This is a genomic window from Candidatus Thiodiazotropha sp. AKAK2 (assembly GCF_058244685.1).
The window spans coordinates 1-55,000 of record NZ_JBSYOP010000028.1; the positions used below are offsets into that span (position 1 = coordinate 1).

General features: G+C 53.3%; 56 protein-coding genes (1 of these 56 cut by a window edge). 33 read left to right on the forward strand and 23 right to left on the reverse strand.

Features of this window, described 5'->3' with window-relative positions; all coding sequences use genetic code 11:
- Positions 1–203 (forward strand): hypothetical protein (locus AC4IE8_RS12090; protein WP_490791118.1); only part of this gene is annotated, 203 nt, incomplete at its 5' end.
- 312 nt (positions 204–515) lie between these two features.
- Here the strand turns inward: AC4IE8_RS12090 and rdgB are convergent.
- The 4 genes from rdgB to AC4IE8_RS12110 form a co-directional block, all read right to left on the reverse strand.
- Complete coding sequence (gene rdgB / locus AC4IE8_RS12095) at positions 516–1,124, reverse strand: RdgB/HAM1 family non-canonical purine NTP pyrophosphatase (RefSeq protein WP_490791119.1); 609 nt, start codon at positions 1,122–1,124, stop codon at positions 516–518.
- Between the two features lie 177 nt (positions 1,125–1,301).
- On the reverse strand, positions 1,302–2,018 hold the full coding sequence (gene rph / locus AC4IE8_RS12100; protein ID WP_068987418.1) for a ribonuclease PH: 717 nt from the start codon (positions 2,016–2,018) through the stop codon (positions 1,302–1,304).
- 160 nt (positions 2,019–2,178) lie between these two features.
- Positions 2,179–2,871 (reverse strand): SOS response-associated peptidase, encoded by a 693-nt coding sequence (locus AC4IE8_RS12105; protein ID WP_490791120.1) that lies wholly within the window; start codon positions 2,869–2,871, stop codon positions 2,179–2,181.
- A 30-nt stretch (positions 2,872–2,901) separates the two neighbouring features.
- A complete protein-coding gene (locus tag AC4IE8_RS12110) occupies positions 2,902–4,383 on the reverse strand; it encodes a helicase HerA-like domain-containing protein (RefSeq protein ID WP_068987420.1) in 1,482 nt (493 codons plus the stop codon).
- A 198-nt stretch (positions 4,384–4,581) separates the two neighbouring features.
- Here AC4IE8_RS12110 and AC4IE8_RS12115 point away from each other — a divergent pair, with 198 nt between their 5' ends.
- The 3 genes from AC4IE8_RS12115 to AC4IE8_RS12125 are packed head-to-tail and all read left to right on the forward strand — an operon-like array spanning position 4,582 to position 6,227.
- On the forward strand, positions 4,582–4,974 hold the full coding sequence (locus AC4IE8_RS12115; protein WP_490791121.1) for a DUF2780 domain-containing protein: 393 nt from the start codon (positions 4,582–4,584) through the stop codon (positions 4,972–4,974).
- A 10-nt stretch (positions 4,975–4,984) separates the two neighbouring features.
- On the forward strand, positions 4,985–5,905 hold the full coding sequence (ypfJ, locus tag AC4IE8_RS12120; RefSeq protein WP_068987421.1) for a KPN_02809 family neutral zinc metallopeptidase: 921 nt from the start codon (positions 4,985–4,987) through the stop codon (positions 5,903–5,905).
- Positions 5,906–5,939: 34 nt separating this feature from the next.
- Complete coding sequence (locus tag AC4IE8_RS12125) at positions 5,940–6,227, forward strand: GlsB/YeaQ/YmgE family stress response membrane protein (protein WP_068987422.1); 288 nt, start codon at positions 5,940–5,942, stop codon at positions 6,225–6,227.
- A gap of 32 nt (positions 6,228–6,259) precedes the next feature.
- Here the strand turns inward: AC4IE8_RS12125 and AC4IE8_RS12130 are convergent, their stop codons facing one another.
- Both AC4IE8_RS12130 and AC4IE8_RS12135 read right to left on the reverse strand, forming a co-directional pair.
- Complete coding sequence (locus AC4IE8_RS12130) at positions 6,260–7,147, reverse strand: PP2C family protein-serine/threonine phosphatase (protein WP_068987423.1); 888 nt, start codon at positions 7,145–7,147, stop codon at positions 6,260–6,262.
- Positions 7,144–8,073, reverse strand: coding sequence for a serine/threonine protein kinase (locus AC4IE8_RS12135; protein WP_068987424.1), 930 nt, complete (start codon positions 8,071–8,073; stop codon positions 7,144–7,146). Before AC4IE8_RS12135 ends, AC4IE8_RS12130 begins: the two co-directional genes overlap by 4 nt.
- Positions 8,074–8,455: 382 nt before the next feature.
- Here AC4IE8_RS12135 and AC4IE8_RS12140 point away from each other — a divergent pair, with 382 nt between their 5' ends.
- Positions 8,456–9,322, forward strand: a complete 867-nt coding sequence (locus tag AC4IE8_RS12140; RefSeq protein ID WP_490791122.1) for a YicC/YloC family endoribonuclease — start codon at positions 8,456–8,458, stop codon at positions 9,320–9,322.
- A gap of 487 nt (positions 9,323–9,809) precedes the next feature.
- The gene (folE, locus tag AC4IE8_RS12145) at positions 9,810–10,484 is read left to right on the forward strand and encodes a GTP cyclohydrolase I FolE (RefSeq protein WP_068987426.1); all 675 of its coding nucleotides are present in this window, start codon (positions 9,810–9,812) and stop codon (positions 10,482–10,484) included.
- A gap of 150 nt (positions 10,485–10,634) precedes the next feature.
- Here the strand turns inward: folE and AC4IE8_RS12150 are convergent, their stop codons facing one another.
- Positions 10,635–10,850, reverse strand: a complete 216-nt coding sequence (locus AC4IE8_RS12150; RefSeq protein WP_490791156.1) for a DUF302 domain-containing protein — start codon at positions 10,848–10,850, stop codon at positions 10,635–10,637.
- Between the two features lie 419 nt (positions 10,851–11,269).
- Here AC4IE8_RS12150 and AC4IE8_RS12155 point away from each other — a divergent pair, with 419 nt between their 5' ends.
- From AC4IE8_RS12155 to AC4IE8_RS12185, 7 genes are all read left to right on the forward strand, one after another.
- On the forward strand, positions 11,270–11,833 hold the full coding sequence (locus AC4IE8_RS12155) for a dihydrofolate reductase family protein (RefSeq protein ID WP_068987428.1): 564 nt from the start codon (positions 11,270–11,272) through the stop codon (positions 11,831–11,833).
- 64 nt (positions 11,834–11,897) lie between these two features.
- Positions 11,898–12,563, forward strand: coding sequence for a hypothetical protein (locus AC4IE8_RS12160; protein ID WP_490791123.1), 666 nt, complete (start codon positions 11,898–11,900; stop codon positions 12,561–12,563).
- A gap of 171 nt (positions 12,564–12,734) precedes the next feature.
- Positions 12,735–13,415 (forward strand): phytanoyl-CoA dioxygenase family protein, encoded by a 681-nt coding sequence (locus AC4IE8_RS12165; RefSeq protein WP_490791124.1) that lies wholly within the window; start codon positions 12,735–12,737, stop codon positions 13,413–13,415.
- Positions 13,416–13,648: 233 nt separating this feature from the next.
- Positions 13,649–14,020 (forward strand): hypothetical protein, encoded by a 372-nt coding sequence (locus tag AC4IE8_RS12170; RefSeq protein ID WP_490791125.1) that lies wholly within the window; start codon positions 13,649–13,651, stop codon positions 14,018–14,020.
- A 109-nt stretch (positions 14,021–14,129) separates the two neighbouring features.
- The gene (locus AC4IE8_RS12175; protein ID WP_068987432.1) at positions 14,130–14,567 is read left to right on the forward strand and encodes a hypothetical protein; all 438 of its coding nucleotides are present in this window, start codon (positions 14,130–14,132) and stop codon (positions 14,565–14,567) included.
- A gap of 346 nt (positions 14,568–14,913) precedes the next feature.
- Positions 14,914–15,387, forward strand: coding sequence for a pentapeptide repeat-containing protein (locus AC4IE8_RS12180; RefSeq protein WP_068987433.1), 474 nt, complete (start codon positions 14,914–14,916; stop codon positions 15,385–15,387).
- A gap of 183 nt (positions 15,388–15,570) precedes the next feature.
- Entirely contained in the window at positions 15,571–15,873 is a 303-nt protein-coding gene (locus tag AC4IE8_RS12185; RefSeq protein ID WP_490791126.1) for a hypothetical protein, read from the forward strand.
- Between the two features lie 77 nt (positions 15,874–15,950).
- On the opposite strand, the gene AC4IE8_RS12190 is transcribed toward AC4IE8_RS12185, so the two are convergent.
- Together AC4IE8_RS12190 and AC4IE8_RS12195 are read right to left on the reverse strand one after the other, a co-directional pair.
- Positions 15,951–16,409 carry a hypothetical protein gene (locus AC4IE8_RS12190; RefSeq protein ID WP_490791127.1) on the reverse strand — a complete coding sequence of 153 codons (459 nt, stop codon included), beginning with the start codon at positions 16,407–16,409 and terminating at the stop codon, positions 15,951–15,953.
- Between the two features lie 136 nt (positions 16,410–16,545).
- Positions 16,546–20,262 (reverse strand): DUF1631 family protein, encoded by a 3,717-nt coding sequence (locus tag AC4IE8_RS12195; protein WP_490791128.1) that lies wholly within the window; start codon positions 20,260–20,262, stop codon positions 16,546–16,548.
- Between the two features lie 340 nt (positions 20,263–20,602).
- On the opposite strand from AC4IE8_RS12195, the gene AC4IE8_RS12200 reads away from it, so the two are divergent.
- The 12 genes from AC4IE8_RS12200 to AC4IE8_RS12255 all read left to right on the forward strand — a co-directional run bounded on the left by AC4IE8_RS12200 (position 20,603) and on the right by AC4IE8_RS12255 (position 31,523).
- Positions 20,603–21,409 (forward strand): M48 family metallopeptidase, encoded by an 807-nt coding sequence (locus AC4IE8_RS12200; RefSeq protein WP_068988489.1) that lies wholly within the window; start codon positions 20,603–20,605, stop codon positions 21,407–21,409.
- Between the two features lie 55 nt (positions 21,410–21,464).
- Positions 21,465–22,082, forward strand: coding sequence for a guanylate kinase (gene gmk / locus AC4IE8_RS12205; protein ID WP_068987437.1), 618 nt, complete (start codon positions 21,465–21,467; stop codon positions 22,080–22,082).
- 71 nt (positions 22,083–22,153) lie between these two features.
- Entirely contained in the window at positions 22,154–23,503 is a 1,350-nt protein-coding gene (miaB, locus tag AC4IE8_RS12210) for a tRNA (N6-isopentenyl adenosine(37)-C2)-methylthiotransferase MiaB (protein WP_068987438.1), read from the forward strand.
- Positions 23,496–24,470 (forward strand): PhoH family protein, encoded by a 975-nt coding sequence (locus AC4IE8_RS12215; protein WP_068987439.1) that lies wholly within the window; start codon positions 23,496–23,498, stop codon positions 24,468–24,470. The genes miaB and AC4IE8_RS12215 overlap by 8 nt, the downstream gene beginning before the upstream one ends.
- An 8-nt stretch (positions 24,471–24,478) precedes the next feature.
- Positions 24,479–24,943 carry an rRNA maturation RNase YbeY gene (ybeY, locus tag AC4IE8_RS12220; protein ID WP_490791129.1) on the forward strand — a complete coding sequence of 155 codons (465 nt, stop codon included), beginning with the start codon at positions 24,479–24,481 and terminating at the stop codon, positions 24,941–24,943.
- Entirely contained in the window at positions 24,943–25,575 is a 633-nt protein-coding gene (locus AC4IE8_RS12225) for a CBS domain-containing protein (protein WP_490791130.1), read from the forward strand. The genes ybeY and AC4IE8_RS12225 overlap by 1 nt, the downstream gene beginning before the upstream one ends.
- A 449-nt stretch (positions 25,576–26,024) precedes the next feature.
- The gene (locus tag AC4IE8_RS12230) at positions 26,025–26,519 is read left to right on the forward strand and encodes a bacteriohemerythrin (RefSeq protein WP_068987442.1); all 495 of its coding nucleotides are present in this window, start codon (positions 26,025–26,027) and stop codon (positions 26,517–26,519) included.
- A 124-nt stretch (positions 26,520–26,643) separates the two neighbouring features.
- Positions 26,644–28,155, forward strand: a complete 1,512-nt coding sequence (lnt, locus tag AC4IE8_RS12235; RefSeq protein WP_068987443.1) for an apolipoprotein N-acyltransferase — start codon at positions 26,644–26,646, stop codon at positions 28,153–28,155.
- 125 nt (positions 28,156–28,280) lie between these two features.
- Positions 28,281–29,051, forward strand: coding sequence for an SDR family oxidoreductase (locus AC4IE8_RS12240; protein ID WP_068987444.1), 771 nt, complete (start codon positions 28,281–28,283; stop codon positions 29,049–29,051).
- Complete coding sequence (locus AC4IE8_RS12245) at positions 29,048–29,551, forward strand: hypothetical protein (RefSeq protein ID WP_068987445.1); 504 nt, start codon at positions 29,048–29,050, stop codon at positions 29,549–29,551. The genes AC4IE8_RS12240 and AC4IE8_RS12245 overlap by 4 nt, the downstream gene beginning before the upstream one ends.
- Positions 29,551–30,906, forward strand: coding sequence for a UDP-N-acetylmuramate:L-alanyl-gamma-D-glutamyl-meso-diaminopimelate ligase (mpl, locus tag AC4IE8_RS12250; protein WP_490791131.1), 1,356 nt, complete (start codon positions 29,551–29,553; stop codon positions 30,904–30,906). Before AC4IE8_RS12245 ends, mpl begins: the two co-directional genes overlap by 1 nt.
- A gap of 5 nt (positions 30,907–30,911) precedes the next feature.
- Entirely contained in the window at positions 30,912–31,523 is a 612-nt protein-coding gene (locus AC4IE8_RS12255; RefSeq protein ID WP_068987447.1) for a flavin prenyltransferase UbiX, read from the forward strand.
- Positions 31,524–31,530: 7 nt separating this feature from the next.
- Here the strand turns inward: AC4IE8_RS12255 and AC4IE8_RS12260 are convergent, their stop codons facing one another.
- The 8 genes from AC4IE8_RS12260 to thiD all read right to left on the reverse strand — a co-directional run bounded on the left by AC4IE8_RS12260 (position 31,531) and on the right by thiD (position 41,737).
- A complete protein-coding gene (locus tag AC4IE8_RS12260) occupies positions 31,531–31,836 on the reverse strand; it encodes a c-type cytochrome (RefSeq protein WP_068987448.1) in 306 nt (101 codons plus the stop codon).
- Positions 31,837–32,382: 546 nt separating this feature from the next.
- The gene (locus tag AC4IE8_RS12265) at positions 32,383–34,722 is read right to left on the reverse strand and encodes a sensor domain-containing diguanylate cyclase (RefSeq protein WP_068987449.1); all 2,340 of its coding nucleotides are present in this window, start codon (positions 34,720–34,722) and stop codon (positions 32,383–32,385) included.
- A complete protein-coding gene (locus tag AC4IE8_RS12270; protein WP_490791132.1) occupies positions 34,719–36,593 on the reverse strand; it encodes a PhnD/SsuA/transferrin family substrate-binding protein in 1,875 nt (624 codons plus the stop codon). Before AC4IE8_RS12270 ends, AC4IE8_RS12265 begins: the two co-directional genes overlap by 4 nt.
- Positions 36,594–36,768: 175 nt before the next feature.
- Entirely contained in the window at positions 36,769–38,748 is a 1,980-nt protein-coding gene (locus AC4IE8_RS12275; RefSeq protein WP_490791133.1) for a bifunctional DedA family/phosphatase PAP2 family protein, read from the reverse strand.
- A gap of 35 nt (positions 38,749–38,783) precedes the next feature.
- Positions 38,784–38,987, reverse strand: a complete 204-nt coding sequence (locus tag AC4IE8_RS12280; RefSeq protein ID WP_490791134.1) for a hypothetical protein — start codon at positions 38,985–38,987, stop codon at positions 38,784–38,786.
- 2 nt (positions 38,988–38,989) lie between these two features.
- Positions 38,990–40,276, reverse strand: coding sequence for a glutamate-1-semialdehyde 2,1-aminomutase (hemL, locus tag AC4IE8_RS12285; RefSeq protein ID WP_490791135.1), 1,287 nt, complete (start codon positions 40,274–40,276; stop codon positions 38,990–38,992).
- Positions 40,263–40,919 (reverse strand): thiamine phosphate synthase, encoded by a 657-nt coding sequence (gene thiE / locus AC4IE8_RS12290; RefSeq protein WP_490791136.1) that lies wholly within the window; start codon positions 40,917–40,919, stop codon positions 40,263–40,265. Before thiE ends, hemL begins: the two co-directional genes overlap by 14 nt.
- Positions 40,916–41,737, reverse strand: a complete 822-nt coding sequence (thiD, locus tag AC4IE8_RS12295; RefSeq protein ID WP_068987455.1) for a bifunctional hydroxymethylpyrimidine kinase/phosphomethylpyrimidine kinase — start codon at positions 41,735–41,737, stop codon at positions 40,916–40,918. Before thiD ends, thiE begins: the two co-directional genes overlap by 4 nt.
- A 330-nt stretch (positions 41,738–42,067) precedes the next feature.
- Between thiD and AC4IE8_RS12300 the strand changes: the two genes are divergently transcribed.
- From AC4IE8_RS12300 to AC4IE8_RS12310, 3 genes are all read left to right on the forward strand, one after another.
- Positions 42,068–42,544: a DUF5063 domain-containing protein gene (locus AC4IE8_RS12300; protein ID WP_068988493.1), complete on the forward strand. Its 477-nt coding sequence runs from the start codon at positions 42,068–42,070 to the stop codon at positions 42,542–42,544.
- Between the two features lie 110 nt (positions 42,545–42,654).
- Positions 42,655–43,023, forward strand: a complete 369-nt coding sequence (locus AC4IE8_RS12305; RefSeq protein ID WP_490791137.1) for a HesB/IscA family protein — start codon at positions 42,655–42,657, stop codon at positions 43,021–43,023.
- 414 nt (positions 43,024–43,437) lie between these two features.
- Positions 43,438–44,637 carry a protoporphyrinogen/coproporphyrinogen oxidase gene (locus AC4IE8_RS12310; protein ID WP_490791138.1) on the forward strand — a complete coding sequence of 400 codons (1,200 nt, stop codon included), beginning with the start codon at positions 43,438–43,440 and terminating at the stop codon, positions 44,635–44,637.
- 8 nt (positions 44,638–44,645) lie between these two features.
- Here AC4IE8_RS12310 and AC4IE8_RS12315 read toward each other — a convergent pair whose 3' ends face one another.
- The gene (locus tag AC4IE8_RS12315; protein ID WP_068987458.1) at positions 44,646–45,344 is read right to left on the reverse strand and encodes a DUF4126 domain-containing protein; all 699 of its coding nucleotides are present in this window, start codon (positions 45,342–45,344) and stop codon (positions 44,646–44,648) included.
- Between the two features lie 322 nt (positions 45,345–45,666).
- Here AC4IE8_RS12315 and argC point away from each other — a divergent pair, with 322 nt between their 5' ends.
- From argC to erpA, 4 genes are all read left to right on the forward strand, one after another.
- A complete protein-coding gene (gene argC / locus AC4IE8_RS12320) occupies positions 45,667–46,698 on the forward strand; it encodes an N-acetyl-gamma-glutamyl-phosphate reductase (RefSeq protein WP_068988495.1) in 1,032 nt (343 codons plus the stop codon).
- A 3-nt stretch (positions 46,699–46,701) separates the two neighbouring features.
- Positions 46,702–47,424: a DUF6776 family protein gene (locus tag AC4IE8_RS12325; RefSeq protein WP_083225850.1), complete on the forward strand. Its 723-nt coding sequence runs from the start codon at positions 46,702–46,704 to the stop codon at positions 47,422–47,424.
- 22 nt (positions 47,425–47,446) lie between these two features.
- A complete protein-coding gene (locus AC4IE8_RS12330) occupies positions 47,447–47,902 on the forward strand; it encodes a bactofilin family protein (protein WP_490791139.1) in 456 nt (151 codons plus the stop codon).
- 115 nt (positions 47,903–48,017) lie between these two features.
- Positions 48,018–48,368 (forward strand): iron-sulfur cluster insertion protein ErpA, encoded by a 351-nt coding sequence (gene erpA, locus AC4IE8_RS12335; protein ID WP_068987460.1) that lies wholly within the window; start codon positions 48,018–48,020, stop codon positions 48,366–48,368.
- 51 nt (positions 48,369–48,419) lie between these two features.
- Here the strand turns inward: erpA and AC4IE8_RS12340 are convergent, their stop codons facing one another.
- The 5 genes from AC4IE8_RS12340 to AC4IE8_RS12360 all read right to left on the reverse strand — a co-directional run bounded on the left by AC4IE8_RS12340 (position 48,420) and on the right by AC4IE8_RS12360 (position 54,330).
- Complete coding sequence (locus AC4IE8_RS12340; protein ID WP_068987461.1) at positions 48,420–49,091, reverse strand: YiaD family glycine zipper/OmpA-like lipoprotein; 672 nt, start codon at positions 49,089–49,091, stop codon at positions 48,420–48,422.
- 125 nt (positions 49,092–49,216) lie between these two features.
- Entirely contained in the window at positions 49,217–49,969 is a 753-nt protein-coding gene (gene sdhB, locus AC4IE8_RS12345; protein WP_068987462.1) for a succinate dehydrogenase iron-sulfur subunit, read from the reverse strand.
- 10 nt (positions 49,970–49,979) lie between these two features.
- Positions 49,980–51,869, reverse strand: a complete 1,890-nt coding sequence (gene sdhA, locus AC4IE8_RS12350; protein WP_068987463.1) for a succinate dehydrogenase (quinone) flavoprotein subunit — start codon at positions 51,867–51,869, stop codon at positions 49,980–49,982.
- The gene (locus tag AC4IE8_RS12355) at positions 51,866–52,498 is read right to left on the reverse strand and encodes a succinate dehydrogenase/fumarate reductase transmembrane subunit (RefSeq protein WP_068987464.1); all 633 of its coding nucleotides are present in this window, start codon (positions 52,496–52,498) and stop codon (positions 51,866–51,868) included. The genes sdhA and AC4IE8_RS12355 overlap by 4 nt, the downstream gene beginning before the upstream one ends.
- Positions 52,499–52,905: 407 nt before the next feature.
- Entirely contained in the window at positions 52,906–54,330 is a 1,425-nt protein-coding gene (locus AC4IE8_RS12360; protein WP_490791140.1) for a peptidoglycan DD-metalloendopeptidase family protein, read from the reverse strand.
- A gap of 226 nt (positions 54,331–54,556) precedes the next feature.
- Here AC4IE8_RS12360 and tyrS point away from each other — a divergent pair, with 226 nt between their 5' ends.
- Positions 54,557–55,000, forward strand: partial view of a tyrosine--tRNA ligase gene (gene tyrS / locus AC4IE8_RS12365; RefSeq protein ID WP_490791141.1) — the beginning only. It continues 756 nt past the right edge of the window; the window shows 444 of its 1,200 coding nt (coding positions 1–444); the start codon lies at positions 54,557–54,559; its stop codon lies beyond the right edge, outside the window.

Consider the following 55,000-nt stretch of genomic DNA (forward strand, 5'->3'; position numbering starts at 1 on the left):
TTAGCCAGGTGAAACGCTTCGCGTACACCCTCTCCCCAACCCCTCTCCCATCAAGGGAGAGGGGCTTATCTTCGCGATTGGCGTCCAAGCGTTATATCAAAAACCTGAAGCTCAGGAAGTTACGCGATTACCAGTCCTGGAATCTATTTGTGGAATATGATGCGTTGATTGTTTTGATTGAGTCCATAAATAAGCGCAAATAGATGGGGACATGAACTCCCCTCTCCCCTTGCGGGAGAGGGGCCGGGGGAGAGGGGGAGAATCAGCACCTTAACCTTCATAAGAACTCAACAGGATAAAGACGAGGGATCAACGCGTTTTTATCTTTACATCTGAAACCAGGGATTCAGGTTTTAGCCAGGTGAAACGCTTCGCGTACACCCTCTCCCCAACCCCTCTCCCATCAAGGGAGAGGGGCTTATTTCGCGATTGGCATCCATTCGCGCTCAATCAAAAACCTGATGCTCAAGAAGTTACGCGATTGATATTCGCATTCATTTGTGGACTTAAGATAATTAAACCGAGAGTGCCTGCAACAGGGCCTTCAGTGCCTGCCCGCGATGGCTCAGGCTGTTCTTGGTCTGCGGCTCCAGTTGTGCCGAACTGCAGTCATGGGTGGGGACATAAAATATGGGGTCGTAGCCAAATCCGTTCTCGCCTTGCGGTTCAAAAAGAATTCGGCCCTCCCAGCTGCCCTGGCAGATGATAGGGGTCGGATCCTCTGCGTGACGCATGTAGACCATCAGGCATTGGAAGCGGGCTGTACGTTTCTCTTCCGGTATATCTTCGATACAGCTCAGCAGTTTCTGCAGATTCTCTTCATCAGAGGCCCCCGCCCCTGCAAAGCGGGCTGAGTAGATGCCGGGTGCGCCACTCAGTGCGTCGACCTCGATACCCGAGTCGTCTGCGATGGCCGGCAGGCCACTCAGGCTCGATGCATGGCGGGCCTTCTTGATGGCGTTTTCAACAAAACTGAGACCATCTTCTATGGCGTCGGGAATATTGAAATCCTTTTGTGGCACAACGGTGATCTGTTCGCTGGCCAACAGCTGATTGATCTCTCTGACCTTGCCCGCATTGTTACTGGCCAGTACGATCCGTTCACCTGAATGATGTCCTGTCATTTCACTCTACCTGTTTCTCTGGTTTGACTGAGCTCTGAGTGTTGTAGCGTTGGGAGTGTTTTGAGTCACTCTGGTAAACGCCATCCATGAGTCCTGAATCTTAGCTCACAACTTTTAATGACAACTTAACAGCAAGAGGCATTACAGACTCAGGGAAGCGTTGCTCATCCGCAAGCTTTAACCACCCAACGCTTGCTTCTGTATCTGGCAGATCTGTTGAATGCCCTGGTCTGCCAGATCCAGCATGGCGTTCAGTTCATCGCGGCTGTAGGTATCGCCTTCTGCAGTTCCCTGCACCTCGATGAATCCCTGCTTTTCATTCATCACAACATTCATGTCGGTCTCGGCGTTGGAGTCTTCCGCGTAGTCCAGATCCAGTACGGGGGTGCCCTGGTATATGCCCACCGAGACTGAGGCCACCATGTTCAGCAGCGGGCTCTGCTCCAGCAGTCCGGCAGCACGGGTATGCTCAATGGCATCGACCAGCGCGACACAGGCTCCGGTGATGGAGGCGGTTCGGGTGCCGCCATCGGCCTGGATGACATCGCAGTCCAGGGTGATGGTTCTTTCACCCAACGCTTTCAGGTCCACGGCGGCACGCAGCGAGCGTCCGATCAGTCGCTGTATCTCCTGGGTTCTGCCGCTCTGCTTGCCCCGGGCAGCTTCACGACCCATGCGATCGGTGGTCGACCTGGGCAGCATGCCATACTCGGCGGTGATCCAGCCTTGACCGGCGCCTTTGAGAAACCTGGGTACGGATTCATCGACACTGGCGGTACAGAGTACCTGGGTGTCGCCAAAGCAGACCAGAACGGATCCTTCAGCATGCTTGGTGAAGTTACGGGTAATGCTGATCTCTCTCAGCTGATCGGGTTGGCGTCCGGAAGGTCTCATGTCGCTCCTTAAGGAATTGAAGGCAATTGTGATTGTCGGGTGCGCTATTATGGTTGAATGGTTTGGAGATGTCAGCCTAGTTGCTATTGGTCAGGCAATCAAATGGTTTACTCTATGTGAATGGTTTTAGTCGAAGCCCGGAGATGAGGAAGATTAAGTTTTAAGTCAGTCTGAATTGATCCGAGTTTGAAATATTCTTGATCAGGTCAGCGTGATCGTTGCCCGGGCTGTTCACGGCACGGCTGACCGGGTAGTGATCAACCTCACCGGGCGGTGCCGGTCTCAGCAGGGGCAGCAGTTGCTCCTTGGTCTGTACCTGGGGATCCAGCCAGCAGTCGAAATCCTCAGGTTTGAGAATGATCGGCATGCGGTCGTGAATCGGCGCCACATCCTGATTGGCTTCGCCGACCAGGATGGTGCAGGAGTCGATCTCCCGGCCGGATTTATCCTGCCAGTGTTCATAAAGACCGGCCAGGGCAAACAGGGGTTGGCTGGTCGGGCGGAAGCAGTAGGGCTGCTTGATGTTGTTCTCCTTTTTCCACTCGAAAAAGCCGCTGCAGGGAATCAGGCAGCGTCGGTATTTGAAGGCGGCCCGGTAGGCCGGTTTGTTGTCCACCGTCTCGGCCCGGGCGTTGATCGTTTTGTAGCCGATCTTTTCATCCTTGGCCCAGAAGGGGATCAGCCCCCAATGAAAACCGCCCAGCACTCGCTCTCCGTTCGGTGCCGCCACCGCGAGGATATCCTGGGAAGGTGCGATATTGTATCTGGGCTTGAGCTCGATGGCTGTGGCTTCCAGGGAGAAGTAGCCTTCAAGCTCATCCATCTTTACATCGAGGTAGAGTCTGCCGCACACAGTGAAATCCTGGATTAGGGTTAACAGGCCCTAGCCTTTCCCCATGATCGATCCGAGTATGCCGCGAATGATCTGCTTGCCCAGCCTGGAACCGATCGCCCGGGCGATCGATTTGGCAAACGCCTCACCAACTCCTTGTTTTCTTGAACCGCCGCTGCGACGCTTGCTGCTTTTGGCCTGCTTCTCCTGCTCCTCGGATCTGGCCTGCTCCTCGCGACGCTTGATCAGCTCCTCTTCCCGTTTTTTCAGCAGTTCATAGGCGGACTCCCGATCGACCGTCTCGCCATATTTGGATTTCACCGGCGAGCGACCGATGATCTTTTTACGTTCCGCTTCACTGACCGGACCGAACTGGGAGCAGGGTGGGGACATCAGGGTCTTCTCCACTATGCTCGGCACACCCTTTTCGTCCAAGGTGGAGATCAACGCTTCACCGACCCCCAGGTTACTGATCATCTCCTCGGTGTCGAAGGCCGGGTTCTCACGGAAGGTCTCGGCCGCCGCTTTGACCGCTTTTCTGTCCTTCGGGGTGAAGGCCCGCAGGGCGTGCTGAATGCGGTTACCCAACTGACCGATGACCTGATCCGGCACATCGTTGGGATACTGGGTGACAAAAAACACCCCGACCCCCTTGGAGCGAATCAGTCGCACCACCTGGGTGATCTTCTCCAGCAGCGCCTTCGGCGCATGGCTGAACAGCAGGTGGGCTTCGTCGAAAAAGAACACCAGTTTCGGCAGGTCCGCATCACCCCGTTCCGGCAGCTCTTCCATCAGTTCGGAGAGCAGCCAAAGCAGAAAGGTGGCGTAGATGCGGGGTGAATGATAGAGGGTGGTTGCATCGAGAATACTCACCACTCCCCGGCCGGAGAAGTCGTTCTGCATCAGATCCTCGATGTGCAGTGCCGGTTCGCCAAAAAAGATCTCACCGCCCGCCTCCTCCAGGGTCAGCAGGCGTCGCAGAATGGCCGTGACGCTCTGCCGGGAGACCCGGCCATATTCCCGTTCGAGATCCTTGGCGTTGTCCGCAACCCAGTTGAGCATGGCACGCAGATCCTTCAGATCGAGCAGCAGCAGCCCTTCATCGTCCGCCAGGCTGAATGCGATCTGCAGTACGCCCTCCTGGGTCTCGTTGAGTTCCAGCAGATTGGCCAGCAGAGTCGGGCCCATTTCCGAGACCGTCGTCCGAACCGAATGTCCCTGTTTGCCGAACACATCCCAGAAGAGCACCGGGCAGGGCTCGAAGTTGTGCGCTTCAATCTTGATATAGTCGAGCCGTTCAGTGATCTTCGGGTGAGCCTTGCCGGCGCCGGCAAGACCGGAGAGATCGCCTTTTACATCCGCGGTAAATACCGGTACGCCGAGGCGGGAGAAGGATTCCGCCAAGACCTGCAGGGTTACGGTTTTACCGGTTCCAGTGGCCCCGGTGATCAGACCGTGACGGTTCGCCATCCCGGCGTTGAGCAGTATCTGTCGATCACCATTACCACCGAGCAGAATGTTATTGTTGGTCATGTTGCTGGTCCTGAGATAGTTGACAAAGATTTACCTTCAGTACTGGTCTATCTTCGGGTTTGGGGTAGACTCTGTGAAGCATACCGCCTTTGATAATCGCTATACTTATACGCTGATGACAATTCATTGATCAAGCGGGATTGTGATTTCTTTTATGGCTCAACAACGACAACCTTGTGGTTCGCGGGGGATATAACAATGATGGAATTGGTTCAACAATTGATTTCGGGCGCCGGTGTCAGTCAAGAGCAGGCTGAGGGTGGCGCCGGACTGCTGTTCGGTCTGGTGAAAGATCAGCTCTCTTCCGGAGACTTCAGTCAGGTCACGAATGCGGTCCCCGGGATCGAGTCTCTGATCGATGCTGCCCCCAGTGAAGACTCCGGTGGTCTGGGTGGCTTGCTTGGTGGCGTGGCCTCTGCAATCGGTGGTGAGCAGCTGGGTAATATGGCATCGCTGGCGAGCGGTTTTTCCAAACTCGACCTGGATGCGGGGATGATCGGCAAGTTCGTTCCCATCGTACTCTCATTTCTGCAATCACAAGGTGGCGACGGGCTATCCGGTCTGGTAGCCAAGGTTCTGCAAGGGGATTGAGGGACAGCTCATGCGCTGGCGCGGACAACGACAAAGCAGCAATGTGGAAGATCGCCGGGGAATGCGTTCCTCTTCACCCCTGGGCTTGGGGGGCGGCGGTGGCGGACTGCTCAATCTGCTGCCAATGGTATTCAAACTGTTTGGTGTTAAAGGCGGTATCGTCGCGGTTCTGGCAATCGGCGCCTATGGTCTGCTGAGCGGTAATCTGGGCAGCATGCTGGGTGGCGGCTCCGGTGGTGAGAATCTCTCCACCGGTGGTGGTCAGCCGGTCAAGCAGAGTGCGCAAGAGCAGGAGCTGGTGCAGTTCGTCTCTGTGGTGCTGGCCGACACGGAGGATACCTGGCATCAGCTGTTCCGCAAGATGGGCTCCACATACAAGGAGCCCGATCTGGTACTGTTCCGTGGCGCCACCAAGACAGCCTGTGGCTTCGGCCAGGCGGCGATGGGCCCTTTCTACTGTCCGGGTGACCAGAAAGTCTATATCGACCTCAGCTTCTTTGATGATCTGAAAAAACGTTTCAAGGCACCGGGTGATTTTGCCCAGGCCTATGTGATTGCCCATGAAGTGGGTCACCATGTGCAAACCCTGTTGGGGATCTCGCAAAAGGTGCATAAGGCCAAGGCGTCACTGAGTGAAGTGGCGGGCAACAAGCTGTCGGTTCGTCAGGAGTTGCAGGCGGACTGTTTTGCCGGGATCTGGGCCTTCAATGCCGATCGATCCCGTCAGTTACTTGAGTCCGGGGATATCGAAGAGGGGCTGACCGCCGCCAGTGCCATCGGTGATGATCGATTGCAGAAACAGTCTAAGGGGTATGTCAGCCCGGACTCCTTTACCCATGGGAGTTCAGCCCAACGTGTGAAGTGGTTTCAGGTGGGCTTTAAGAACGGTGACCTGAAAAAGTGCGACACCTTTGCCGCAAACCAGTTGTGACTGAATGCTCGCGAGTCGATGAGGAGTAGATGAAATGGGGATAATTTCTTGGGTGATTCTGGGGCTGATTGCCGGTGCACTGGCCAAGTGGCTGATGCCGGGCAAGGATGGCGGTGGCATTTTCGTTACCATGCTGCTGGGTATCGCCGGCGCTCTGGTAGGCGGTTACATCGGTGAATTTCTGGGGATTGGCAACCCAGGTGGATTGAGTCTCAGCAATATCCTCAGCGCGACGGCAGGCGCCTTCCTGATTCTTTTTGCTTATCGGCTGGTCAAGCAGTCGGGGGGTGAGTCGGCTGAGGGATCGACCGGGGAAGAGTGATCCGACGACCGGCTTGAGCTGAAGATTTCAGCTCACTCCTCATCCAGGTCGTCGACCATCTTGCGCAGATCCTGGATCGCCTGACTGACATCGACACTCTCTTCGGGGTGATCCAGGATGCCCCGGTTCTTTTTCGCCAGTGACATACTGAAATCGGCAGGCGTCAGCTTGGCCTCACTCGCCCGCCAGCGCAGAGCAACCACTGTGACGTTATCGCTCTCTGGGTTGCTTTTTGTCTCGGCCTGTTTGGCAAGATCACTGATATTGTTCAGCAGTGGCGCGCTGTTTTTATAGAGGTTGTCCACCATCGGCCGTTCCGGCAGGGGGCCCCAGAAACCATCGCTGCAGAGCAACACCACATCACCCTGTTTCAGATCATGGGGGCCGCTGAGTTCGGCAACCGGCCGGTTGCTGTTACCACCCAGGCAGCGGGTGACGTAGTTGCGAAATTTGTGGGTATGCACCTGAGCTGCGGAGATCAATCCCTGCTGGCGCAGATGTTCCACATAGGAGTGGTCATCGGTGCGCAGATGGATCACGCCGTCACGCATGATGTAGAGACGGCTGTCGCCGATGTGCGCCCAGTAGGCGGTGTCTTCCTGTACCAGGCAGAGCACGCCGGTTGTGCGGGGTTCGATGGGGGGCTCCTGGCGATCGCCGAAGGCGGTGATCTGCTGGTGGCTCATCTCCATCAATCCGGAGAGAAAAAAGCGTGGATTGGAGATCGGTTTGCGGCTGGTGAGGAAGGCCTTGCGGGCGTTATCCATGAGGATTTGCGCCGCCATCTCCCCTTTGGGATGGCCGCCCATACCGTCGGCCAGGGCCAGCAGAATGGCATCCGGGGCCTCCATGATCAGACAGCGGTCCTGGTTCATGGAGCGATTGCCGATCAGGCTGCATTGAGCGGTTTCATACTTCACGAGATCGCCCTCTTCTCATCGAACAGCTCGGAGAGCGAACTTTCCGATTCGATCGGATTATTGCTCTGCAGTGCCTCCAGCAGTTCCTTGGCATTTTGCGGGCGCTTCTCGTAACCGATCTCCATCGCCCAGTCGATCGCTTCCAGCATCGCGGCCGGGTAGCGTCGGCGATAGATACGTGCGGCGGGCTTCAATTTCTCTTTGGCGTGTCGTTCGATGGCCGAGGGTGGCGCCTTGCCGTCGAGACAGGCGCGCATGCTGGCGCCGATGGCATAGACATCACTCCAGGGGCCGACATTGCCGGATTGGTAATACTGCTCGACTGGTGAGAAGCCAGTGGTCACCACCCGGCCTGTACGGGTACCCTCATTGCGCACTTCATGGACCGCGCCGAAATCGAGCAGCAGCGGGTTGCCCCCGGTGCGCAGATGGATATTGCTCGGCTTGATGTCGAGGTGCAGCAGATTGCGTGAATGGATCTGACTCAGCGCATCGAGGATCGGCGGAAACACCGTCATGATAAAGCGGGTACTCAGACTGCCGCTGCGCTTTTTGATGTAGCTGGCCAGGTTTTTACCCCGTTCGTGGTCCATTACCAGGTAGCCGGTGTTGTTGGCCAGGAAGAAGCCTCTCACCTGGACGATATTGGGATGACGCAGCGAGGCCAGTACCTTCGCCTCCTGATAGAACAGGCGCAGACTGCGGTTGAAGTTGTCGACCTGTTTCTCTTCAAGGGGCACCACCTTGCCGTTGCTGGCGCGGCGGGCAAGCTTTTTCGGCAGGAACTCCTTGATGATCACCTCATCCTGGGTATCTTCATCCTCAGCAAGATAGATCAGACTGAAGCCACCGCTGGCGACCACTTTCATGATCACATAACAGTCAATTTCAGTGCCTTCCGGCATGCTGTCTCGAAGCTTATCCATTCAGGTTTGTCTCGGCTGGTTTGCTATCCGTCATCTCACTGATTATAAGGCCTTTTAATAGAATTACTCCCATTCTCACCGGATTTGTGCCCTGCCCGTCGGTGAAAAAGTGATTTTCATCAAAAAATTCTTATGCCGGGGGAGACAGACAGCACCAGCAATAGTGTCCAGTTCCAGATAGCGGCCCAATCGCTGAAATCTGAAATCTTTTGCCGTCGAAAGGCGATTTTTTTAACCCAAATCACAGCAGATCGCTTATGATAGATGAGTTACAACCACTTGGCCGGGTGCCAATTAAAGCCACTGGATCCATCCAATCCGATCCGGCAGGATCCGGGCCAGGCCACCAGCCGTATCAACCAGAAAGATCAGGCAGACCAATATGATCAGCAGTATGACCGCCTTCGCAAGGGAAGAGTATCGAGGTGAACTGGGCAATATGAGCTGGGAGATCCGCTCAGTCAATCACCGCTACCTGGAGGCTTTTCTGCGTTTGCCTGAAGAGCTCAGGGCCTTGGAGCCGAGTATCAGGGAGCGCCTCAACAATCGTCTCGGGCGGGGAAAACTCGATGTCAGTCTGAAGTACAAGGCGGGCACCAGCAGCGATGCCTCCCTGTGCGTCAACCAGCGACTGGTCGAGCAGTTGATCGATGCGGATCAGCAGCTGGCCGATATGATCGAGCTGGAGCCCAGCATGCGCTCCGGCGACCTGCTGCGCTGGCCTGGTGTGCTGGAAGAGGAAGAGCGGGACTTCACGCCGGTCAAGGCGCAGGCGATGCAGCTTTTGGAGACCGCCCTCGACAGCCTGATCGACAACCGTTTGCGGGAAGGGGCGCGGTTGGGTGAGATCATCGCCTTGCGCTGCGATGCCATGGCTTCGGAAGTAGGTCGGGTGAGGGGGTTGATGCCCGATGTGCTGGAGTCGGTGCGAAGCCGGATCAAAGACCGCCTCAATGAAGTGATGGAAGAGCTGGATGAAGCTCGGGTCGAGCAGGAGATGGTGCTGTTGGCGCAACGGCTCGATGTGGATGAAGAGCTGGATCGCCTGGAGACCCATATTGAAGAGGTGAGACGGGTGCTGGAGTCCGATGAGCCGATCGGACGACGTCTCGATTTTCTGATGCAGGAACTCAACCGGGAAGCCAACACCCTTACCTCCAAATCGAATAGTGTCGAGGTGACCCGTTCGGCGGTGGAGATGAAGGTGCTGATCGAACAGATGCGTGAGCAGGTGCAGAATTTAGAGTAACCCGGTTTGTAACCGGCTTTTTTCTGTGCCTGGTTTGCCAGCATGAACGTGCTATTTGCTTCAGTTGCTCACAGCTACAAAGCCCTTGGAAGGTTAACCTAAGATCTATCTGGACGGTTTTTTCAATGGATCCCAGCTCCTAACAGAGGTCAATTGGTTGGCAGAGCGTGCGGAGTTGTCAGCCACATCCGCTTATGCCAAGCCAGTGTGAAAAGGGATTGGCTGGGAGCGAGATATTTCCTTTAGGAATTGCGTGTTTTCTTTGTTACATCAACTGCCTATTATCTTTCTAACAGTTAAGTTTTAATCGATTTGTTATCTGGCGTCGGTGTGTGAATCGAAGTTCACATCAGCTTGATTGATGAACTGACCAGATCGCATTCAATCCCACCAGCAGACCAATTTGTACAAACGGTTATGTTTACTCTTGGGTTGGACTCCATTGACCGATTAACTCAGAGATCATGCCGACGGAGTGACCACAGCCATGCTCAACAAACCTGTACGTCTTACCAAACAACCAAAAATAAGTGACGAAGCAGCCTTGGTGCGTGATGCATTGATCGAGCATGGCCTCGAAACCCCAATGTTCGATAATGGCCTGAGCCAGGATCAGAAGTATGATCGAATCCGTGATCTGATGAGTGATGTGATGCAGACACTCGGTCTCGATCTGTCAGACGACAGCCTGAACGAGACACCCCACAGAATTGCCAAGATGTATATCCACGAGATCTTTTCCGGTCTCGACTACAGTCACTTCCCAAAGATCACCCTGATCGATAACAAGATGGGTTCGGATGAGATGATCTCGGTCGAGGAGATCGACCTGACCAGTACTTGCGAACATCACTTCATCACCATCGACGGCAAAGTGAAGGTGGCCTATCTACCCTCAGCAAGCCTGATCGGTCTGTCGAAGATCAACCGGATCGTGCGCTTTTTTGCCCAGCGGCCCCAGGTGCAGGAGCGCCTCACCCGGCAGATACTGGTTGCCCTGCAGACGTTGCTGGATACCGAGGATGTGGCTGTTTCCATCGAAGCTACCCATTACTGTGTAAAGGCCAGAGGAGTGATGGACAGCAGTTCACACACCAGAACCAAAGCGCTTGGCGGCAGTTTCAAGCGAGACCCCTACCTGCGGTCAGAGTTTCTGGCATAAACTGAGATTGCAACCGAGAAAGCCGGTTGGCGGTTAGCTAAAAGATTTGTAATAAAAAAAGCAGTTGGGGAAGACGCATTTCAGCGAAAATGGTGTGGGCCGGAATCCCCGGATTCCATTCCCGGGAGTGTCAGAATCGATAGTCAGGAATCAATTGTCAGCCATTTTGGCCATCGCACTCTCAACGGTCTTGTTGAGTTTGGCGATCGATTTCGTCATCACTTTTGCAACCTTGGGTTCCAGCATGGTGCTCATCATCTCAAAGTTCATGCGTGAGATAACAACCGTACCATCCTGCTTGCCATAGACGGAGAGACCACAAGGCATCATGGCAGAGACGTAACGGGTCTCATCGGCAGCCAGCAGTAATCTGTGCTTACCCTCTCTTCAAACGATTCAGAATTCAGTTGATCGATCAAAGTCTCGTCTGAGAATCTTTTTCCCGTAGGGTGTTAGCAGCACTTCATCCTCTCGTTCGCCATTCCCTAGAAGCAACCTCTTATAAAAAATGCTTACTTCCTGTGCCTAATACTGAATAGTGTAATGTTTGACGCTAAGGGAAATGTACAAGAACGATTAAAAATGTTCTTTAATAAAAACAGATGGTTAGTGAGGGGCTTGAGTAAGATTGATCTTGAAGTATTAATTAGGCAGTCAAATGAGAACATTTGTAGTACTGTTGACGTCATAACGTATTATATATGCCATCTGCATAATACATTTTATGAGCCGTCCACATAATCAACAGTTATAAGAAATCTCAGCATCACGAATAGGAATTAGATATGAAATGCTCCGTCTATATTGCAACTAGCGTGGATGGTTATATCGCTACTCCGGAAGGTGCGGTCGATTGGCTACATAGCGCTGGCAACCTGGAAACTGATATGGGAGATGATCTGGATATGGGTTTCGGCTCATTTATTGAATCTGTTGATTGCATGGTCATGGGGCGTAAATGCATGGATATGATTTCTAGTATGAATCTATCTCTTGAGCAATGGCCTTATGGTGATATTCACATCGCTGTTTTGAGTAACACGGTGAGAACACCACCCGAAAATCTAAAAGGCAAGGTGGAAATGTTCTCTGGTAAAATTACCGATTTGGTAAAGACGCTAGAAAGCAAAGGATTTAAGCACGCCTATATAGATGGCGGCTCCACAATTACCTCATTTCTTAATCATAGACTTATTGATGAAATGATAATAACTAGAGCGCCAGTGCTGTTAGGTGAAGGCATCCCTCTTTTTGGCAAGCTCGACAACCAAATTAGACTAGTGAATTCCGAGGCAAAAGCTTTTGCAAATGATTTCATTCAAATTAAGTACAGAGTAAATTACTTATAACAAGCAGCTGTAGCGGATCAATTTACGCTACGCTCCAATTGCCCGCTGAGCTGGACGTTAAGCATTGAAAAATTTGACGAAAATATTGATTGGAATGAGTTTAAAATTCAAAGGATCTAAAAAAATAGGATTAGTTTTTGTGGTCATGTTCCTTACCTGCGTAACTAGTGCATGTTCAAATAGGTTCGTGCTGCCTCCAATGGAGCAAAAAATGGAGAAAGTATATTTGTTAAAGTACTCTACTTGGGGGCACCATTCATTGGCTTTCTACAGAGACGGCATATTGACTGAATATACTTATGGTGATTGGGAATTATTCGCCTTGAATAAGCGCGATGGTTGGACTGCGTGGAAAAATATGACTATCTCTTCACAAGGAGCTCTTGGTCGAAAGTCCGTACGGCTAAACCCTGGCGACTCAATTTGCGACAAATTTGCAGGTTGTGAAGTCGTTGTTATGTTTGATGCCCCACAGGACAAGGCGGAAAATTTAGGTGAATTTCTAAAAAATAGCTATGAGTCAAATTCTATAACGGAGGTGTATAACTCGAAAGAAGATGTGCATTTCGTAAAATATGCTAAGCCTTATTGGGGGTTTCATAACTGTAATCATGAGTTAGTAGACTGGTTAGAACTGCTTGGTGGTAAAGTCACAGGGTTAGTATTTTATAAGCCTCAGCTCATAGAAGGAATGGAGCCTAAGGTATTGCCAATAGTGAATATTCAATGAGCGTAGGCAGACAAATGCCTAACAAGCGTAGGCAGACAAATGCCTAACAATGGCAATCAACACGGAGATTTTTCCGCAGTGTTTGAGCTGTGCTAAAAAGAGCCTAGCACAGCTCAAACACCGCTACAAAATGCCGGTTATTGCTGGCGTCAGAAGCAAAAGAGAAGAAGTATGAAGCAAGAATATAGTAGAGACGGATACTATTTAATTCAGGGTGCTTTTAGTGATGAAAACGTAACTACCCTGCGGAATGAACTGTCTAATTTTGGAGGAAAGCCAAATAACTTTGGGATAAGAGATTTGATGAATAAGGCACCATACATAAAAAGGATGGCATCATCTTCTCCATTAATTGATATTGCAAGAGAAATATTAGGAAATAATGTGCGTCCAGTAAGGTCGGTGTTCTTTGATAAAAATGAAGTAGCTAACTGGAATGTAGCTTGGCATCAAGATACATCCATAGCACTAAAAACCAAACATGATATCAATGGTTTTGGCCCTTGGAGCGAAAAACAAGGTGTGGTCCATGCTGAGCCGCCAGCTGAATATTTAGCCAGCACTTTAACATTAAGAATTCATCTTGATAAAGCAAATACTGAAACAGGGGCACTGCGTGTAGTACCAGGGACACACAGAGATGGAAGAGTGAAATCTAGTGAAATATTAAAAATAGTTGAGAACTCCACTGTGGTTGAGTGTTGCGCTGATCCTGGTGATGTTTTGCTAATGAACCCACTACTATTCCATTCATCTAGAAAGGCAAGCCACCCATACCACAGAAGGATCATTCACATAGAATATTCTGCCATGGTATTGCCGGCTCCATTGGAGTGGTTTGAATGTGCGTAGCCACTTCTAACAAAACAATACAGCGGGAACTCCAATCATAGCTCGGAAGTGTCTACCGTACCGTGGGAACTCCAATTTTACTAACCTGAACCAAGTAAATACATAACAATTCACTCCACAAGGGTTGTCAGCACTAACAATCTATCAAACTGTAAACTAAAAAATATTATCTACTTTATTCCAGTAAGTTATTAAAATACTTTATATTTTCACGCATCTAATAACGGTGACCAATGATAAAGCAAGTTTTGTTATTACGAATGAGTTATTGGTTAGCTGCAATTGCGGACTTTGCAGTCGCGATATTAGTGTGGATGCCTGAAAGGATGGGGGTAACTGAAACAGTCTATCCAATGGGGCTCGCATCTGCAGTAATCTTCTCATGGGCCGTACTCTTATTGTTGGCCGATAGAAAACCTTTGGAAAGAAGGTGGATATTGTTGCCAACGATTCTTGTCGTTGCATTGTTAGCTATCACACGAACTCTATTTTCGCAGGATGGAGCTATTGAGTTTAGTATTGTTCTGCTTCTTTTTGCAATTGCACTGATCATCTTTATGGCTTATAGCTACTACTACGCTGGTAAATATCATGCAAGCAAATAGCCTTAAATCAAAATACACATAACAACTCTCTCGCCTGGACGCGTATTACGCTGCGTTTCATTTGTTTAGCACAGCTTTAACCTTGTTTTCTCTAGAAAAGGAGGCACCAATGATTTTTACGATAGGTATAATAACAATCATCTTAGGTCTCATTGGCTGGGTAGGGCAAACATTGGCAGTCTTTAATAATGAATTGGCCACTAAGCTCGGGCTTTCCGAAACTGAAGAAGTAATGGACCCTACGATGCTTGCTTTCGAAAGATTCAGCATGGGTATCATGGATTTTTTGCTCATGTGGATTCTTCCGCTATCAGGATATTTGATGATTATTGGCAATGAGTGGTGGCCTGTGCTTGCACTCGTTGGGGGAGCCGTTTATTTGTACATACCTGGCTGTTTCAGCATAACCAGAATTGTGCTGGGAAAGCGTGGGTTAAAGATTGGAACTCGTTCGGCGCTGATTACCGCCTATGTTCTCGCGGTACTTTGGACTGTAGACGCCTTGGTAATGATGAGTTTGGCTGTCAAAGAGTTGAACTTGTTATAAACACCAAAAAAAACTTTCAAGGCGCTCCAGCGGTTGAATCATTACTGTGCCAATAAGTATTAGGGTGTTAGCGAAGTAAGCTGGAAGTTTATAGTTGGTAGACTTTTCGCTCGTGCTCTTATTTTTGCTATAGAAGCAAATACTAATTGTTGTAGATCAAAGCAAAAATCCAGTTTAGTAACAATATAGAGATCTGAGTCATAATTGACCTATCCAGCGGCATATTAGGCCATTTCTATCGCGACCCTGCAGTAGATACGCGATATCTAATTTTACACCAGGGAGCGAATCCATGAGAAAACTTAACTGTACTAATATCATCTGTTTAGTCATTTTAACAGTCTCTATGTTCTGGGTCTCACAGGTCATGGCCTGGACCGATAACATCACTGAAACCGCTTATGTTAATTCGATCTGCAAACTGGAGCCGGAAGCCCAATGTTCCTGGGCTATCCTGATTGATACCAAGGCACCGGGTGTTGATATGCATGAATCCTCTCTGGCCTCCGCCCGTCTCGATCGCTCCAACTTCGAACGCGCAAACTTTTCCCGCTCAATCTTTCAGTTGGCGAATCTCAAGGATACCAATCTGATGTTAAGCAATCTGGAATATGCTCATATGCATGGTGTCAATCTGCAGAATGCCAATCTGATGCTGGCCAATCTGACCGGTGCCAGTCTGTTCGATGCGGACCTCAGTGGCGCCGATCTGCGTGGAGCGAATCTGCAGGGGGCTATTCTGATCAAGGCGAAATTTGATCATGCCATCTGGACGGATGGAAGGATTTGTGCCGAAGGCTCTATTGGTCAATGCAATTAGATCCGGTCTGTCTGCACGATCAGTGCTACCCTGTCTGGTTTCGGATAAGGTATCGATTCTTTTAAATAGGTAGCGCTGATTGCCGATGAGTATCTCAACAGCCGAATAACCCCAGGCTCTCCAGCGTTGAAAACAGGCTCCGATTGATCAATATAATGGATTATAACAAGCTTGGAGAGAGCCATGAGTTTCATCACACCGGTCGCTCTGTTGTCAGCATTGGTCTCCTGGGGTTTTCTGATCATGACATTTGTGAATCTGCTCTCAGGGTATTTAGACACCCGAACCTGTCAGACAGATTGTGTCAGTAACTACTACTTAATCTCTGCAGCATTTGGCCTGGCGGCCGGTGCTCTGGCAACCCTCTCTGTCTTCCGCTCAGGCTTTAGCTTCGGGCAGGTCGTCAGCTGGCTGTTTGCCGTTTCACCGATTACCATTGTGCTCGCTATTTTCCTGATTGGCTATCTGGGTACGGCTGCCCACTAGGCAGAATACGGAGATGACTCACTGTGAACCTGTGCAGCTAATAGAGAAATGCCAATACAGTTAAACACCGATAGCAACTACTTCAGTTTGAACGCTTCTGTGATTGCTTCACTGCACGCATCTTCCGGCGCCGTCATTTTCAACGGGATACCGCTCGGTGATATGCAGTTGATGCTAACCATCTGGTCGGCTTCGATGCCGACGACCCGCATCACCCGCATTGGGTTGTTGCTGTAGCTGAGGTCGATAACCGCCAGTTGCCTATCACCAATCCACTCATAGCGTCCCACTGCCTGAGGTTTGCTGATACGTTCCGCCGGCGGGATGTTGTTACGCTCGTACGCTTGGCTGAGGCTCTGCTCGGCACCCTCAATGACTTCATCCACCATTTGTTGCAGAAAGCCCTGGCCGAAGGAGTTTTGAGTCAATCCTTCCGCAGGCTGTTTACTGACCTTGACGTTTGATGGGGCCGGGACAAAATCACATCCGCTTAAGGTCAGGCTGAGGGTCAGGATGGCGAGTGGAATACGGGGCATGGTGTGTCCTTTGTACAAACTACTGACACTATTCTAACTTGGAATTGGGGCTGACAATAAGTTGATTCGGTTTTCGATGTGAACACGGATTCAGTTTGCAATGCGCGACCTGTGGAATGAGGCTGGCGGATCCGGATCAGTGAATGGCTGATTTGTCAGGTTTGATGATTTCACTCAGGACGTCCACCAATGGCGTAGGTTTACCGAAGTGGTAACCCTGCCCGTAATCCACACCCATATGTTTCAGCGCCATGGCGGTCGTCTCGTCCGAGACAAATTCGGCGATTACCCGTTTTTCCATGAAATGGGCGATTTCGGTGATCGAGCTGATCATCGCATAATCCGCCGGTTTGTTGAGAATCTCGCGCACAAAGATGCCATCGATTTTGACGTAATCCACCGGGAAATCCTTCAGGTAGGAGAAGGAGGCGTATCCGGAACCGAAGTCGTCCAGGGAGAAAGCGCAGCCGAGTTCGCGGATCTCATTGATGGTGGCTGCCGTATCACTGATATCCCCCACCAGGGCGGTTTCGGTGATCTCAAAACCAAAATGTTTGGTCTCAAGAGAGGTGCCTTTGATGCGCTCGATCAGCATTCGCTTGAAGTCCATGTCCCCAAGGGATTTGCCGGAGAGGTTGATGGAGAAACTCTGTCCATCGGGGAGCTGGTGGGCATAGGGTTCCAGCTGTTTGAAGAAGGCTTCCACTACCCAGCGGTCCACATCCCGCATCAGATCATAGGTTTCCGCGGCCTCGATGAAAGCCTGAGGCGACTCAAGTTCACCATTCTCATTGCGCACCCGCAGCAGGATCTCATGGTGGTGAGACGTCAGCTGGTTGGATTGCAGGGGGACGATGGGCTGGACAAACAGTTCCATGCGCCCTTTGGCCAACGCCTCTTTGATGCCGGGTAGCGATTCCACCAGCTGTTGACGTTGCTGATAGACCGAATCGCTCTTCAGATAGATGCGGGTGCAGTTACCGCCGCCCTGCTTGGCCATGTTGCAGGCAGCTAACGCGGCTTGCATCAGCTTATCCGCTTTTTCGTCGCTGCTATCGATTTCGACGATACCGACACTGGCGGTGGTCGGAATCATACGCCCTTGCCACTCAAACGTGGTCTCATCAATCGTCTGACGCAGCATCTCAGCGGCCTGATACCCGGCCTCCAGATTCTCTTGTGCCAATAGCAGGGAGAATTCATCGTCACCAATTCGGCCCAAAGCGCCACCTTCCGGCAGATAGCTGAGCAGGATGTCAGTGACGATCTGTAACAGCTTGTCGCCACCTTCGAATCCGCACAGGTCATTCACCACCTGAAATCTGTCCAGGTCGATCTGCAGCAGGATGCCGCTATCTTTCTCTGTCTGATTGAGGTATTTGCTTAGTTCGGCTTCGAATGCCCGACGGTTGTAGAGTCCGGTCAGCGAATCGATCTCGGATTCCTGCTTGAAGTCACTGTAACTGTTGGCAAGCATGGTTTCGATGGTGCGCTCGACGATCGGTTTGGCGGAAGACTCCATCACGCTGATCTGCTGATCGGCGAAGCGGTTTGCCAGATTGTCCAGGGTTTCATCGAGCGCCTTGAAGCCATCCCCGTCGACCAGCAGATAGCGGTCTGTCTGCGGGTTTTTCCAGGCCAGACTGAGGACATTGAGCTGGCCTTTCTCATCCTGCTTGACCAGCCAGGTATCCAGCTCGATCTTGTTAACCGTGTGGCGCCACTGATCGCCTGCTGTAGTATCGCCATTGCCGGCATGGTCAATGTCCATGCCTTGAAAATAGTGATGAAGGTAGGCTTCGTTCACTTCGATCCGCAGGTCGGGGAACTGGTCACCTTCCGCGCCGATCTCGAGAATTCGTTGTAATTCCTGTTCAAATGACTTGGCTTGTTCGGCGTAGATTGGATAGTCCGTGAAGCCTTTATGAATCATCGTCATCATCGCCTGTTGCTGCTTGGCGGTCAGCTGATGTTTTCCTGGTGGATCTGAAAAGATTCGGTGTAGCAGCTCAACGATCTGTAGATAACCTTGCCAACCTGTCTCGTCCGCTTTTTCCAGGACTGCGGTCTGTACCATCAGATTGACCCAGCCGAAGCGAAACAGCTTGTCGACGATTGGTGAGATGGTCTGGTTGAGGAGGGTCTTTGAGAGCGCCTGGTAAGTGGTCAACTGCGCCCGCCGGAGCTTTTCATCCTTGAGGCAGCGTGAGATGGAGAGTTTTCGGTTGGCCTCGAAACGGCTGCGTTGCTCGCTCAACAGCTGCTCCAGTTCACTATTGACTTCATCCACATGATTGAACTTGCCGCTCTCCACCGCTTCGGTAATCTGCGTCAGCTGCTGCGTATCCCTGTCACGCAGTAACGAACGCTGGTTTCCACGATTGACATAGGGTTTCAGGCATTCGATTGTATCGAGTAGCCGTCTTACCGGGTGGTCGCTGTTCTCCAGCAGACTGGTATCCTGCAGTACCGCTTCGATGATGAGAAATTTAAGACTGCCCATCAGCTCCCGTATCTGCTCGGTGATCAATGGGTCTTCGCTCAGGGTGGCGACCAGCTCCTCACCGGCGCCGATCGCCGCCCGGGCTTCAGCGGAAAGTTGGACCGGCTTTGAACTCTCCTCCTGAATCAGGTTTTCGATCTGCTGCTGCAAGGTGGCGGCCTGGAGCCTGGAGAGAGAGGCCAGGCTGGTCATAACCTCCTTGCGTTCATCGTCCGACATGCCTTGGGTCGGTTCCTGGTCGTCACTGTCCGGGTGGAGGTTACTGAGTTTGCTCAGATGGCCGATCGGGGTGTCGTGGATCGTATGCGCGTCACTGCTTTTGATGATTGTCCACGCAGATTGGGATGGACTTTCAAGGCCATCGATGTGGGCTTTGTTTATCTGTTTTAACAGATTTTCGTAGAAGCGATTCAATCCATTTAGCAGGGTGCTGCGAAAGGCAATCAGTAAAATGCGTATGATTTTGGCATCGAACTGATAGCTATCCAGCAGGTTTTTAAAGATGGTCAGCAGGCTAATCGGGGCGATTGGATTGAGTTCGTTGTGTACGTTGCTGTGACAGAGGTGACTGAGGGCTGTCTCAATATGGTAAAGCGGACGGGAGACCTCAGATTCAGCCCGACGGGCTACATCATTGACCAGGATCCAGGTTTCTATCTCCTGGGTTTCTACCAGGGACAATTCAAGGTCGTTGTCCGAGCTTGGGGCGGTTTCGCTTGTCTTGCCTTCTATCAGGTCGCTAAACCCGTGCTCAAATTGCTCTATGAATTGCTGATTGAGTTTGTGCTGGTCTTTTTCCAGGCTGTTAAGTGCGAAAAAGAGACTGGACTGCTCCTGAGGATCGACGGAATCAACGATGACCTTTTGCAGCTCCTTTTGAGCAACCGTGAAAAAATCGCTTAAACCATGTTCCAGATAAGGTTTTGTGAGTGCCTGAATCTGATTCAGCAGATCCTGCTGCTGTTTTGGGTCGTGATGTTTGTCGGCAACCCGGATCTCCGAGTCAGCACTAGACGCCTGGTGGTGAGAGTAGAGTGACTCAAACAGCCTGGTGCCGCTGCCGTTGGCGAAAGAGAGCCCCATGCCGCCGTGGTCGAAGTAGACAACCCGTGCAGGTACCTGTTGTGATTCCTGCGGGACTATAAGAAGAATCTCTTCTCGATCGACTTCCGAGATGTAGCCGTGGGGTAGGGCTTCATTGAGACGGGTATCACTGCAGCACAGATAGACGCCGCCACGGGAGAAGTTGAGCATCCGGCAGTCATCAAAGCTCTCGGATTGATATTCGATTACCACCGGAATATCAATTTTCAAGCGTGGGTGGCGTCTGCGATTCCTTTGGTCTTTCAAAGTTGTTGTCCTATCTGGTTAAGTCCATTTAATCCTGAGTGAATCTAGGGGTTATGGATTGGCTGTTGTTGATCCCTAAATAAGCTATAGGGTTATCGGCAGAGTGTGTGTTTGGCTTTAGTCAATGGACCAATTAGTGACTGGGTGAATTGTTAAATAATGTTCTTTATGAGCCATTTGCCTGGATCCATAACAACCACACCCCGGTTTTTTCAAAGTTGGCAATGGAGGGATCTAAAGCGCAGAATAGTGGTCAGTTTTAATGTCAGAAACCTGGGGCCTGTGAATGGGCCTCATCAACGAAACTCAACCTGGCGAGCTGTGGATCTGTCTCAATAACATGAAAGTCTGTAACTGCCTCACCTTAATCCTGATCCTGTTGACCCTGGTTGCCTGCGCCACCAGCCCCACGGGACGTAAGCAGCTGATGATCGTCAGTGAGGAGATGGCGATCAACTCCTCGAAAACGGCCTATACCGAGATGCTGAAACCCTACCAGGAAGAGGGAAAGCTGGACAACGATCCGCTGCTCAAGGCGAGGGTGGCGCGCATAACAGGTCGGTTGATTGCACAGGCGGTGAAGTTGCGTCCGGAGACCGAAAAGTGGGCCTGGAGCATGAAGCTGCTCGATGATCCGGAGACGGTCAATGCCTGGGCGATGGCCGGGGGTAAGATGGCGCTCTATACCGGGCTGGTGGAGAAGATCAAGCCGACGGACGATGAGCTGGCGCAGGTACTCGCTCACGAGATTTCTCATGCACTGGCGAAACACACCGCGGAGAAGATGTCTGTGGCAATGGCCAGCCAACTGGGTATCGCTGCCGTTGCGGCATCAACCGACAACAAGGCGGTGGTGGCCGGTTCGCTGATGGCGGCCAAGCTGGCGATCGATCTTCCCAATAGTCGTACGGCAGAGGAGGAGGCGGACAGAATCGGCATCGAGCTGGCGGCCAAGGCCGGTTATGACCCTCGCGCAGCGGTTACCCTGTGGAAAAAGATGGGGGAGGTCTCCGGTGGGCGGACCCCGGAATTTCTCAGCACCCACCCGAGTCCGGCCAATCGTGCCGAGACACTGGGCAAGCTTGCGGATAAAATGATGCCCTATTTCAATGCGCCAGGTGAGCGTCCCAGTTTCGATTATCAGTAACCCGGACACGAATCGGCAGCATCAATCCATAGCCTTTAGCACCTCAGGACCCAATATGGCCACAGGCACGTTGTACATCCTTTCGGCACCATCCGGTGCCGGTAAAACCAGCCTATTGAAATCTCTGCATCAACAGGATGGGGCCTTGCAGGTCTCCATCTCCCATACCACCCGGCCGATGCGTCCCGGTGAAGAGGATGGCAAGGACTACCACTTCATTGGTCAGGAAGCGTTCCAGCAGATGATTGGTGCTGCGGCGTTTCTCGAGCATGCGGAGGTGTTCGGTAACTTCTATGGGACATCGGAGTTCGCAGTCAGATCCCAGCTGGACGCGGGCCGGGATACGGTATTGGAGATCGATTGGCAGGGGGCCCGGCAGGTGAGAAAGCGCTTTCCGGAAGCGGTCTCGATCTTTATTCTGCCACCTGGCCCTGAGGTGCTCTACGAGCGGTTGAGCGCCAGAGGGCAGGACAGCGAAGCGGTGATTCAGGGTCGGATGCAACAGGCGGTAAGTGAAATGTCTCACTATGCTGAGTTTGACTACCTGGTAATCAACGACGATTTCGACACGGCACTGGCGGAATTGGCGGCAATCGTCACCGCCCAACGCTTGAGACTGGTGGCCCAGTCCGAGCGTCACAGTGAGCAGATTACTGCCCTGCTCACGGTTTAACAGCTTCAAGGATTGGATCTCGACCCCACAAGCTATACTATAGCGACCCTTATTTTGAACCGGGACTGACAATGGCCGGAAAACTCTACATCAAAACGTTCGGTTGCCAGATGAATGAATACGATTCATCGCGCATGGCGGATGGCCTGCGCGTGGCTGCCGGACTGGAGCTGACGGAGGATCCGGAAGCGGCGGATGTGTTGCTGCTGAATACCTGTTCGATCCGGGAAAAGGCGCAGGAGAAGGTCTTCTCCCAGCTCGGGCGCTGGCGCCCGTGGAAGGAGCGCAATCCCGCACTGATCATCGGGGTGGGTGGTTGCGTGGCCAGCCAGGAGGGTGATGCGATTCGTCAGCGTGCGCCCTATGTGGATCTGGTTTTCGGGCCCCAAACTCTGCATAGACTGCCGGATATGGTGCAGCAGGTACGCCGGGAGCATGCCCCGCTTGTGGATGTCAGCTTCCCGGAGATCGAGAAATTTGATCGCCTGCCGGAGCCCAGGGCCGAGGGTCCGACTGCCTATGTCTCGGTGATGGAGGGGTGTTCCAAATACTGCACCTACTGCGTGGTGCCCTTTACCCGCGGTGAGGAGATCAGTCGTCCGTTCGACGATGTGATCACCGAGGTGGCCGGTCTGGCCGAGCAGGGGGTGAGGGAGATCCATTTGCTCGGGCAGAATGTGAATGCCTATCGGGGGGAGATGCATGAGGGGGGCGAGGCCGACCTGGCGCTGCTGATCGAATACGTGGCTGCCATCGAGGGTGTCGAGCGTATTCGCTTCACCACCTCCCACCCGGTTGAGTTTTCCGACAGTCTGATCGATGTCTATGGTCAGGTCCCTGAGCTGGTGAGCTTTCTCCATCTGCCGGTGCAGTCCGGTTCCGATCGGGTGCTGGCGATGATGAAGCGGGGCCATATGGCGGTGGAGTACAAGGCCAAGATTGCCCGGTTGCGCAAAGTGCGTCCCGATATCACCATCTCATCCGATTTCATTGTCGGTTTTCCCGGCGAGACCGAGGCAGACTTCGAGCAGACTCTGAAGCTGATCGAGGAGGTCGGCTTCGATCACTCCTACAGCTTCATCTACAGTCGTCGGCCGGGCACCCCGGCAGCGGATCTGCCCGATGACGTGTCGTTGGAGATCAAGCAACAGCGGCTGGAGCGTCTGCAGCAGCTGATCAATACTCAGGCACAAAGCATCAGCCGCCAGATGGTGGGTACCACCCAGAGGATTCTGGTGGAGCGCCCGGCGAAAAAGGATCCAGCGCAACTGGCGGGTCGTACTGAGAACAACCGGGTGGTCAACTTCACTGCACCCGCTGAACTGATCGGCCAGTTTGTCGAGGTGCGGATTACCGAGGCACTGCCCAACTCCCTGCGTGGGGAGTGGCTGGGACAGCTCAAGGAAAGCGCTGTTGGCTGAACACCCTGAATCCCTGGATCTGGCTCTGGAGCCGGCCGACAACACCCGATTGGCCAATGTCTGTGGTCAACTGGATGAGCATCTGCGGCTGATCGAACGGCGCCTCGGTATCGAGATCAATAATCGTGGCAATCAGTTTCGTCTGATCGGTGAGAAGCACGCCATTCAGGCCGCTGAGCAGGTGCTGAATGATCTCTATCGCGCCGCCTCAAGTGAGCAGCTCGAACCGCAGCGGGTCCATCTCTTCCTGCAGGAGGCGGGGGTGGATGAGCTGCTGGATCAGAATCGGGGCAACGATCTGCCGGAGACGGTGATCAAGACCCGTCGGGGTTTGGTGCGTCCCCGGGGAGCGAATCAGAAAGAGTACCTGCACAAGGTGCTGACCCACGATATCAATTTCGGTGTCGGCCCGGCCGGTACCGGTAAAACCTATCTGGCGGTAGCCAGTGCGGTGGATGCCCTGGAGCGGGATCAGGTGAGACGCATCCTGCTGGTCAGGCCGGCGGTGGAGGCTGGAGAGCGGTTGGGCTTTCTGCCGGGCGATCTGTCACAGAAAATCGATCCCTATCTGCGTCCGCTCTACGATGCGCTCTACGAAATGCTCGGTTTTGAAAAGGTCGCCAAGCTGGTGGAGCGTAACATCATCGAGATTGCCCCATTAGCCTACATGCGGGGGCGTACCCTCAATGAGTCCTTTGTGATTCTGGATGAGGCGCAAAACACTACCCCCGAACAGATGAAAATGTTTCTGACCCGGATCGGTTTCGGCTCCACCGCTGTGATCACCGGGGATGTGACCCAGATCGATCTGCCCAGAGGTCAGCAGTCGGGATTACGCCAGGTGACCGAGGTTCTGGCCCATGTCGAGGGGATCAGCTTTACCTTTTTCAATGCACGTGATGTGGTGCGCCATCCGGTGGTGCAGCGGGTCGTGCGCGCCTACGACGAGTTCGATCAGCGTAACTGACAACCCCCATGAGCAACTTGAAGTTGGAGATACAACGGATTGCCGAGGCATCCGAGGGTAGCCCCTCGGATCGGCAGCTGACGGCCTGGGCCGAGGCCGCCTTGGCAGATTCCGGAGAGCAGGTTGAGATGGTGATCCGGATCGTCGATGAGCCGGAGAGCCGGCAGCTGAACCGGGACTACCGGGGCAAGGACAAGCCGACCAATGTCCTCTCATTTCCATTTGAATCGCCGCCGGAAGTCGCGCTTCCACTGCTTGGCGATCTGGTGATTTGTGCCCCTGTGGTCTCGACAGAGGCGCGTCAGCAGAACAAAACCCTTGAAGCCCGCTGGGCGCATATGGTGGTCCACGGCACCCTTCACCTGCAGGGTTATGACCACCAGGATGATCAACAGGCGCAGCTGATGGAAGATAAGGAACGGCAGATCCTTCAGGCGCTCAATTTTTCCGATCCATACACAGACGAGAAGTAATGAACAGCGAAGACCGATCAAGTAACGGTTCCTCCAACCGTTGGCTGGAACGCATCAGCCGAATGTTTGGCAGCGAACCGCAGGACAAGGAAGAGATCTACAATCTGCTGAAGGAGGCGAGTGAGCGGGAGTTGCTCGATAATGACGCCCTGAGCATGATGGAAGGGGCGATGCTGGTTTCCGAGCGACGGGCCAGGGATGTGATGACCCCAAGGGCCAAGTTGGAAGTGGTGCGGGCTGTCGATGACCTGGACGAGGTACTGAGGGTAGCTATCGATTCGGCCCACTCGCGGATGCCGGTGGTCGGTGAGGACGTGGATGAGGTGCTGGGAATGCTATTGTCCAAGGATCTGTTGCCGTTCTTTCAGAAACAGCAGCGGGATCGCTTCGATATCCATGATGTGATGCGTGAAGCGTTGTTCGTGCCTGAAGCGATGCGTCTCAATCAACTTTTAAAGAACCTGAAAAAGAGCCGTAATCACATGGCCGTGGTTGTCGACGAATATGGTTCCACGGCCGGTGTGGTGACCCTGGAGGATCTGCTTGAACAGATCGTTGGTGAGATCGAGGATGAGCACGATATTCCAGAGGAAGAGATGGATGGCGTTGTACAAGGGCCTGTTAACCCTTAAACAATACGTCCTGTTGTGCCTGAAAAAGCGCCAATCAAGGCGCGAGGAGAGAAGTTTGATTGTTCCAAATGAGCGACGAGCAACGCCGAGTGGCGCTTTTTCGGGCACAACCCCCCCATATTGAAATAAAAAGAGGGGCTGGGACTGTTTTTGCGCCCAGCGGCGTTATCATTCGCTCATGTAGCCGAGCTACACTGCACTCATTCTGCCTTGCAGGGCATAAAAACAGTCGCAGCAGGACGTATTGGATTCGTGTTAACAGGCCCTAGCCAAAGAGGTGGCTGAATAAGGCTATGATATAAAATATCCGCTGAATGAGTATGCCGATCAATCCGCCGCGAATGAAGGCTTTGATTGCGCGTGACTGAGTGCATTGGCGGCGTTCCGCAAGCTTGATGATCGGCACTTCGGTGTCTTGATGCCGTTGCGTGGCTTGTTCAGGGATTACAATGGATTTCTACTCAGAGGGACTTACCATGATCAAGGTTGAGTGGCGCCAGGAGTTTGAAGTTGGCTATGAGCGAATCGATTTCGAACACAGGATCTTTTTGGGTTTGATCTGCGATGCCTCAGTGGCGTTGGAGCTTGGTTTGGATCACCAGCGAATCCTTCGACACCTTGAGGAGATCAAGCATTACGCGCTGTTTCACTTTATCAGTGAAGAGAACATCATGCTCGATATCGACTATCCAGGCTTGGAAAGTCAAAAAAATGAGCACCAGATACTGCTTGCGCAACTGGACGATAAAATACACCAGTATCGAAATGAGGTGATGGATTTGGCCACCATAGTCGAGTTTCTTTTTGAATGGTTTGCGTTGCACACCACCCAGGCCGATACCCGATTGGGGCGTTATATCAGATCGTCTCAGAGTCGAGCTGCTTTTCCGTTTCCCCCTGAGACGCTTGGGCTGCCGCTCAATGAGTCCGTGAACACGGGATGAGTCCACCGCTTGCTGCTACAATAGTGCGCCTTTACGCCTTCCGTCGGAGCCATGTTGATTCTGGGTCCTTACAGGAATTGCTTGGATAAATGATAAATAGATAGGACCAGTCAGCAGGTAGAGCATGAATGATCGTGGTATGACTCGTTTGCTGTTACGCGCACCTGCTGTTTTTGCGGCCCTAGCCGGTGCATTGACCACCCTGGCGTTTGCACCGTTCGATCTCTGGATCATGGCGGTACTGGGTCCGATGCTGCTGTTTCTGATCTGGCAGAAGACGCCTGGCCCCTCCTTCAAGAGCGGTTTTTTCTACGGCTTCGGATTGCTTGGTACCGGGGTCTCCTGGCTCTATGTCAGCATTGCCCAGTTCGGTGATCTGGGGTGGCTGTTTCCACTCATCATTACCCTCGGATTCATTCTTTTAATCTCCCTCTACTACGGTCTGCTCGGCTGGTTGGCCGGGCGATTCGACGGTTTCGGCGCAGGCCAGAAGCTGGCTCTGATCTATCCGGCTCTGTGGGTGTTGATGGAGTGGTTCCGGGGCTGGTTTTTAACCGGCTTTCCCTGGTTGCAGCCCGGCTACTCGCAACTCGATTCGCCGCTGGCCGGATATGCCCCGCTGCTGGGTGTGTTGGGGGTGAGCTGGATGGTCATGCTCAGCGCGGGACTGCTCAGCTGTCTGCTGATCGGTAAAAGCGGTCGGCTGTGGCGGGTTACTGCGCTGGCGCTGATCTGGCTGGGCGGCTGGTGGTCCACGAATATCGAGTGGAGTCGGCCTGCCGGTGACCCCCTGTCGGTGGCGCTGATCCAGGGCAACATCCCACAAGCGCAAAAGTGGCTGCCGGAGCAGTTGTCGCCAAGTTTGGTGCTGTATGCCAACCTGACCAAGGAGAATCTGGACAGGGATCTGATCATCTGGCCGGAGACGGCGGTTTCAGCCTTTCAGTTTCAGGTGGAAGAGGCTTTTATCGTACCGCTGGAGAGGCTTATCAGGGAGTCCGGTACCAACCTGGTGTTCGGTGTGGTGCAGATGGACCGGCAGCGGGATAACTACTACAACGCGCTGGTCTCCCTGGGTAATGAGGAGCGTGACCACTACTACAAAGGTCACCTGGTGCCATTTACCGAGTATCTGCCATTCAAAGTCCTGCTCTGGCCACTGGTGGATCTGTTCACCATTCCGATGTCGGATTTCTCAGCGCGGCAGGCACCGAAGCCGTTGATGCAGGTAGGTGATCATACCGTGGGTATGTCGATCTGTTACGAGGATGCCTTCGGTAGCGAAATGATCCTGGCACTGCCTGAGGCGGACTATCTGATCAATGTCAGCAATGATGCCTGGTTCGGTAACTCCCTGGCCCCCCATCAGCATCTGCAGATCGCCCGCATGCGCGCCCTGGAGAGCAGCCGCTACTTGTTGCGATCGACCAATACCGGTGTCTCGGCGATCATTGCGCCGAATGGCAAGCTTGCCGCAGTCTCGCCGCTGCTCGAAGAGGATGTTCTGCAGGGGGAGATTGTGCCGTTGAGCGGCCAAACCCCCTATGCTTGGAGTGGCAATCCAGCCATTCTGCTGTTATTGCTGATGAGCCTGATACCGGCCTTGGCACAGCTTGTTAAGAAGCGTCGTACCTGATCGATTGAATATGAGAATTACCTCCGGTTGGTGGAGGTTCAAATGCGCAATCTATTGTGATTGAATGTGTTTCAAAGGGAGATTGAACCGATGACCAGCCAACTGACCAGCCCCCTGATTGCCACATGAAAAAACGTGTTTTGATTACCGGTGCTTCATCCGGCTTTGGTGAGGCTTGTGCTCGCCGCTTCTCTGAGGCCGGTGATGATCTGGTGCTTTGCGCCAGGCGAATGGATCGACTGCAGGCCTTGGGTGACGAACTCTCTGGCCAGTCTGAAGTGTTGATTCAAACCCTGGATGTGACCGATCCACAGGCGGTGGAGGGTTTCCTCGAGGCGCTGCCGGAAGCGAGCCGGGAAATCGACGTGCTGGTCAATAACGCGGGTCTGGCACTGGGCTTGCAGCCCGCACACGAAGCTGACCTGCAGGATTGGCAGACGATGGTGGATACCAACATCAAGGGCTTGATGCACATGACCCGGCTGATCCTGCCAGGCATGGTGCAGCGGCGCCGGGGGCACATTATCAATATCGGTTCGGTGGCCGGCAGCTGGCCCTATCCGGGTGGCAATGCCTATGGGGCGACCAAGGCGTTTGTGCAGCAGTTCAGTCGTGGTCTGAAGGCGGATCTGGTCGGTACCCCACTGCGGGTAACCAATATCGAGCCAGGGCTGGCAGAGACTGAGTTTTCCCTGGTGCGTATGAAAGGTGATGCGCAACAGGCCGCCGATGTCTATCAGGGTACTCAGCCCCTGACCGGGCCGGATATCGCTGAAATCGTCTATTGGGTCACGGCCCTGCCGCCTCATGTCAATATCAATGCCCTGGAAGTGATGCCCGTTTGTCAGGCGTGGAGTCCTTTTGCAGTGGACCGAACTCTGGGTAAGGATCTTTGAAGGCACTGATCAGCGCAGCAATCGATCTCTGCCTGTTGCGGCGGAGTCCTCAGGATATTCCGGCTTCCTCCGTTCTGTTGTGGTTCACCGCCATGCTGAATATGCTGGCCGGCGTATTGATGTTGATGGATGCCGATTCGAATCCGTTAAAGGCGATAGGACAGACCCTGTTCGAATTGGCCCTGATGGTGAGTGCCCTGTATGCCGCTCTGCTGCTGAATGGGCGTCTGGAGCGATTCATCCAGGCGGCAACCGCGTTGATGCTGTGTGGCTTTCTGCTGGGTATGCTGGCGCTGCCTCTGATTGCCTGGGGTAAACAGAACCAGTCGGCAGAAGCCGGTATTCTGTTCCTGCTGGTATTTGGCTGGGGTGTGGTTGTGATCGGTCATATCCTCAGACACACCTTTGAGTTTTCTCTCAATGTGGGGATCGCCATCGCGTTGCTCTATACCCTGCTTGCCGGTACTCTGGTGGCTCTGATCTTTCCGGTAACTGGCTGATGCATCTACATATCCTTGGAATCTGCGGGACCTTCATGGGGGGCATCGCACTACTGGCGAGGGCGCTTGGCCATCAGGTCAGTGGTTCCGATGCCAATGTCTATCCGCCGATGAGCACCCAGCTGGAACAGGCTGGCATCAAACTGATGGAGGGTTTCGAAGCGGAACAGCTGCAACCGGCGCCGGACGTGGTGGTCGTGGGCAATGCCATGTCACGAGGAAATCCGGCGGTGGAGTACATGCTCGATCAGGGCCTGGTCTATACCTCCGGGCCCCAGTGGCTGGCTGAACATGTGCTGCAGGATCGCTGGGTGCTGGCTGTTGCGGGCACTCATGGAAAAACCAGTACCTCCAGTCTGCTCGCCTGGATTCTGCAGGAGGCAGGACTGGAACCCGGTTTTCTGATTGGCGGCGTACCGGAGAATTTCGGCGTCTCTGCACGCCTGGGGAAGACCCCCTTCTTTGTGGTCGAGGCGGATGAGTACGATACCGCCTTCTTCGATAAACGCTCGAAGTTCGTCCACTACAGACCCAGAACTCTGGTGTTGAACAACCTGGAGTTCGATCATGCCGATATCTTCGATGATCTGGCTATGATTCAACGTCAGTTTCACCATCTGGTGAGGACTGTCCCCGCTCAGGGTCTGATAATCTGCCCGAGTCGTGATCAAGCGCTTGCCGAGGTGATCGGGATGGGCGCCTGGACACCGATTGAACGCTTTGATCCGACCGAAGAGACAGACTGGCATGGGGCCAATGCGACGCCGGATGGACAGGCTTTCGATGTGGTTTGCAAGAACCAGCCACAGGGTCGTGTCGAATGGGATCTGTTGGGCCAGCATAATCTGGCCAATGCCCTGACTGCGATTGCCGCGGCCCGTCATGCCGGAGTTCCTCCCGGCGTCTCGATAGCAGCGCTGTCGAGTTTCAGGAATGTGAAACGGCGCATGGAGCTGCGTGGAGAGGTGGCCGGTATCAGGGTCTATGATGACTTCGCTCACCACCCTACCGCCATCGAGACCACCCTTGACGGTTTGCGTAAACGGGTTGGTGAGGCACGCATCATTGCGCTGCTTGAACCCCGCTCAAACACCATGAAACAGGATATTCATACCGGGCGTTTGAGTGGTTCGCTTGAAGCGGCTGACCGAATTCTGCTGTTTGCCCCGGAGGATCTTCAGTGGGATGCCGTTTCCGTGATGGCCCCGCTGGGTGATCGGGCAGAGGTATTTCAAACAACTCAGGGGATGGTTGAGCGGGTCAAGGCGATGGCTGAGCCGGGTGACCATGTCCTGGTGATGAGTAACGGTGGATTCGAGGCGATTCATCAACGCCTGCTGGATGCCTTACAATAGTGTCTATGAGTATCGAGACCAATCCTATTGCCGTGGCGATTACCGGGGCGTCCGGCAGTGCCTATGCGCTGCGCCTTATCGAATCTCTTCTCCAGGCGGGGGAGCCGCTCTATCTGATGATCAGTCAGGCTGCGCAAGTGGTGCTGCGCATGGAATCCGGTCTGGAGTTGCCCTCCCAGCCCGGTGAGATTCAGAAGATACTCTGTGAACGATTCAATGCCACAGCGGAACAGTTGCAGGTGTTTGGTCGACAGCAGTGGATGGCGCCGGTAGCCAGCGGCTCCAATCCACCCAGGGCGATGGTGGTCTGCCCCTGTACGGTGGGAGCCCTCTCCGCGATTGCCTGTGGCGCCAGCAACGATCTGATGGAGCGGGCAGCCGATGTGGTGCTGAAAGAGCGACGCAAACTGATCCTGGTGGTCAGGGAGACCCCCTTTTCAGAGATCCATCTGGAAAATATGTTGAAACTGAGTCGTATGGGGGCGGTGATCATGCCGGCCAATCCGGGCTTCTACCATAATCCGCAACGTGTTGAGGATATCGTTGACTTCATGGTGTCACGCATTCTCGATCAGCTGGGTGTGGAGAACCGCCTCTCCCCAAGATGGGGAGAGTAGCGGAGGTTTACATAGCTTTCAGGTAAGCGGCAACCTGTTCAGCCTGCGGTTGACTGATGTTGGGGAATGCGGGCATCAGATGGCCGCCATTGATGATCTTTGCAGAGATCTCTTCCGGGCTGGCCTCACTGCCCGCGAGTTTGAGTAGCCCGAATTTGCCCTGACCATTCTCACCATGGCAGCTTGCACAGGCGTTGGCATAGATATCCATACCATCCATCCCGGTGATGGGTTTGAAATCGTTCGAATCACTGCATCCGGTGAGCGACAGGGCCAGTAGGCTGACACCTGACAGGTAAGTCGTTTTCTTCATCTTGAAACCTCTGAATCAAATAAGCGCTGTTCTGCTACATTCATGTTTGGCTGAGCCATTAAATTATTATTAACCCGACTGTTTATAAGTTTGTGTAAGCAGCCGACGGCGCAGATAGTACTTTTTTTTAACTGCCAGGGATAGGCTGGGGCTGCTTCAGGGGCGAGTGGTTTAAGGATTCAGTGAATAGGGTCAAACATTTCGCATTGGTTACAATTTTGTCATCCCAGTAGAGTGCTTCGACGACTGAAAGAGACGTTATGTTGTGCAGGATCAGTCATTGGTGGGGCATGGCCCCACCCTACACCCTGAAATCATTGGTAGGGTGGGGCCATGCCCCACCAAATACGCTTTGAATAAACACAATGAAGCGCCTTGGTGCTTACTGAGCCACGATCCGTTTTAATGTTGATGGTCGGGTTAGTAATCAGGTGAAGCATCGCCATGCTCATCGAATAAGCGCAGACGCACTGATTTTTCCGGACAGCTTTGTCATCTCATGTAGAGTGTTTCGACGACTGAATGAGACGTTTATGTTGTTCAGGATCAGAAGACCGTGCTGCGGTTGCGTCCCTTCTGTTTGGATTCGTAGAGGGCGCTGTCAACCCTTTTCAGCAACGAGTGAATGTTGTCTGAGGGCCTGACCACGCTGGCGCCAAAGCTGGCCGTGATACAGCCGACCTCTTCATGTTCATACTGTTGAATGGCATTGCGCAGGGATTCAACCAGGGATCTCAGCTCCTTGGTATCGATTAGCGGTGCGATGATCATAAACTCTTCACCACCCCAACGGGCCAGAACATCGGATTTACGAATTCTATTGTTCAAAAGATCAACGGTGTTTATTAGTACCTTATCCCCCATGTCGTGGCCGTATGTGTCATTGATCTTTTTGAAGTGATCCAGATCGAGCATGATCAAACCGAAACGGTTATTGGTCAGGCTGGCCCAGGCGATCTGGTTTTTCAGCTCTTCATCGAATTTCATTCGATTGTAGATCTGGGTCAGCCGGTCTGTTTCAGCAATGTGCTGCAGTTGCTTTTCCATCTCCACGGTCTCGGTGATATCCCGATGCGACTCGATGATCTGAATGATGTTTTCTCCACTATCATCGAATATGGGGGTAGCCCGGACATCCACGTGGATGATGTTGCCCTGATGGTCATAGTGTTTGTGGACCACCGATACGGCAGTTCTCTTCTCCAGGATCTGCTTGATCGGGCAGGGATCCAGCTGGCCTTTGCAGGGATTGCTGCGTTTGTGCGAAAGACGATAACAGGTTATCTCGGGATCAATGGTTTGACCCTTGTTATAAAGGTCGAGTGCCGACTGATTGATTAGCTTCAGTTCGTAGCTTTCAATGTCGATGACCATGGTCGGGTCGGGGATGGTGTCAACCACTTTCTGGATGTAGTCCCGGGATTGGGTAAGGCGTTCCTCTGCCTCTTTCAGTGGGGTGACATCATTGATATGGACATAGAAACCGGTCAATTTTCCCAGTTTGTCGCGAATTACATGGGCTGTTTCCTGTATCCACCGGGTTCGCTTGTCGCGCCCGACAATCAGATAGGGATCATGGCTGAATGTGTTCAATCCTTTGTTTTCGGCCTCCAGTGTCTCCTGAGTGTATTTTTCCAGGTAGCGACTGTCGATCATGCTGGAGTAAGTGACCTTACCTGAGGCGAAGTGATCGGCACCGTAATCGAGTAACTCTTCGATATTGGACGAGATAAACTCGATCGGCCAGCCAATTTCATTACGTAACTTGGCGATGATGCCCGGACTGCTCAGAAAGAGTTCATGCTCATAGGATATCTTGCGATTCAAGTCCTGAATCTGCTGTTCATGAGTCTGCCGTTTTTCCCTGTGCCACAACGCCACACCCAATATGATTGCAAACAGGAAGAAGCTCAGCAGCAACAGCGGAATGGTTTTGGAGAGCTCTCTCCAGAGTTTTACCTCGATCAGTTGTTTGGGAACATGCAACATCAGCCACAAGCAGCTGTTGCAGTTTGATGCCAGTTGGTTCCTACCGGATGGATCGATCTGATTATATGTATAAAGACCCAGTTGATTGAGCAGTTGGCCCTGTCTGTTGTTCAGGGTGGCCTGCCAGGCTACTTCGTGTTCAAGGGTGATTCTTGACTGCGGACTGTCAGGAAACATGAAACCCCAGTCATTGGCCGCATTAGGGCTGACCAGGCTATACCCCTGCCAGTTAAGTAACATCGAATGCCCCGAATAGCTGGCGGTTACACTGCGAAATTTATCCAGCAGATTTTTTGCTAGATAGTTGACGATGATCACCCCGTCAGGCTGGCCATCGTGTCGGTTGATCCGGGTGCTGAAGCGGATCGTCGGTTTCAAAGGCAGCTCGATCTGTTTCCGTTCAATATTCAGATCGAGAAGTGAGTTCCAGATATCTCCGCTGGGGGTGTTGATGGCCTCGATGAAATAGTAGCGATGGCGTTTCGACTGCAATTTCTGTTCGGGTGTGGCAGCCGCCTTTTGATTGCTGTAGTTGATCCTTATGGTCTCTTGCCCCTGGTCGTCGAGAAAACGAATCTGATCGTAACGCGCTCTCTGTTCCGCCACGGATATCCATAATTGCTGCAGCTCATTGATCACATTTCTGGGTTTGATGAGGCTGTCCAGTTGATGCAGTTTGTATTGCTCGGTCAGCAGTTTCAGGTCTGAGTGGATTTCTGAAAATGACAGGTTGAGCTGGTCTCTCACCTGGCCGGCGAGAATATTCGATTCAAGTTTTAACTCACTTGTTACCCGGTCCCTGGTCTGATTGTGGATCATCCAGAAGGTCAGACTGGTCAACACGACCAATGGGATGAGAAACAGGAGATAGTAGCGGAGGAATCTGCCGGTGTTCATGGGGCCGTTTGTGGCGACTCGGATGGTGGCTGATCAGAGGTCAATGCATGAAGAACGATAACGGCCCCGTCTACCTCATCACCCTTCATGATCGGTGTGCTGGTAAATTCAATCTGCAGTGGATTGCCTTCCTTGCTCCAAATGGTGTTCCGTTCTCCATGACGGGTCTCCCCACTCTTCAATACATCCAGAATTGGTGATTGGTCGGTCGTTTTGTCTGTGTTGTCGTCACTGCTGTGGTTGCCCAGGCTGCGACTCTCTTCGCCGATCATCTCTTCGACTTTGTATCCCAACAGTTCCGCCGCCGCCGGATTGACAAATGTATACCTGGCTTTACTATCAAGGCCGATGATGCCATCGCCAGCGATATTGAGAATCAGCTCTTTCTGCTGTTGAGCGAGAAGACTTTGTGCTTCGAGCTTTTTGTATTTATCGATGTCATCGATTACGGCTACCAGATAATCGACTTGGTTATTCGCATCCGGTTTTGTGGAGAGGGAGAGCTGTATCCATTTTTTTTGCCCATTGGCGCAGTTGATACGCAGTTGTAACGACGTGCTGGAGAGCTTGTTTTTGCAGAGCTGGTCGATTGCTTTGATGCAGGTCGGAAGATCGCTACTGACGAGGATGTCTTTCAGATTGATATCCTGCAGCAGTTGCCTGTCGAGCGAAATGATATCGCAGAGTTTCTGATTCATCTGCAAAAAATGCCCGGATGTTGTGACATGAGCTAATCCAACCGCCGCTTTTTCAAATGTGGCTAACTGGGCTTCGCGGCTGAGTTCCAGGGTTGTTTTGTGTTCGGATAAGCTGCGATTGAGGCGGATGATCCTGAAGCTGAGCGTGGCGATGGATAGCAGTACGATCAAAGTCAGCAGATACCAATGCCAATGTTGACTCAAACTTGCGAAGAATTTTTCATCGATCTGCATGTCATAGGGTGGCAGTGCAAGCAGTCTGAGCAGGTCGTCGACCGGCTGATAGTTCTCCGGGATTGTCCAGCCGTGGATGCGGGCATCGGATGCCGCCGGATGGTTTGTCGGCATGCTCAGCAGTGTAATGGCGACATTACGGGCCAGTTCCAGAGGTGTGTGCGACAGCATGGCCAGGGGCCACTCCGGGTATAGGGGCGTACTGACCTGATGGGGAAACTGTTTGTATTTCTTGGGTGACAGTACGCGAAGGTTGCTGATTTTCAACAGCTCCTCATTGGACATCCTCTCAAGGGTATCCGTCCTGACAATACCCGCATCGGCTTTACGCTGCTGGATTGCGTTGACCACCGCATCATGGGTATTCAGAAACATCAGGGAGGCAAAGTCCCAGCGGTCCAGGTCAGCGGACAGCAGCTCACGTTGTGCCATATTCCAGCCACCTAACGAGGTGGGATGTACCGCGGCAACCCGATGGTTTTTCAGGTCGCTCAACTCCTTGATCTCAGTATTGTCGGCCAGGGTGAAAATCACGCTGCCGAATTTGGAGCTGCCATACTCGGATGAGAGTTCATTGACCAGTGTGAGTATGCGTCGTGCGCCATATCTGACTGACAGATCGACGTAGATCCCGGAGTTGACGATGACAAAATCAACCAGTCGGTTTTTAACGATAATCGGAATATCGTCAAAACTCATTGGTATGATGGTGAATTTATACTCGGGCAACTGTTCCGATAGGTAGGCAGCGGTTGCATCCCAGCGTTGATGGCTTATTTCAAATCCGCGTTTCGCCAGCACCCCGATGCGTACTTCGTCAGCATCAGCCCACGCGTTGGAGCTGATGATCAGCAGGCAAAACAGTAGGCAGAGTGACCTGACCGCCATGGCTGGTTTGGTTGTGGATAAAGCAGGGATCACACTATTGCCTACGCTCAATATATCTCTAATCGGTATTATAATTCTTCCGGCCTCTCTGGTGTAATCGGCAGCGGTAGAGCCAGCTTTAATCGCCAGGATGCCGGAGTTCTCTTGGTTTCAGTTTTTGAAATTCTATAATTTCAGAAGGTTGAGGTAAAAGAGCATAATCTACCCCAAGATGATCAGAAGCGTGCTAATCGGCAAAAAGCAAGATTTTTCCCGATGCTGAATGGTGACTGATTCCGTCAACTGACATCTGATCATCCAGAAACTGGGTTCTCGCCAGATGGAAATCCACGTCTGTTCTGGGGACCACCAGTATACCGAAAGATAGTTCGGCCTGTTGGCTCGATACATTTCCCACATACAGCGGCTTGTCAGGGGCGTCGATCGAAACGGCGGTTCGCCATAGGCGCACCACTAAGCGTTTGTCGGTGGTGAGGTTTTTTACCATCACCAACGCCTCATGTCTGGCATCGTGTACATGGGGCAGCAGCGGCAGTCCGGTCAGCGGAGTGCTGGGGGAGAGAAGCTTCAACGCGTTGCTCCAGTCGAGCATTTCAGCGGATTGCCAGCCTTGACGCTGAAGCTGGCGCTGCATGATCTGCAGATCACCGGCAAATTGCAGATTCAACGGGTGGTTGCCTTCACCCCGTATGTCGTGTCGGTGGGTCGGGATATCCAGCTGGCCTGACCGCCATGCCTGCTGAAATACGATCTGATTCGTTGTGGTTTGTTGCTGATAGGGTTTCAGGATTTCCGGCAGCTGCCATGACTGGAAGGTGAGGTAGAGGGCCAGTGTTGTCAAACTGGCGACAACGATGGCGAGATGGCGGGATTCCGCGCTCACATGGCGGGCATAGGCGATACCAAGCAGGGCGATCCAGGCCAGCCCCAGGGTTATGCTGCCGAAGATGTCGGTTAACCAGTGAACCCCCAGATAGAGTCTCGACAGGGCGACCGCACCGACCAGGGCGGCAGCGATGCTGTAGGGCAGCCAGCGCCAGTCGTGACTCAGTCCCCTGGCAACCATGATCGATAGAAAGCCATACAGGGTGACGCTGCGTAACACATGGGCGCTGGGAAACGACCAGGGGCCCAGGGTTGATGGGGCGGATTCCGGGCGGGGGATCTGTAACCCGTACTTCAACAGCAACGGCGCAAGAATGCCGAAGCCGATGGCGGCAAGCAGATAATTGAGCGTCCGGTAGTGCCCTTGCAGGATCAGCAAGATGGCTGACACAACACCAACGATGATGATGGTGGAGAGATCTCCAAGGCTGGTCAGCAGGTAGATGAACTGGTCGCCCCAGGGGGTACGCAGGCTCTGCAGACCATTGTGGATGATCTCATTGGCGGATTGCATCAGTGTGCCGCCGACCATCGCGCCGAGCAGTAACATGAACAGCAGTGTGGCCAGCAGCAGCAAAGTCGCGAGAAAGGCGAGGCCTCTGGCTTCGGGGTGATTGGGATCCGCCAGTGCTGCAGAAATGGAGCGGAATCCCCGGTGTCGCTGTCCCCAGTCGAATCCCCATTGGACGATATCCCTGGCATGAGGCTGCAGCAGGCGGAACAGGGTGTGAGCCAGCTTGAACAACCCCCAGGCCAACACCAGCAACAGCAACAGCAGAATCACCAGCCTGAAGGTGACCTCGGAGGCGAGTTCAAGGGAGGCGCCGAAAACAATCCCGGGTAGCAGATAGGCTGGCGCCCAGACCAGTGCCGAGCTGAGATTGGCGAGCAGAAAGCGCATCGGTGTCATGCCCATCATCCCCGCCACCAGCGGAATGATCGCTCTTACCGGTCCGAAGAAGCGCCCGATGGCAACGCTCTTGCCGCCATACTTCTCGAAGAATCTGATGCCTCGGTGGAGGGTTTCGGGGTATCGGCTGAACGGCCATATCTGCCGCAGGCCATCCTGATAGTGTCGGCCGAGCCAGAAACTGAGACTGTCACCGGCTACCGCACCCGCCACCGCCCACCAGAAAACAGGCCAGAACTGCAGCGTGCCGGTTGCGATGAGTGCACCGAAGCCGAACATGGCGATCACGCCGGGGACCAGCAGGCCGACGATGGCCACAGATTCCGAAAATGCCACTAAAAACACCGACAGGCCGGCCCAAATGGGGTTTTCACCGATCCAGGTCAGCAGGGCGCCGAACAGCTCACCCATCGGTCGGCAGGTCCGGTTGGTGGTTTGATCGGTGGCTAGTCAGTCTGCAGATGCTGTTCACGCTCCTTTTGATACTCCTGGTAACTCTGCTTTTGCTCGTCACAGGCCCGACTGTCCTGCTGCTCCATACACTGTCGATGGCGATGGGATTCCAGCGCCTCGTAAGTCACCAGTTTGGCGCGCTCCGTGGAGCAGCCGCCGAGCTGAATTAGGATCAATGCGGGCAGCAGGCGGACCATGGTTAACCGGCGAGGTTCTGGAAAGCGCCAGTGGCCGCCTCGATGGTGGCCTTCAGATCCTCATCAGAATGGGCCTCGGAGACGAAGCCGGCCTCGAATGCGGATGGCGCCAGGTAGATGCTCCGATCGAGCATGGCATGATAAAAGGCTTTGAAACGGTTCTGGTCACAGGCCATGGCGCCCTGGAAGTCGTTGACCGTTTCCTGGTCGGTGAAAAACAGACCGAACATCCCGCCCACATGGTTTTCCGCCAGTGGGATACCGGCGGATTTGGCCTCAGCCATGATGCCGGATACCAGATTTTCAACCTTGCCGGAGAGTCGATCATAAAATCCCGGCTCGGAGATCAGTTCCAGGGTTTTCAGGCCGGCGGTCATGGCTACCGGATTGCCGGACAGGGTGCCAGCCTGATAGACCGGACCCAGCGGTGCAATCTGTTGCATGATATCGAGTCTGCCGCCAAAGGCCCCGACCGGCATACCGCCGCCAATGACCTTGCCGAGGGTGGTCAGATCCGGTTTGATGCCGTATACCGCCTGTGCACCACCGAGGGCTACCCGAAAGCCGGTCATCACCTCATCGAAGATCAACACTGCGCCATATTGGTCACACACCTCCCGCAGGGTTTGCAGGAAGCCGGCTTGCGGCGGGATGCAGTTCATATTGCCGGCCACCGGTTCCACAATGATTGCCGCAATCTGCTCGCCATACTGCTTGAAGGCGTCCCTCACCTGTTCACTGTTGTTATAGCTCAGGGTAAGGGTGTGCTCCGCCAGACTGGCGGGGACGCCAGGTGATGAGGGCTCACCCAGGGTCAGCATGCCGGAGCCTGCCTTGACCAGCAGGGAATCGGAGTGGCCGTGGTAGCAACCCTCGAATTTGACGATTTTGTCGCGACCGGTAAATCCTCTGGCCAGGCGTATGGCGGACATGGTGGCTTCGGTGCCTGAGCTGACCATACGCACCAGTTCCATGCTGGGGACCAGTTCGCAGACCCGGTCGGCCATCTCTGTTTCCAGCTCGGTTGGAGCGCCGAAGCTGAGCCCCTTGTTGATCACTGAGGAGACCGCTTCAATCACCTCGTGGTGGGAGTGGCCCAGAATCATCGGCCCCCAGGATCCCACATAGTCGATGTAGCGCTTGCCGTCCGGATCGTAGAGATAGGGGCCTGCTGCACAGTCGACGAATACCGGGTCTCCACCAACCCCGTTAAAGGCTCTGACCGGGGAGTTCACGCCTCCCGGGATATGTTGTTTTGCACGACCAAAGAGTTCCTCAGAACGACTCATTATTATTCTCCTGCGGCGAAAATAGGGCACTCAGGCGACGACTTGCTGCCTCGACATCCGGTTGTCCGAAGACAGCCTCGATGACGGCCAGCATATCGGCGCCTACGGCGATCAGTTGGGCGCCATTCTCATGGCTAATGCCGCCGATGGCAACCAGTGGTTTACGAATTGTCTGTCTGGCGGATACCAACAGCTCGGGTTCCGCCGATACGGCATCGGGTTTTGTCCGGGATGGGAAGAAGCGTCCGAAGGCGACGTAATCGGCACCGTTTTCCGCCGCTTCGCTGGCCAGCTCCAGACGGTTGTAGCATGAGACACCGATCACCGCTGTCGGTCCAAGGCGCTCTCTGGCTTCTGACAGGGTGGTATCCTCGCGTCCGAGATGGACCCCATGGGCTTTGCTGGCCAGCGCCAGCTCAATGTCATCGTTGATGATCAACAGGGCATTGGCTCGTTCGCACAACATGAGAATTTCGCGAACCTGTTCTGTAGAGCCGGCTCGCTCCTGGCGTTTGTCACGGTACTGGATGATCCGCGCCCCACCGGTCAGCGCCGCTTCCACCTGTTGAACAATTCGTTCTGGCGGGCAGAGCCTGCTATCGGTGATGGCATAGAGTCCGCGGTATCTGTCTGTGTCGGTCATCGGTTGTTGTTTGATAGGGCTTCAAACCAGCGGTTTGGTATGGACTGACATCGGCCGGTGCGATAGCCCTGCTGCAGGCAGTTCCAGCTGTAGTCGAGCGCGTTCCGAGTGGCATTTTCAAGGGACTCACCTCGACCGATCCTGGCTGCCAGCGCGGCCGCCAGAGTGCAGCCGGATCCATGATACTCACCCGGCAGGCGGGGATGTTGCCTGATCAGGGTCTGCTTGTCGGCTCGATAAAGTCGATTGATGACCCGGTTCGGCTCATTCTCATCATGGGTTCCGGTAATCAATACCGATCGGCAACCCAGTTGCAGCAGTATCTGCGCGTGCCGATCCAGGCTGGCCGAACTGCTGTCACGGGAGAGGCGGGCCGCTTCCACCGTGTTGGGAGTGATCAGCATGCATAGAGGCAGCAACTCCTCACGGATTTTATCCAGTAGCTGTTCACTGGAGAGCTCACTACCGCCGCCTGCGGCCAACACCGGATCGAGGATCACAGGGATCTGAGGTGAGGTCTTGAGCAGTCTGGTCACCCCATCAATGGCCTGGCAGCTGCCGAGCAGGCCGATTTTGATGGCTGTGACCGTACAATCCTCCAGTACCGCCTCGCACTGAGCTGTGAGGTGCTCTACGGCTAATGGAATCAACTGGCTGACATTGCAGCTGTCCTGCACGGTCAGGCAGGTCAAAGCGGTTGTCGGATGGCAGCCATTGGCGCCAATCGCTTCAATATCCGCTTGAATGCCGGCACCGCCACCTGGGTCGTGTCCACCGATGGCCAGTACCACCGGACGATGTTCATTCTCGTTGTGCATTCGTCCATTGTATCCCGATTTGGCCTCAAACAGTCACTCGACAGATCGCATTGCCATTTCTCTGCCGGCCAGGTAGATTGCGCCGGGTTTTCTGTAAATCCAGTAATTCTGAGTCCGGTTTGGCAGTTTTGCTGAAAGGCAGCCTATATATTTTATTTATCAAACTGCCCAGGGAGATTAAGGGTTTTTCCTAGGATTGATCGTGATCACTGCTAGAATCTGGTATGTGCGACATACCAAAGTACCATGCAGCTGTCTCAAAGAGATCAGGAAAAGATCTCCTGGTACAAACAAGGAAGAAGTAGCAAGAATAGCTGTGAGGAAGAGACTATGAGTCCAAATGTACAAAAACTCGAAACGTTGGCTAGGCGATATTGTGAGTTGGTCGAATCGTTGAATGACGGCAATACTGAATGGTTACAGGAGGTAGCCGGTCTGTTGCCCCGTCTGCATGAGGCGGTGAACGCGTTGAATTTGCCGACACCCCGAAACACCCACTATACGGCTGCTGATCTGGATGCCCGGTTTGAACTCTACACATTCCTGAGGACCCTGTTGGGAGAGAGAGACGGTTATTGGATGGAGTTTGACGTGGCCGGTGACGGGCAGAGTATGAGTGGCAGTCTGGCTGATGATCTGACCGATATCTACTGTGAACTCAAAAGTGGATTGAATCTGCTCGATGGCGAGCCGGAACAGGCGGTTGAGGGTTGGCATAAGGGTTTTCACCTGCACTGGGGACAGCACCTGTTGGACGCGGAGCGTCATCTGTTTGAGCTGAATGCAAGAAACCAGCTCGCGATGTAGATCTGCGCCAGCTTGGTAAAAACCAACTTATATTCTAAGTTAATTGGCAATGGAGCCGGTTTTCTTGGTAATATGCTCCCTATTCAGACCGAATTTCCAGGAGATATGGCATGAATTCAAATGCCCTGACCGAGAGTGATTTAACCCTGACTCGTACAGCTCAGAGCAAAATGGGTGAGCTGTTTCAACAGGTTGACGACAACATTCAGGGAGTGCGCGTGTTTGCGACCCCGGGTGGCTGCAGCGGGATCAGCTTCGGCATGACTTTCAGCGATGAGATCAACGACAATGACGCGGTATTGGATTGTGATGGTTTCAAAGTCATCGTCGATGACGGAACCATGCAGTACCTGAAAGGTGTTGAGATCGATTTTATCGACCAGGGTGATGGCAACGCCAGCTTCGTATTCAACAACCTGCAACCGGTTGGCGGCGGTTGTGGCACCTGTGGTTCGTCAAGTGGCGGTGGCTGCGGCTAAACAGCACTGAATTTTATGAAAATACCGCGCCCGGATGAGTGTCCATGCGCGGTATTTTTTTGCCCCATTTCCAGCCCCGCTGGTATGCTTGCTGCGTTTTTAATGGTGTAATTCAGCAGCATTGAGGCAGCGGGCAATTGCGTATTGTTCAATTAAATCAATGAGTCATTGGTTGTCCAAGGGCTTTTTGCCTGATCCAGTTATGGTTAATACTGCGACCCACCAGCCTATGATCAGGGCTAAGGTGCAGTGAAGGGTATTGCCTTCTCAAGGTTCGCAACATCGGTCGAGGGTAGGCTTGAAGCCCATAACAATCTGAATTATATAAAGACAGGCCTTGTATGGCTGAAAATAAACATTTGATCGCCGGGTTAATGAGGAGCCGGGTGGCATAACCGAGGTAAGTGTGGAGTCATGAAACCTGGAGCAGTCGATCTGTTGATCATTGGGGCCGGTATTGGTGGTTTGGGTCTGGCGCAGATGGCCAGACGATTTGGCATGAAATCCTTGGTTCTGGAAGCCGGCAGCCATATTGGCGGGGCGATAAACTCGCATCATTTCCAAACCGAGGGTGGCGACTACTGGGCAGAGCTGGGTGGACACACCTGCTACAACAGCTACGGCAATCTGCTTCAGCTGCTGGAAGAGGCAGGGCAGTTGGACAGTCTGGTGCCAAAGCTCAAACTGCCCTACCGCATGCTGGTGGGGGATGTGCTTCATTCGATTCCCTCTCAGCTCAATTTCTTTGAGCTGCTTGGGGTTCTGCCTCGTCTGTGGAAAAGTAACAAGGCCGGTAACTCCGTAAAGGGCTATTTCGGGGGCATCATCGGGAGTCGTAACTATCGCCAGGTGCTTGGTCCGGCACTGGATGCGGTGGTCTGTCAGCCATCCAGCGATTTTCCGGCAGAATCCCTGTTTCGTAAAAAACCCAGACGAAAAGAGGTTATGCGTAGTTATACGGGGGGCAGTGGCTTACAGTCCTTTATCGATGCCATATCATCAGGACTCGAGATTCGCACCCAAACCCCTGTCACCCGGATCGAAAGAATGAGTGATCGCTATCTGGTCGAGGTGGCGGGTGGTGAGCCGGTGCAGGCCGACCGGCTGGCATTGGCTGTCGCACCGGACATCGCCTCCGGTTTATTGGCCACACTGATGCCCGAGCTTGCGTGCCACCTGGCCGAGATAGAGATGGCGGAGATCGACAGTCAGGCGGTGCTGATCAGGTCCGACTCAGTTGAGCTCGAACCGCTGGCCGGGATCATTGCCCAACAGGATGATTTCTACTCAGCAGTTTCCAGGGATCCGGTCCCGGATGACAACTATCGCGCCTTCACTTTTCATTTCAAACCCGATGTTCTGGATGAGGTGGGACGTCATGGGTGTATTACCCGAGTGCTGGGAATTGAGCCGGCTGACATCATAGAGAGTGCCAGCTACCGCAATCGCCTGCCGGCACTTAGGTTGGGTCATTACGAGCGAATCGGTTTGATTGATCAGCAACTGAAAGGGACAACCCTTGCTTTGACCGGAAACTGGTTTAGTGGTGTGTCGATTGAAGACACCTTGATCCGCTCGAATGACGAGTGTCAGAGACTCTGCAAAAACTATTGAGGCTGAGCCTACTTGTGACTGCCGTTCTCGGCACTGCTGGCCGCATGGAACAGGGATTTCAGAGTTTCTGAGCGACCTTCGTCCATATTCGTCTGAGTGCTTTTCTCTGCACCATTGAAGAAAGCGCTGATGCGTTGGTAGAGGCTTTTCAAGGCTCGCCACAACTTCGGCATCAGCCAGATGAACAGGGCAACGAAAACAATGAACATCGCCAGGAATACCAGCGGATAGTTGAGTGCCGCCCAGAGCGCACCGATCACTGCCAGGTCCTCAGCAATCGAAGCCGTCCAGTTGGTGACCGGTTCAGGTGAGGTATTGATCAGCAGCCTTGATCCGGATTTGGTGAAATGACTGCCTGCGGCAACGGTTCCACCCACCAGAGCAGCCGCCAGCTCCGCGCTCTGGCTGACATCGATGCCACTGGCAGCACCGGCTGCCAGCAGGGCGCCGGCAGGGATGCGGATAAAGGTATGGATGGCATCCCAGCCACTGTCTACACCAGGGGTCTTGTCGGCAAAAAACTCAATGAAATACATCATCCCCGCCACACCCAGAACCAGGGGGTCGCTGAGAGCTTCCAGTCCGGGAGGCAGCACAACATGCCCAGTCAGGCTGAGGTAGCCCAGGACAAGGATGGCGGCATACAGGTTGATGCCGGCTGCCCAGCTGGCGCCAAGCACGAGTGCCAGGGTATCGATGGTTTCCATAACTCGGTAATCTCGGTCGTTGTGTACTAGGGCCTGTTAACACTCATCCAATAGTCCCAGCAGGGCCAATTGGATGAGTGTTAACAGGCCCTAGTTATAATGTGATACCTAATGGTGTGATTTTCCATACCCGGAGGGCGTTTTGTACATCGATTTCACCTGAAGTTCACAAATGTTTAGGATTTTGCTCTGCTTTGCTTTTTCTTTGATTACTCAGAGCTTATGATTGCGCTTCTGGTAAGCCATTATCCTGTTGAGTCAGGATAATGGCATTCAACTGATTCCATTGTTGGCCGGATCGTTCCGGTTTTTAGGTAAGGGTATGATTAAAGTAGGAATAATTGGCGGAACAGGTTATACCGGCGTGGAGCTGCTCAGGCTGCTGAGCGCCCATCCAGAGGCAGAACTGAAAGTTATAACCTCCCGTTCGGAAGCGGGACGTGCGGTCGCCGACCTGTTTCCCAATCTGCGCGGTCATACCGAACTGGCCTATGTGGAGCCGGATCCGGCCTATTTTGATGAGTGCGATCTGGTGTTTTTCGCAACCCCTAACGGGGTGGCCATGAAACAGGTGCCTGAGCTGTTGCAACGGGGAATCCGGATTGTCGATCTGGCCGCTGACTTTCGAATCAAGGATCAGCCGACATGGGAGCACTGGTACGGGATGTCCCATGCCTGCCCGGAGCAGCTGGAAACGGCGGTATATGGACTGCCTGAGTTGCACCGGGAGGCGATTAGATCCGCCTCACTGGTAGCCAATCCGGGATGCTATCCGACCGCTGTGCTACTCGGTTTTCTGCCTCTGATTGAGAATGGTTTGGTGGAGTTCGATCATCTGATCGCTGATGCCAAATCCGGCGTGAGCGGTGCCGGCCGTACAGCCAATGTGGGCACCCTGATGGGAGAGGTCGGGGAGAGCTTCAAAGCGTACGCGATTCCCGGTCATCGGCATCAGCCCGAAATCAGTCAGACGCTGAACCAACTGGCTGACAAGCCCGTTCAATTCACCTTTGTGCCCCACTTGATACCAATGATCCGGGGTATCGAAGCCACCCTCTATGCACGCCTCAAAGTGGCGGATACCGATCTGCAGGCACTCTACGAAAGTCGTTATGCCGAAGAGCCGTTCGTGGATGTACTGCAGGCTGGATCCCACCCGGAGACCCGCAGCGTACGTGGTTCGAATCACTGTCGAATCGCCATTCATCGTCCGCTGGGTGGGGAGATGGTGGTGGTCAGCTCGGTGATTGATAATCTGGTCAAGGGCGCCGCCGGACAAGCCATACAGAATATGAACCTGATGTTCGGTTTGGCGGAAAATTGTGGATTGGAACAGGTCGCCCTGCTGCCCTAAACCATGAGTATCGATAAAAAATATCGTGTCCCAAAGATTGTTGCTGCCCACCAGCGAACGCCGGTGTGGCTGCGAGTCGGTCTGTTGCTACTGGTTCTTGGCGGGGTGGCCGGTCTGGCCTACCAGCAGGGTGGTAATGGGATCGCGGAGGGGCTGGCCCGCCTGCAGTCCGGCGGCAAGGACAGGGTGACCCGTATCGAGCAGGAGCGAAACGAGCTGAAGCGGGAGCTGGAGATGGTCAGACAGGCGGCCGAGGTGGACCGGGAAGCCCTGCTGGCGATCAAGGATCAGGTCAAAACCATGCAGAGCGAACGGCTCAAGATGGAAGAGGAGCTGGCATTTCTCCGGGGTATCGTCTCCACATCTTCGAAAAAACAGGTTTTACGGATTCAGAATTTTAAGTTGGAGAAGGGCCTTGAAGCGCAACAATACGTCTATAAATATACCGTTAGCCAGGTGATCAACAGCGGCTCCGTGGTGAAGGGAAAGATCGAAATGACCGTCACCGGATTAAAAGGCGAACGGACGGTCAATCTGCAATTGAAGCAACTCTCCGAGGAGAAACTTGAGAGCCACAAAATGCGCTTCCGTTATTTTCAGAACGTTGAAGGAAAGCTGCGCATCCCAACCGATTTTCAACCGGCCAAAGTCAAGATTGAAGTCAAGCCTACAGGTTCTAAACTGGCACCCGTGGACGCGGCTTTTGAATGGTCGCCGGTCTCCTGAAGTTTAGATTAGGAAAAAAACCATGTTTGGTAACAGTAAGAAAAAATTCCGATCTCCCAGAATCACAACAGTGATCGGATCGGGCACTGAGATTGAAGGGGATATCACCTTCAAGAATGGATTACATGTGGATGGTGTCATCAAGGGTAACGTTTTCTCGGAAGCGGATGATAGTGCGGCCACCCTGACGCTCAGTGAGCAGGGTACCATCGACGGTAATGTCAAAGTCGGTAATGTGATGCTGAACGGTACGGTGGTTGGCGATGTGGTTGCGGCGAATCGGGTTGAATTGGCACCCAAAGCCCGTATTACTGGGACCTTGACCTATGCCATGCTGGAGATGGCGATGGGGGCTGAGGTGAATGGCAAACTGATCCATGCCACCGAGCAGGATCCCCTGCAGCTCGCTTATGATGGGAAAAAGGAGAGTGGTGAAGAGCCGGTTGAGACGGTACCATCCGAGCCCGCAAAGCAATAACCCCAGGATTGGCGGTTGAGTAATACTTGACTGTTTTCCTCGGTAATTGCATACTACAAGATAATCAAACGACCCTGGCCTCCTTTAGATAGGCTGAATTGAGCAGGATTTAACCATGAGCGGCTTAGAAACAACCAGCGATTCCATCCTTTTTACTGAAGCAGCGGCCAACAAAGTGGCCTCCCTGATTGAGGAAGAGGGTAATCCGGAACTGATGTTGCGTGTCTACATTCAGGGTGGTGGCTGTTCCGGCTTTCAGTACGGCTTCACCTTTGACGAGAACGAAACCGAGGGTGACACCAAAGTGGTTACCAGTGGCGTCACACTACTGGTGGATCCGATGAGCATGCAGTATCTGATGGGTGCGGAGGTTGATTACACCGAAGGCCTGCAGGGTGCACAGTTTGTGATTCGAAATCCAAATGCAACCACCACCTGTGGTTGCGGATCTTCTTTTTCTGTCTGATCTCACAAAAGACACCCACAGAGGCACAGGAGTGTCACTGTGGGATATTTTCTAACTTTCCACATAGGGTAACAGGGTCAGTTCCACCCGACGGTTCTGCTGTCGGCCAGATGGACTGTTGTTGTTGGCGATGGGGCGACTCTCCCCGTAACCCACGGTATCGATCCGAACCCCGGCGACCCCATTGCGATTGAGAAGTTTCGACACCGATTGGGCCCGCTGTTGGGAGAGCAGCTGATTATAGGATTCCGATCCGGTACTGTCGGTATGGCCTGCAACCTCGATCATGGTTGATTTGTACTCGTTGAGTACCAGGGCAACCGAATCGAGGATCTCCACGAAATCCGCTTTTACATCGGTTTTGTCCACCTCGAAGGTAATGTTGCCGGGTAGGTTGAGGATGATATTGTCCCCTTCCCGGGTGACGCTGACGCCGGTATTCGCCAGTCGCTGTCTCAATTTGGCTTCCTGAACATCCATGTAGTAGCCGACACCCCCTCCGGCGATGGCACCGATACCGGCACCCTTGAGTGCCCGTTCCTTGCGTTTTTTCTTGTCCTTGGATGTGGCAATTCCGATTACCGCACCGGCCACGGCACCGATCACTGCGCCGGTAGTGGCGTTGGCGGTTTTCTCCTCTTTGGAGTAGGGATCAACTGTGGTACAGGCCTGGAGTATGATGAGTGCAGCCAGCAAGCAGCTGATCACGATTTTATTGGTCATTGAGTCTACCTCGGATATCTAAGCAGGGTTATTGTCTGAATGCTTGGAAAGGGAACGGGTATCAAGAGTTCATCTTAAACCTGCCTGAAGCAGCATACTGTGACACATTGTTAATTGAAGGCGTACTAACCCGACCCTAAGAGGTCTTTCAGCAGCTGCTTGGTGGTCTGTCTGCCGAGCTCACCGATGGCTGTGGTAAGGGGGATCTCTTTAGGGCAAACCTGCACACAATTCTGTGCATTGCCACAGTCACTCAACCCCCCCTCGCCCATGATTGCATGGAGTCGCTGCTTGCGCTGATATTTGCCGGTGGGGTGGTTGTTCATCAGTCTGACCGCTGCCAGGGCGGCGGCACCGACGAAGGGTAGATCCTGAGCGTATTGGGGGCAGGCCTCCAGGCAGCTTCCGCAACTCATACAGCGGCTGTAGAGATAGTTGTCCTGCCAGTGTTCCGGAGAGATGCGTGGTGCTCCCTGGTGAATATCCCAGGCGCCATCGATCTCGATCCAGGCGCGGACTCTCTTCAGATCGGCAAACAGACGACTGCGGTCCACCATCAGATCCCGGATCACCGGAAACTTGCTCAGAGGCTCCAGTGTGATCGGCTGTTGCAGAGTATTCACAAGGGTTGAGCAGGCCTGCATGGGGCGATGATTAATCAGCATGGTGCAGGCGCCGCACACCTCTTCCATGCAGTTGAACTCCCAGGCAACCGGATCGACCTTCAGGCCATCGGCCGTGATCGGGTTTTGTCGAATCATCATCAGTGCGGATACCACATTGAGTCCCTCGCGAAAGGGCACCTGGAAGGTCTGCCAATAGGTCGGGCTGTAGGGGGTATCCTGTCGGCGAATGCGGAATTTAATCTTATCTGACATGGTTGAATCCTCAGCGATAATCGCGTGGCTCTTCAGGCGCCAGAACACTCAGGTCCACAGCCTGGTAGTCAACCTGCGGACCCCAATCGGTGTGTTTGGCGATGGTGGTTTTAAGCCAGTTTTGATTCTGTGCTTTCCATTGGCTGCGATAGGTTTCGTAGGCCGGATCTCCCGCTGAGGCATTTTCCGGCAGCTTCAATTCAAACTCAGGTTTATAGTGGGCACCCCGGCACTCATCTCTGTGTAACGCACTGGCCGCAATAACCTCGCCAAGTCGTATCATCTCCTGCAACTGGCGGGCATAAGCCAGACCCTGATTGCTCCAGCTGTTGTGCTCCTGCAGATTGATATTGCGACTGCGTTGCTGGAGTGTGCGCAGTGATTCAATGGCATTATTCAAGGTTTGGTTATCCCGGACCACACCGACCTGGCTGGACATCAGTTCACCCAGTTCACGGTGAAGTTGGTAAGGATTCTCCTCACCCTGATTGTTGATCAGCTGGTGATTGAGCTCCTGCTGATGTTTGATTTCGTTGCTGTAGATGGGATCTTCAGAACCGGGGTGTCCCTGTTGCAGCCCTTGTAGATAGTTGGCTACCGATTCACCGGCGACCCGACCGCTGTAGGAGGCGGATAGCAGCGAGTTGGCGCCCAGTCGATTGGCGCCGTGATAGCCGTAATCACACTCACCACAGGCATACAGGCCGGGGATATTGGTGGCATGGTTACGTGGGCTGCCATGCTTGATACCACCTGTCGTATCGTCTCGTTCAAAATCGACCCAGAGTCCACCCATCGCATAGTGCGCCGACGGGTAGATCTCCATCGGTTCATGGACTGGATCGGTGCCATGAAATTTGCGGTAGATATCGAGGATCGCATGCAGTCGCTGTTCGATGAAACCTGGGTTGAGATGGGTCAGATCCAGGTAGACCTTGGCTTCACCACCCACCCCAAGGCCAAGCTTATGCACGACTTCCCAGATGGCGCGGGAGGCCAAGTCGCGGGGGACGGTATTTCCATAGCTTGGGTACCACTCCTCAAGAAAATAGAATCGATCCGGCTCTGGAATCTGGCTGGGTCGACGTCGGTCATTCGCGTCGCTGGGCACCCATATCCTGCCCCCTTCGCCGCGTGCCGCCTCGCTCATCAGGCGGGTTTTATCGTCACCCAGCATGGCCGTAGGGTGAAACTGGAAAAACTCTGTATTGGCGAGCCAGGCACCCTGCTGGTAGACCCGGCAGGCGGCCGCTCCGGTAGAATTGGTTGAGTTGGTTGAGCGGTGTCCATACACCTGCCCCATACCACCACTGGCAAGAATCACAGCGTCGCTGGGAAAGGCCTTGATCTCCATGGTGCGCAGGTTCATGGCGATGATGCCCTGGCAGGCTCCCTGTTGATTCAAGCCCAGGGAGAGAAATTCCCACCATTCGAACTTCTGCAGTCGCCCCAGAGACTCCTGTCGACGTACCTCCTGGTCAACGCCATACAGCAGTTGCTGGCCTGTACTGGCCCCGGCGAACAGAGTACGGCGGTGTTTTACCCCACCGAACAGGCGTAGGTCGAGCAGACCCTCAGCGGTTCTGGAGAAGGTAACCCCCATCCGTTCAAAGGTCTGAATCAATCCGGGAGCGTCTTCACACATCGATTTTACCGGCGGCTGATTGGCCAGGTAGGCGCCGCCTTTGAGGGTGTCGACGATGTGTTGCCAGATCGTGTCCCGCTCCCCCTTGCTGTCAAAGCAGGCATTGATGCCTCCCTGGGCGCAGACCGAATGGGAGCGTTTGACTTCAAAGAGTGAGAAGATCTGGACTTGAAAACCGGCCTCGGCTAGCCGTAAAGCAGCCCATAGGCCCCCCAGGCCACCACCAACCACAATCACCTTTCTGGGTCTGCTCATGGTAGAAATCCCAACATGCCATGTACTCCCATGGCGGAAAGCAGGACGGCGAGAAATCCACAAACCCCCAACCAGATGGATTGTGCCCGGGGTGAGGTGGTCAGCCCCCAACTGATTGCCATGCTCCAGAGACCGTTGGTCAAGTGAAAAACTGAAAGCAGCAAGCCGGCCAAATAGAGTAGAAAAACCGAGGGCTGGATGAGTAAACCTTGCATATGAGCAAATAGATCAGCCTTAATGGCAGGTTCCCAGATCGCCCAGATACGTGTCCATCCCACATGCAACAGCAGAAACAACAGAATGGCGATGCCGGAGAAGCGCTGTAGGGTATAGCGAATGTTGCCTTGCCATGGGTAGATGGAAAGATTGCCTTTGCCGCTATAGAGAATCACCAGGCCGTATAGCCCATGAAACAGCAGTGGCAAAGCGATCAGGAATATCTCCAGCAGGGTGAGATAGTTGAGCTGTTGAAGCCAGCCTACGACCTGATCATTGTAGTGCGCCTGACCGAATCTGGATTGGGAGTTTTCCCAAAGATGAAAGATCAGGAAGCCACCTACCGGGAGCAAACCCAGTAATGAGTGTAAACGGCGGAACACAAAATGAGTATCGTGGATAGAGGCTTTCATCAATCAGCTCAGCCGGGATTTCTTACTATAACAATATTATTTTATTATGATTATCTGCCGCACTGACCCAGGGCAGTGAAAATTCAGTTTTCTAAGCAGAACCTGAAAAAAGCGGATGGTTAAGAAGAAAATTCCTACTGGTGCTGGATGATTTTGCAGAGCAAGCTGAATTTTGATCCGGTGGGTTCTCACGCGGCAGAGGCCTGCTCAGAACAGTGTCGATAACAACATTCAGCATTGTAAGGGTCAGGCGAAAGGGATAGCGAGCTTATTCTGGCTAGAGCTCGATCACCCTACGGATGGCAAAATGATCTTGCCTGTTGCTGTGTAATGGAGTTGGTCGACCCAAGCTTTGGAACGAACAGCTTATGCTCGTCGGCCTTGTCACGCTGCGATCGATGATCGGTTTATTGGGCGTCGGCAACCAGGGTGCGATTGATCAGTTCCAGCTTGGAAATGAGTGGCTGTATCTTGATCATGAAATCATCCCGATACTTCTTCGCAATTGGCTTGGCTGCGGGCAGCTTGACGGTCAAGGGATTGCGGTAGACGCCATTGACGCGGAATTCATAGTGCAGATGAGGCCCGGTAGCCAGGCCGGTTTTGCCCACATAGCCAATCACCTGCCCTTGTTTGACCCGCGTACCCTTCCTGGATTTCTTGTTATAGCGTGAGAGGTGGGCGTAAAGCGTTGTGTAGGTCTGGCCATGTTGAATGATAACTGTCTTGCCATAGCCGCCTTTTTTGCCACGGAAGATCACCTTACCGTCACCTGAGGCTTTGATCGGGGTACCGGTCTTGGCGGCATAATCCACGCCACGGTGTGGACGTTTTTTACCCAGTACCGGATGGTAACGCTCACGGGTGAACCTGGAAGAGATGCGTCTGAAATCTACCGGTGCTCTTAGGAAGGCTTTACGCATGCTTCGGCCTTCCGGTGTGTAGTAGTCTGCACGACCCGTATCATCTACATAGCGGAGGGCTTTATAGGTCTTTCCCTGATTGATGAACTCTGCGGCGAGAATCGGGCCATCCCTCAATTTTTCACCGTCCAGATAGTCCTCTTCAAAAATCACGGTGAAACGATCACCGGATCGTATCTCCAGGGCAAAGTCGATATCCCAGCCAAAAATATCGGCCAGTTGCATGATCAACTGATCGGAGAGGCCGGACTTTTTGGCTGACACATAGAGCGAGTTTTCGATGACACCGCTCAAATGGGTGTTTCTCGTATCCACCGCTCTGCTTTTTTCCGTGGCCGCGAAGCCTTCAGCAGTAGCCAGAATCTCAAGGCTGTCGACCTTGCTATGCTCCAGGCGCAGGCTGAGGAGATTGTCATCCGAGTCAAACGCCATATGGAGTGTCTCTCCCGGACGGATGTCGGTCAGCTGCTTAGCTGTTTTGCTTGAATTTACAATCTGATGGAGCAGCGAAGGGCTTAATTTGTTTTTCTTGAAGATGGAAGCCATCGAGTCACCGCTGCGAATTTCGTAGACGGTTTTTCGACTCTCCTCTGCAATTGCCGGTTGTGGCGCAGCTTTAGGAGCCGGGGCAACCCCAGGCGCAATTTCAGCTTTGGCGGTTTCAACGGCTTCTGCAGCAAACGCCTGACTGAGAAACCCGTTTGAATTCTGTTTTATCGGCGCTGGATTTTCATCGCGCTGTTGAGACTGGCCGGGAAGGGAGAGGGGTAAAATCAGCTTTCTCTGCTGTTCCGGTTGCGATTCGGCGTCCGGGGTTGGGCTGTTGGCTGGTTGGGACTCTTCCGTTGGCTTGGAAATCAGGAACAGAAAGCCGGCTGCAAGGATTAAGAGGAAAATGACAGAGAACACCAGGCGTTTAATAAGCTGGCCTCTGGCAGGTCTTCTGTCCAATGTATACGATTTAAAATCTTGCATGGTGCCCGTAGCGGTCAAAGGTAGCGGCCTGTTCCCTGTGTAGATGGTACCCAGTTATGAATCTTAGGGGAAGTCAAGAATCACAACACCCAATGGTTAATTTTATCAGATGCTTCTAGTAGAGTGTGCAACCATTGTCTTAATTTTTGAGATTTGATAAATGATCGATGTCACAGGATCCCTAGATTTAATTAAACGTGGTACTGAAGAGGTTTTACCAGAAGAGCTGCTAATAAAGAAGCTCAAAAGGGGTGAGCCTCTGAAAATCAAGGCGGGATTTGATCCTACAGCCCCCGATTTGCATCTCGGGCACACTGTTTTGATCAATAAACTCAGGCAATTCCAGGAGTTAGGTCATGAGGTGATTTTTCTGATCGGTGACTTCACCGGCATGATCGGTGATCCCACGGGGAAAAGCGCCACCCGTCCTCCGCTGACGCGGGAAGAGGTGCTGGAAAATGCCAAGACCTACGAGCATCAGATCTTCAAGATCCTCGATCCAACCAAGACCACGGTACTGTTCAACTCAAGCTGGATGGGCGAGATGTCGGCCGTCGATCTGATTCAGCTGGCGGCGAAGCACACGGTTGCCAGGATGCTGGAG

Bases quoted from the DNA above. Each gene is read 5' to 3' on its own strand.
- AC4IE8_RS12140 (WP_490791122.1), top strand. From the start codon at position 8,456: ATGATCAGCAGTATGACCGCCTTCGCAAGGGAAGAGTATCGAGGTGAA.
- AC4IE8_RS12260 (WP_068987448.1), bottom strand. From the start codon at position 31,836: ATGAAGAAAACGACTTACCTGTCAGGTGTCAGCCTACTGGCCCTGTCG.
- AC4IE8_RS12340 (WP_068987461.1), bottom strand. From the start codon at position 49,091: ATGACCAATAAAATCGTGATCAGCTGCTTGCTGGCTGCACTCATCATA.
- AC4IE8_RS12240 (WP_068987444.1), top strand. From the start codon at position 28,281: ATGAAAAAACGTGTTTTGATTACCGGTGCTTCATCCGGCTTTGGTGAG.
- AC4IE8_RS12175 (WP_068987432.1), top strand. From the start codon at position 14,130: ATGATTTTTACGATAGGTATAATAACAATCATCTTAGGTCTCATTGGC.
- gmk (WP_068987437.1), top strand. From the start codon at position 21,465: ATGGCCACAGGCACGTTGTACATCCTTTCGGCACCATCCGGTGCCGGT.
- AC4IE8_RS12280 (WP_490791134.1), bottom strand. From the start codon at position 38,987: ATGGTCCGCCTGCTGCCCGCATTGATCCTAATTCAGCTCGGCGGCTGC.
- AC4IE8_RS12180 (WP_068987433.1), top strand. From the start codon at position 14,914: ATGTTCTGGGTCTCACAGGTCATGGCCTGGACCGATAACATCACTGAA.
- AC4IE8_RS12305 (WP_490791137.1), top strand. From the start codon at position 42,655: ATGAATTCAAATGCCCTGACCGAGAGTGATTTAACCCTGACTCGTACA.
- AC4IE8_RS12200 (WP_068988489.1), top strand. From the start codon at position 20,603: ATGAAAGTCTGTAACTGCCTCACCTTAATCCTGATCCTGTTGACCCTG.
- hemL (WP_490791135.1), bottom strand. From the start codon at position 40,276: ATGAGTCGTTCTGAGGAACTCTTTGGTCGTGCAAAACAACATATCCCG.
- AC4IE8_RS12255 (WP_068987447.1), top strand. From the start codon at position 30,912: ATGAGTATCGAGACCAATCCTATTGCCGTGGCGATTACCGGGGCGTCC.
- mpl (WP_490791131.1), top strand. From the start codon at position 29,551: ATGCATCTACATATCCTTGGAATCTGCGGGACCTTCATGGGGGGCATC.
- AC4IE8_RS12135 (WP_068987424.1), bottom strand. From the start codon at position 8,073: ATGGATAAGCTTCGAGACAGCATGCCGGAAGGCACTGAAATTGACTGT.
- AC4IE8_RS12155 (WP_068987428.1), top strand. From the start codon at position 11,270: ATGAAATGCTCCGTCTATATTGCAACTAGCGTGGATGGTTATATCGCT.
- miaB (WP_068987438.1), top strand. From the start codon at position 22,154: ATGGCCGGAAAACTCTACATCAAAACGTTCGGTTGCCAGATGAATGAA.
- argC (WP_068988495.1), top strand. From the start codon at position 45,667: ATGATTAAAGTAGGAATAATTGGCGGAACAGGTTATACCGGCGTGGAG.
- AC4IE8_RS12125 (WP_068987422.1), top strand. From the start codon at position 5,940: ATGGGGATAATTTCTTGGGTGATTCTGGGGCTGATTGCCGGTGCACTG.
- rdgB (WP_490791119.1), bottom strand. From the start codon at position 1,124: ATGACAGGACATCATTCAGGTGAACGGATCGTACTGGCCAGTAACAAT.
- ypfJ (WP_068987421.1), top strand. From the start codon at position 4,985: ATGCGCTGGCGCGGACAACGACAAAGCAGCAATGTGGAAGATCGCCGG.
- AC4IE8_RS12265 (WP_068987449.1), bottom strand. From the start codon at position 34,722: ATGAACACCGGCAGATTCCTCCGCTACTATCTCCTGTTTCTCATCCCA.
- AC4IE8_RS12325 (WP_083225850.1), top strand. From the start codon at position 46,702: ATGAGTATCGATAAAAAATATCGTGTCCCAAAGATTGTTGCTGCCCAC.
- thiE (WP_490791136.1), bottom strand. From the start codon at position 40,919: ATGACCGACACAGACAGATACCGCGGACTCTATGCCATCACCGATAGC.
- AC4IE8_RS12115 (WP_490791121.1), top strand. From the start codon at position 4,582: ATGATGGAATTGGTTCAACAATTGATTTCGGGCGCCGGTGTCAGTCAA.
- AC4IE8_RS12300 (WP_068988493.1), top strand. From the start codon at position 42,068: ATGAGTCCAAATGTACAAAAACTCGAAACGTTGGCTAGGCGATATTGT.
- ybeY (WP_490791129.1), top strand. From the start codon at position 24,479: ATGAGCAACTTGAAGTTGGAGATACAACGGATTGCCGAGGCATCCGAG.
- AC4IE8_RS12275 (WP_490791133.1), bottom strand. From the start codon at position 38,748: ATGGGTGAGCTGTTCGGCGCCCTGCTGACCTGGATCGGTGAAAACCCC.
- AC4IE8_RS12225 (WP_490791130.1), top strand. From the start codon at position 24,943: ATGAACAGCGAAGACCGATCAAGTAACGGTTCCTCCAACCGTTGGCTG.
- AC4IE8_RS12230 (WP_068987442.1), top strand. From the start codon at position 26,025: ATGGATTTCTACTCAGAGGGACTTACCATGATCAAGGTTGAGTGGCGC.
- erpA (WP_068987460.1), top strand. From the start codon at position 48,018: ATGAGCGGCTTAGAAACAACCAGCGATTCCATCCTTTTTACTGAAGCA.
- thiD (WP_068987455.1), bottom strand. From the start codon at position 41,737: ATGCACAACGAGAATGAACATCGTCCGGTGGTACTGGCCATCGGTGGA.
- AC4IE8_RS12185 (WP_490791126.1), top strand. From the start codon at position 15,571: ATGAGTTTCATCACACCGGTCGCTCTGTTGTCAGCATTGGTCTCCTGG.
- rph (WP_068987418.1), bottom strand. From the start codon at position 2,018: ATGAGACCTTCCGGACGCCAACCCGATCAGCTGAGAGAGATCAGCATT.
- sdhA (WP_068987463.1), bottom strand. From the start codon at position 51,869: ATGAGCAGACCCAGAAAGGTGATTGTGGTTGGTGGTGGCCTGGGGGGC.
- AC4IE8_RS12110 (WP_068987420.1), bottom strand. From the start codon at position 4,383: ATGACCAACAATAACATTCTGCTCGGTGGTAATGGTGATCGACAGATA.
- AC4IE8_RS12165 (WP_490791124.1), top strand. From the start codon at position 12,735: ATGAAGCAAGAATATAGTAGAGACGGATACTATTTAATTCAGGGTGCT.
- AC4IE8_RS12310 (WP_490791138.1), top strand. From the start codon at position 43,438: ATGAAACCTGGAGCAGTCGATCTGTTGATCATTGGGGCCGGTATTGGT.
- AC4IE8_RS12330 (WP_490791139.1), top strand. From the start codon at position 47,447: ATGTTTGGTAACAGTAAGAAAAAATTCCGATCTCCCAGAATCACAACA.
- sdhB (WP_068987462.1), bottom strand. From the start codon at position 49,969: ATGTCAGATAAGATTAAATTCCGCATTCGCCGACAGGATACCCCCTAC.
- AC4IE8_RS12355 (WP_068987464.1), bottom strand. From the start codon at position 52,498: ATGAAAGCCTCTATCCACGATACTCATTTTGTGTTCCGCCGTTTACAC.
- AC4IE8_RS12170 (WP_490791125.1), top strand. From the start codon at position 13,649: ATGATAAAGCAAGTTTTGTTATTACGAATGAGTTATTGGTTAGCTGCA.
- folE (WP_068987426.1), top strand. From the start codon at position 9,810: ATGCTCAACAAACCTGTACGTCTTACCAAACAACCAAAAATAAGTGAC.
- lnt (WP_068987443.1), top strand. From the start codon at position 26,644: ATGAATGATCGTGGTATGACTCGTTTGCTGTTACGCGCACCTGCTGTT.
- AC4IE8_RS12190 (WP_490791127.1), bottom strand. From the start codon at position 16,409: ATGCCCCGTATTCCACTCGCCATCCTGACCCTCAGCCTGACCTTAAGC.
- AC4IE8_RS12315 (WP_068987458.1), bottom strand. From the start codon at position 45,344: ATGGAAACCATCGATACCCTGGCACTCGTGCTTGGCGCCAGCTGGGCA.